Annotated in this window: 61 protein-coding genes (2 of these 61 running past the window's edge); 34 read left to right on the forward strand and 27 right to left on the reverse strand. The window is 59.4% G+C overall.

All coding sequences use genetic code 11. The features are described 5' to 3' along the window. The 7 genes from BMX80_RS13480 to BMX80_RS13510 all read right to left on the reverse strand — a co-directional run. A protein-coding gene (locus BMX80_RS13480) for an FKBP-type peptidyl-prolyl cis-trans isomerase (RefSeq protein ID WP_074869380.1) crosses the window boundary here: on the reverse strand, window positions 1-37 show its 5' portion. Its footprint begins 314 nt before the window's first position; the window shows 37 of its 351 coding nt (coding positions 1-37); it begins with the start codon at window positions 35-37; the stop codon falls past the left edge of the window. Window positions 38-39: 2 nt separating this feature from the next. Continuing rightward, the gene (locus tag BMX80_RS13485; protein WP_074869382.1) at window positions 40-801 is read right to left on the reverse strand and encodes a nitroreductase family protein; all 762 of its coding nucleotides are present in this window, start codon (window positions 799-801) and stop codon (window positions 40-42) included. A gap of 80 nt (window positions 802-881) precedes the next feature. Then, window positions 882-1,805 (reverse strand): 5-oxoprolinase subunit C family protein, encoded by a 924-nt coding sequence (locus tag BMX80_RS13490; protein ID WP_139214132.1) that lies wholly within the window; start codon window positions 1,803-1,805, stop codon window positions 882-884. After that, window positions 1,802-2,494, reverse strand: coding sequence for a 5-oxoprolinase subunit PxpB (pxpB, locus tag BMX80_RS13495; protein ID WP_139214134.1), 693 nt, complete (start codon window positions 2,492-2,494; stop codon window positions 1,802-1,804). Before pxpB ends, BMX80_RS13490 begins: the two co-directional genes overlap by 4 nt. After that, complete coding sequence (locus BMX80_RS13500; RefSeq protein WP_074869386.1) at window positions 2,491-3,225, reverse strand: 5-oxoprolinase subunit PxpA; 735 nt, start codon at window positions 3,223-3,225, stop codon at window positions 2,491-2,493. The genes pxpB and BMX80_RS13500 overlap by 4 nt, the downstream gene beginning before the upstream one ends. Beyond that, window positions 3,225-4,673, reverse strand: coding sequence for a pyruvate kinase (gene pyk, locus BMX80_RS13505; protein ID WP_074869389.1), 1,449 nt, complete (start codon window positions 4,671-4,673; stop codon window positions 3,225-3,227). Before pyk ends, BMX80_RS13500 begins: the two co-directional genes overlap by 1 nt. A gap of 113 nt (window positions 4,674-4,786) precedes the next feature. After that, entirely contained in the window at window positions 4,787-5,959 is a 1,173-nt protein-coding gene (locus BMX80_RS13510) for a type III PLP-dependent enzyme (protein ID WP_074869393.1), read from the reverse strand. Window positions 5,960-6,388: 429 nt separating this feature from the next. Here BMX80_RS13510 and BMX80_RS13515 point away from each other — a divergent pair, with 429 nt between their 5' ends. Both BMX80_RS13515 and BMX80_RS13520 read left to right on the forward strand, forming a co-directional pair. Then, window positions 6,389-7,972, forward strand: a complete 1,584-nt coding sequence (locus tag BMX80_RS13515) for a peptide chain release factor 3 (RefSeq protein ID WP_071872469.1) — start codon at window positions 6,389-6,391, stop codon at window positions 7,970-7,972. A 107-nt stretch (window positions 7,973-8,079) separates the two neighbouring features. Beyond that, the gene (locus tag BMX80_RS13520) at window positions 8,080-8,409 is read left to right on the forward strand and encodes a hypothetical protein (protein WP_074869396.1); all 330 of its coding nucleotides are present in this window, start codon (window positions 8,080-8,082) and stop codon (window positions 8,407-8,409) included. 25 nt (window positions 8,410-8,434) lie between these two features. On the opposite strand, the gene BMX80_RS13525 is transcribed toward BMX80_RS13520, so the two are convergent. Next, entirely contained in the window at window positions 8,435-9,028 is a 594-nt protein-coding gene (locus BMX80_RS13525; protein WP_074869399.1) for a response regulator, read from the reverse strand. 91 nt (window positions 9,029-9,119) lie between these two features. Between BMX80_RS13525 and BMX80_RS13530 the strand changes: the two genes are divergently transcribed. Continuing rightward, complete coding sequence (locus tag BMX80_RS13530; protein ID WP_074869402.1) at window positions 9,120-9,917, forward strand: TatD family hydrolase; 798 nt, start codon at window positions 9,120-9,122, stop codon at window positions 9,915-9,917. 82 nt (window positions 9,918-9,999) lie between these two features. On the opposite strand, the gene BMX80_RS13535 is transcribed toward BMX80_RS13530, so the two are convergent. The 4 genes from BMX80_RS13535 to BMX80_RS13550 form a co-directional block, all read right to left on the reverse strand. After that, on the reverse strand, window positions 10,000-12,030 hold the full coding sequence (locus BMX80_RS13535) for a methyl-accepting chemotaxis protein (protein ID WP_074869405.1): 2,031 nt from the start codon (window positions 12,028-12,030) through the stop codon (window positions 10,000-10,002). Window positions 12,031-12,279: 249 nt separating this feature from the next. After that, window positions 12,280-13,128, reverse strand: a complete 849-nt coding sequence (ampE, locus tag BMX80_RS13540) for a regulatory signaling modulator protein AmpE (protein WP_074869407.1) — start codon at window positions 13,126-13,128, stop codon at window positions 12,280-12,282. Continuing rightward, window positions 13,125-13,700, reverse strand: coding sequence for a 1,6-anhydro-N-acetylmuramyl-L-alanine amidase AmpD (gene ampD / locus BMX80_RS13545; RefSeq protein ID WP_074869410.1), 576 nt, complete (start codon window positions 13,698-13,700; stop codon window positions 13,125-13,127). Before ampD ends, ampE begins: the two co-directional genes overlap by 4 nt. Window positions 13,701-13,756: 56 nt before the next feature. Further along, complete coding sequence (locus BMX80_RS13550) at window positions 13,757-16,108, reverse strand: DUF1631 domain-containing protein (RefSeq protein ID WP_074869413.1); 2,352 nt, start codon at window positions 16,106-16,108, stop codon at window positions 13,757-13,759. A gap of 270 nt (window positions 16,109-16,378) precedes the next feature. Between BMX80_RS13550 and nadC the strand changes: the two genes are divergently transcribed. After that, window positions 16,379-17,227: a carboxylating nicotinate-nucleotide diphosphorylase gene (gene nadC, locus BMX80_RS13555; RefSeq protein WP_074869416.1), complete on the forward strand. Its 849-nt coding sequence runs from the start codon at window positions 16,379-16,381 to the stop codon at window positions 17,225-17,227. A gap of 1 nt (window position 17,228) precedes the next feature. Here nadC and BMX80_RS13560 read toward each other — a convergent pair whose 3' ends face one another. Genes BMX80_RS13560 through BMX80_RS18060 form a run of 5 tightly spaced genes read right to left on the reverse strand, consistent with a single transcriptional unit; the run spans window position 17,229 to window position 20,447 of the window. Beyond that, window positions 17,229-18,119, reverse strand: a complete 891-nt coding sequence (locus tag BMX80_RS13560; protein WP_175474912.1) for an ABC transporter ATP-binding protein — start codon at window positions 18,117-18,119, stop codon at window positions 17,229-17,231. After that, the gene (locus tag BMX80_RS13565; protein WP_074869421.1) at window positions 18,106-18,948 is read right to left on the reverse strand and encodes a hypothetical protein; all 843 of its coding nucleotides are present in this window, start codon (window positions 18,946-18,948) and stop codon (window positions 18,106-18,108) included. Before BMX80_RS13565 ends, BMX80_RS13560 begins: the two co-directional genes overlap by 14 nt. Then, window positions 18,945-19,745, reverse strand: coding sequence for a hypothetical protein (locus BMX80_RS13570; RefSeq protein ID WP_074869424.1), 801 nt, complete (start codon window positions 19,743-19,745; stop codon window positions 18,945-18,947). Before BMX80_RS13570 ends, BMX80_RS13565 begins: the two co-directional genes overlap by 4 nt. A gap of 57 nt (window positions 19,746-19,802) precedes the next feature. After that, window positions 19,803-20,249, reverse strand: coding sequence for a hypothetical protein (locus BMX80_RS17700; RefSeq protein ID WP_139214136.1), 447 nt, complete (start codon window positions 20,247-20,249; stop codon window positions 19,803-19,805). Window positions 20,250-20,264: 15 nt separating this feature from the next. Continuing rightward, the gene (locus BMX80_RS18060; protein WP_074869426.1) at window positions 20,265-20,447 is read right to left on the reverse strand and encodes a type IV pilin protein; all 183 of its coding nucleotides are present in this window, start codon (window positions 20,445-20,447) and stop codon (window positions 20,265-20,267) included. A 242-nt stretch (window positions 20,448-20,689) separates the two neighbouring features. Between BMX80_RS18060 and pilB the strand changes: the two genes are divergently transcribed. From pilB to yacG, 5 genes are read left to right on the forward strand one after another with little or no spacing between them, the layout of a single operon-like run. Next, complete coding sequence (pilB, locus tag BMX80_RS13580; protein WP_074869429.1) at window positions 20,690-22,390, forward strand: type IV-A pilus assembly ATPase PilB; 1,701 nt, start codon at window positions 20,690-20,692, stop codon at window positions 22,388-22,390. 6 nt (window positions 22,391-22,396) lie between these two features. Then, window positions 22,397-23,620, forward strand: a complete 1,224-nt coding sequence (locus BMX80_RS13585; RefSeq protein WP_074869432.1) for a type II secretion system F family protein — start codon at window positions 22,397-22,399, stop codon at window positions 23,618-23,620. A gap of 4 nt (window positions 23,621-23,624) precedes the next feature. Further along, the gene (locus BMX80_RS13590; RefSeq protein ID WP_074869435.1) at window positions 23,625-24,500 is read left to right on the forward strand and encodes a prepilin peptidase; all 876 of its coding nucleotides are present in this window, start codon (window positions 23,625-23,627) and stop codon (window positions 24,498-24,500) included. Then, window positions 24,500-25,114 carry a dephospho-CoA kinase gene (gene coaE / locus BMX80_RS13595; protein ID WP_074869438.1) on the forward strand — a complete coding sequence of 205 codons (615 nt, stop codon included), beginning with the start codon at window positions 24,500-24,502 and terminating at the stop codon, window positions 25,112-25,114. Before BMX80_RS13590 ends, coaE begins: the two co-directional genes overlap by 1 nt. Continuing rightward, on the forward strand, window positions 25,111-25,308 hold the full coding sequence (gene yacG / locus BMX80_RS13600) for a DNA gyrase inhibitor YacG (protein ID WP_071872484.1): 198 nt from the start codon (window positions 25,111-25,113) through the stop codon (window positions 25,306-25,308). The genes coaE and yacG overlap by 4 nt, the downstream gene beginning before the upstream one ends. 17 nt (window positions 25,309-25,325) lie before the next feature. Here the strand turns inward: yacG and BMX80_RS13605 are convergent, their stop codons facing one another. Further along, window positions 25,326-25,994, reverse strand: a complete 669-nt coding sequence (locus tag BMX80_RS13605; RefSeq protein ID WP_074869440.1) for an energy-coupling factor ABC transporter permease — start codon at window positions 25,992-25,994, stop codon at window positions 25,326-25,328. After that, on the reverse strand, window positions 25,991-26,419 hold the full coding sequence (locus BMX80_RS13610) for a GNAT family N-acetyltransferase (RefSeq protein ID WP_074869443.1): 429 nt from the start codon (window positions 26,417-26,419) through the stop codon (window positions 25,991-25,993). The genes BMX80_RS13605 and BMX80_RS13610 overlap by 4 nt, the downstream gene beginning before the upstream one ends. 122 nt (window positions 26,420-26,541) lie before the next feature. Between BMX80_RS13610 and BMX80_RS13615 the strand changes: the two genes are divergently transcribed. The 3 genes from BMX80_RS13615 to BMX80_RS13625 are packed head-to-tail and all read left to right on the forward strand — an operon-like array spanning window position 26,542 to window position 28,883. Next, window positions 26,542-26,715 (forward strand): DUF3094 family protein, encoded by a 174-nt coding sequence (locus tag BMX80_RS13615; protein WP_071872487.1) that lies wholly within the window; start codon window positions 26,542-26,544, stop codon window positions 26,713-26,715. Window positions 26,716-26,748: 33 nt separating this feature from the next. Further along, window positions 26,749-28,047: an NAD(P)/FAD-dependent oxidoreductase gene (locus BMX80_RS13620; RefSeq protein ID WP_074869445.1), complete on the forward strand. Its 1,299-nt coding sequence runs from the start codon at window positions 26,749-26,751 to the stop codon at window positions 28,045-28,047. A 56-nt stretch (window positions 28,048-28,103) separates the two neighbouring features. Beyond that, window positions 28,104-28,883 carry a substrate-binding periplasmic protein gene (locus BMX80_RS13625; protein ID WP_074869448.1) on the forward strand — a complete coding sequence of 260 codons (780 nt, stop codon included), beginning with the start codon at window positions 28,104-28,106 and terminating at the stop codon, window positions 28,881-28,883. 15 nt (window positions 28,884-28,898) lie between these two features. Here the strand turns inward: BMX80_RS13625 and tesB are convergent, their stop codons facing one another. Together tesB and BMX80_RS13635 are read right to left on the reverse strand one after the other, a co-directional pair. Then, the gene (gene tesB, locus BMX80_RS13630; protein ID WP_074869452.1) at window positions 28,899-29,771 is read right to left on the reverse strand and encodes an acyl-CoA thioesterase II; all 873 of its coding nucleotides are present in this window, start codon (window positions 29,769-29,771) and stop codon (window positions 28,899-28,901) included. A gap of 64 nt (window positions 29,772-29,835) precedes the next feature. After that, on the reverse strand, window positions 29,836-30,429 hold the full coding sequence (locus tag BMX80_RS13635) for a GNAT family N-acetyltransferase (RefSeq protein ID WP_074869455.1): 594 nt from the start codon (window positions 30,427-30,429) through the stop codon (window positions 29,836-29,838). Between BMX80_RS13635 and BMX80_RS13640 the strand changes: the two genes are divergently transcribed. Next, window positions 30,428-31,348: a histone deacetylase family protein gene (locus BMX80_RS13640; protein WP_074869458.1), complete on the forward strand. Its 921-nt coding sequence runs from the start codon at window positions 30,428-30,430 to the stop codon at window positions 31,346-31,348. The two genes, BMX80_RS13635 and BMX80_RS13640, sit on opposite strands and share 2 nt — an antisense overlap. A gap of 51 nt (window positions 31,349-31,399) precedes the next feature. Further along, the gene (locus tag BMX80_RS13645) at window positions 31,400-32,377 is read left to right on the forward strand and encodes a threonine dehydratase (protein ID WP_139214138.1); all 978 of its coding nucleotides are present in this window, start codon (window positions 31,400-31,402) and stop codon (window positions 32,375-32,377) included. 22 nt (window positions 32,378-32,399) lie between these two features. On the opposite strand, the gene BMX80_RS13650 is transcribed toward BMX80_RS13645, so the two are convergent. Together BMX80_RS13650 and BMX80_RS13655 are read right to left on the reverse strand one after the other, a co-directional pair. Further along, window positions 32,400-33,233, reverse strand: a complete 834-nt coding sequence (locus BMX80_RS13650; protein ID WP_074869461.1) for an SDR family oxidoreductase — start codon at window positions 33,231-33,233, stop codon at window positions 32,400-32,402. A 25-nt stretch (window positions 33,234-33,258) separates the two neighbouring features. After that, window positions 33,259-33,498, reverse strand: coding sequence for a CDGSH iron-sulfur domain-containing protein (locus tag BMX80_RS13655; protein WP_074869463.1), 240 nt, complete (start codon window positions 33,496-33,498; stop codon window positions 33,259-33,261). A 171-nt stretch (window positions 33,499-33,669) separates the two neighbouring features. Here BMX80_RS13655 and BMX80_RS13660 point away from each other — a divergent pair, with 171 nt between their 5' ends. Both BMX80_RS13660 and BMX80_RS13665 read left to right on the forward strand, forming a co-directional pair. Beyond that, window positions 33,670-34,761 carry an endonuclease/exonuclease/phosphatase family protein gene (locus BMX80_RS13660; protein WP_074869465.1) on the forward strand — a complete coding sequence of 364 codons (1,092 nt, stop codon included), beginning with the start codon at window positions 33,670-33,672 and terminating at the stop codon, window positions 34,759-34,761. 29 nt (window positions 34,762-34,790) lie between these two features. Then, window positions 34,791-35,624 carry a substrate-binding periplasmic protein gene (locus BMX80_RS13665; RefSeq protein WP_235821646.1) on the forward strand — a complete coding sequence of 278 codons (834 nt, stop codon included), beginning with the start codon at window positions 34,791-34,793 and terminating at the stop codon, window positions 35,622-35,624. Here the strand turns inward: BMX80_RS13665 and hrpB are convergent. Next, window positions 35,545-38,067, reverse strand: coding sequence for an ATP-dependent helicase HrpB (hrpB, locus tag BMX80_RS13670; protein WP_074869470.1), 2,523 nt, complete (start codon window positions 38,065-38,067; stop codon window positions 35,545-35,547). The genes BMX80_RS13665 and hrpB overlap by 80 nt on opposite strands. 148 nt (window positions 38,068-38,215) lie before the next feature. Here hrpB and BMX80_RS13675 point away from each other — a divergent pair, with 148 nt between their 5' ends. The 9 genes from BMX80_RS13675 to BMX80_RS13715 all read left to right on the forward strand — a co-directional run bounded on the left by BMX80_RS13675 (window position 38,216) and on the right by BMX80_RS13715 (window position 44,995). After that, the gene (locus BMX80_RS13675; RefSeq protein ID WP_074869473.1) at window positions 38,216-38,632 is read left to right on the forward strand and encodes a polyribonucleotide nucleotidyltransferase; all 417 of its coding nucleotides are present in this window, start codon (window positions 38,216-38,218) and stop codon (window positions 38,630-38,632) included. Continuing rightward, entirely contained in the window at window positions 38,632-39,144 is a 513-nt protein-coding gene (locus BMX80_RS13680; RefSeq protein WP_074869476.1) for a DinB family protein, read from the forward strand. The genes BMX80_RS13675 and BMX80_RS13680 overlap by 1 nt, the downstream gene beginning before the upstream one ends. After that, window positions 39,128-40,012 (forward strand): cation diffusion facilitator family transporter, encoded by an 885-nt coding sequence (locus BMX80_RS13685; protein ID WP_074869479.1) that lies wholly within the window; start codon window positions 39,128-39,130, stop codon window positions 40,010-40,012. Before BMX80_RS13680 ends, BMX80_RS13685 begins: the two co-directional genes overlap by 17 nt. Window positions 40,013-40,082: 70 nt before the next feature. Next, window positions 40,083-40,502, forward strand: a complete 420-nt coding sequence (locus BMX80_RS13690; RefSeq protein WP_074869481.1) for an MAPEG family protein — start codon at window positions 40,083-40,085, stop codon at window positions 40,500-40,502. A gap of 21 nt (window positions 40,503-40,523) precedes the next feature. Beyond that, window positions 40,524-41,258 carry a sulfite exporter TauE/SafE family protein gene (locus tag BMX80_RS13695; RefSeq protein WP_074869567.1) on the forward strand — a complete coding sequence of 245 codons (735 nt, stop codon included), beginning with the start codon at window positions 40,524-40,526 and terminating at the stop codon, window positions 41,256-41,258. A gap of 54 nt (window positions 41,259-41,312) precedes the next feature. Continuing rightward, entirely contained in the window at window positions 41,313-41,768 is a 456-nt protein-coding gene (locus BMX80_RS13700; RefSeq protein ID WP_074869485.1) for a hypothetical protein, read from the forward strand. Further along, a complete protein-coding gene (locus tag BMX80_RS13705) occupies window positions 41,765-42,421 on the forward strand; it encodes a class I SAM-dependent methyltransferase (protein WP_074869488.1) in 657 nt (218 codons plus the stop codon). The genes BMX80_RS13700 and BMX80_RS13705 overlap by 4 nt, the downstream gene beginning before the upstream one ends. Before the next feature lie 187 nt (window positions 42,422-42,608). Further along, entirely contained in the window at window positions 42,609-43,487 is an 879-nt protein-coding gene (trxA, locus tag BMX80_RS13710) for a thioredoxin (protein ID WP_074869490.1), read from the forward strand. 446 nt (window positions 43,488-43,933) lie between these two features. Beyond that, entirely contained in the window at window positions 43,934-44,995 is a 1,062-nt protein-coding gene (locus BMX80_RS13715) for an AraC family transcriptional regulator (RefSeq protein WP_074869492.1), read from the forward strand. A gap of 168 nt (window positions 44,996-45,163) precedes the next feature. Here the strand turns inward: BMX80_RS13715 and BMX80_RS13720 are convergent, their stop codons facing one another. Then, complete coding sequence (locus BMX80_RS13720; protein WP_074869495.1) at window positions 45,164-45,550, reverse strand: hypothetical protein; 387 nt, start codon at window positions 45,548-45,550, stop codon at window positions 45,164-45,166. Window positions 45,551-45,676: 126 nt separating this feature from the next. Here BMX80_RS13720 and BMX80_RS13725 point away from each other — a divergent pair, with 126 nt between their 5' ends. The 7 genes from BMX80_RS13725 to BMX80_RS13755 all read left to right on the forward strand — a co-directional run bounded on the left by BMX80_RS13725 (window position 45,677) and on the right by BMX80_RS13755 (window position 50,540). Beyond that, window positions 45,677-45,997, forward strand: coding sequence for a hypothetical protein (locus BMX80_RS13725; RefSeq protein ID WP_074869498.1), 321 nt, complete (start codon window positions 45,677-45,679; stop codon window positions 45,995-45,997). A 10-nt stretch (window positions 45,998-46,007) separates the two neighbouring features. Continuing rightward, window positions 46,008-46,607: a DUF2796 domain-containing protein gene (locus tag BMX80_RS13730; protein ID WP_074869500.1), complete on the forward strand. Its 600-nt coding sequence runs from the start codon at window positions 46,008-46,010 to the stop codon at window positions 46,605-46,607. Between the two features lie 15 nt (window positions 46,608-46,622). Beyond that, on the forward strand, window positions 46,623-47,327 hold the full coding sequence (locus tag BMX80_RS13735) for an ATP-binding cassette domain-containing protein (RefSeq protein WP_074869502.1): 705 nt from the start codon (window positions 46,623-46,625) through the stop codon (window positions 47,325-47,327). Between the two features lie 2 nt (window positions 47,328-47,329). Continuing rightward, window positions 47,330-48,595, forward strand: a complete 1,266-nt coding sequence (locus BMX80_RS13740) for an ABC transporter permease (RefSeq protein ID WP_074869505.1) — start codon at window positions 47,330-47,332, stop codon at window positions 48,593-48,595. Between the two features lie 57 nt (window positions 48,596-48,652). Beyond that, window positions 48,653-49,153 carry a DUF3299 domain-containing protein gene (locus tag BMX80_RS13745; RefSeq protein WP_071872587.1) on the forward strand — a complete coding sequence of 167 codons (501 nt, stop codon included), beginning with the start codon at window positions 48,653-48,655 and terminating at the stop codon, window positions 49,151-49,153. A gap of 99 nt (window positions 49,154-49,252) precedes the next feature. Beyond that, on the forward strand, window positions 49,253-49,933 hold the full coding sequence (locus tag BMX80_RS13750) for an OmpW/AlkL family protein (protein ID WP_071872513.1): 681 nt from the start codon (window positions 49,253-49,255) through the stop codon (window positions 49,931-49,933). A gap of 247 nt (window positions 49,934-50,180) precedes the next feature. Beyond that, window positions 50,181-50,540, forward strand: coding sequence for a SirB2 family protein (locus BMX80_RS13755; protein ID WP_071872514.1), 360 nt, complete (start codon window positions 50,181-50,183; stop codon window positions 50,538-50,540). 21 nt (window positions 50,541-50,561) lie between these two features. Here the strand turns inward: BMX80_RS13755 and BMX80_RS13760 are convergent, their stop codons facing one another. Together BMX80_RS13760 and BMX80_RS13765 are read right to left on the reverse strand one after the other, a co-directional pair. Beyond that, window positions 50,562-50,966, reverse strand: coding sequence for a ribonucleotide reductase subunit alpha (locus tag BMX80_RS13760; protein WP_074869570.1), 405 nt, complete (start codon window positions 50,964-50,966; stop codon window positions 50,562-50,564). A gap of 66 nt (window positions 50,967-51,032) precedes the next feature. Further along, window positions 51,033-52,046, reverse strand: a complete 1,014-nt coding sequence (locus BMX80_RS13765) for an AraC family transcriptional regulator (RefSeq protein WP_074869507.1) — start codon at window positions 52,044-52,046, stop codon at window positions 51,033-51,035. A 180-nt stretch (window positions 52,047-52,226) separates the two neighbouring features. Between BMX80_RS13765 and BMX80_RS13770 the strand changes: the two genes are divergently transcribed. Both BMX80_RS13770 and BMX80_RS13775 read left to right on the forward strand, forming a co-directional pair. Further along, entirely contained in the window at window positions 52,227-53,834 is a 1,608-nt protein-coding gene (locus BMX80_RS13770; RefSeq protein WP_074869510.1) for an FAD-dependent oxidoreductase, read from the forward strand. A 19-nt stretch (window positions 53,835-53,853) separates the two neighbouring features. Next, window positions 53,854-54,759, forward strand: the 5' portion of a protein-coding gene (locus BMX80_RS13775; RefSeq protein WP_074869513.1) for a thiamine pyrophosphate-binding protein. Its footprint extends 825 nt past the window's final position; the window shows 906 of its 1,731 coding nt (coding positions 1-906); its start codon is at window positions 53,854-53,856; the stop codon falls past the right edge of the window.

The raw sequence follows: 54,759 nt of genomic DNA on the forward strand, positions 1-54,759 counted from the left end.
CTTCGATGCTCAGTTGTGTGTTTGCTTGTTCGCTCATGCTTAATGCCAGCTGACGTGTTGCTCTAAGGGAAACCGCAGGCGCGGATTGTAAACCGCTTTGTCGCCGGGTTTGCCCACTGCCAGCAGCATAATGGGGATGGCTTGTTTGGGGATGTGCAGCACACGACGCAGGCGTACCTCGTCGAAGCCTTCCATCGGGCAGGTGCAGTAGCCGTGGCTTTGCAAGGCGAGCATGAGGTTTTCTGCCGCTAGCGCGGTGGACTTCACCGCCCACACCCGCATATCGGCGTGGCTGTTGGGCGTGCGCATCAGGGCTTTTTTCAGCCCTACGATGCGTAGCAACTGGCGCTTAAAAAAGCCGCGCCAACCGAGTAGCCCTTGGTTGTACTGAAACGGCGCGGTTTTGCGGTAGAAGTGTTCAATCAGCTTAGGCGCCGGGCCTTCGGGCCAGTGTTCGATCACCCCGCTACAGGCCTGCTGCCAAGTGTCCGGGCGCGCCAGCACGGCGATGATCAGCGGCGCTTTGGCGGCATTCTGGCTCATGCATACCGGGTGCAAGGCCGCCAGCAGTGCGGGTTTTTGGATCACCTGAAAACTCCACGGCTGCAAATTGCAGGAGTTCGGCGCCAGCACCGCCAGCTCTAGGCAATCACGAATCACCGCCTCGGGCACCGGTTCGGCGGTAAAGCGGCGCACCGCACGGCGGCTTTCAATCAGCGCGCGCAAAGCCGCAGGCGTGGCGGCATCGGCACGCGTAAGCGCGACCTGCGGCTCGGCAATAGTGGTTGAAGATAAGGACATGGCAGCACTCCATCGGGCAAACCCAGCGTGCCTCAGGCTGGCAGATTGGCGTGGTGCAAGCAAAGGGCATTCACGCCAGATCAGCGCGCAAAAAAGGCCGTGTGGGCGCGGTATTCAGCCTGCATATCATCCAAGCTGATGCTGGTAAAACGAACTTGGCCGCCGGGTGGCAGCTGCGCCAGCAAAGGCAAATCCAGCGGGTGCACCCAGCCGAGCACCGGGTAGCCGCCCATGGTTTGCTGGTCGGCCATCAGCACCACCGGCTGGCCGGAGGGCGGCACTTGCACGGCGCCGAGGCTCATGCCGCGCGAATAACGCAGCACTGGCGGCTCAGCCAGCGCTTCGCCAGTCAAGCGCATGCCCATGCGGTTGCTGTCTGCGCTGAGTGACCACGCCTGATTAAAGAAGGCTTGCTGGGCAGCCTCAGTAAAACGCGACAGATCACCACCGGGCAGCAAGCGCAGGCGGATCTGCCCGGCGCAGCGCGGCTGAAAACGCCACGGCACGCCGACTTGCCGGGTCAGCAGGCGGCTACCGCCATGCAGCGCATCGCCTGCCTGTAGCGCGCGGCCATCGCCATGTAGGCCGCCTAAGCCTTCGCGGGTTTGCGTGGCCACACTGCCGAGCACCGGCTTGGCGCTAAAGCCGTCTGCGACGGCCAAGTAGGCGCGCTGGCCTCGTGCGCCAAACCCCACGCTGAGGGTTTGCCCGGCACGCAGAATAAAACTGCTTTGCGTAGCCAGCGGCTGGCCGTCGATGTGCGCCGGTAGCGGCGCGCCGACCAAGGCTAACTGGCCGTCTTGCCGAGCCTCGGCGCTAAAGCCGCCTAAGGTAATTTCCAGCAAAGGCGCATCCACGGGGTTGCCGAGCAGGCGATTGGCCCACGCGGCGCTTAAACAATCCAGTGGGCCGCTGGCTGACACGCCTAGGTGTTGCCAGGCGGCGCGCCCGCCGTCCATCAACAGGCTTAACGGGCCGGCTTTAAGCACCGTGAGCGCACTCACGGCGCACCGCCTTGGGCGAGGTAGGTGGCGTAGTCGATGGCGACAAAGCGCACCCGGTCGCCCACCTGCCAAGGGCTGGGAGGCTGCGCGGACGGGTCGAACAGTGGCTGAGCGGTGCGGCCAATCAAGTGCCAGCCGCCGGGCGAGGCTTGTGGGTAGATGGCGCACTGTTGCTCGGCCACCGCCACGCTACCGGCCGGCACTTGAGTGCGCGGCGTGGCGCGGCGCGGTTGGGCCAATTGCGGGTCGAGCCCGGCTAAATAGGCAAAACCGGGGGCAAAACCAATGGCGCCCACTCGGTAGCGAGCGCTGTGATGCTTGGCGATTAGCTCGGCCTCGCTGAGCCCGCAGGAGTCAGCTAACCAAGGCAAATCCGGCGCTAAACGGTGGTCGTAACACACGGCAATGCAATGTTCGCGGGCCGTGTCGTGCTCTGCCGCGCCCTGCGGCTCGAGCGCGGCAAGTTGGCTAAGCAGCGGGCACAGGCGCTCCACCAGCTGGTGGTAATCCGCCTGCATTACGTCGTAATGCAGCAACAGGCTATCCCACGCGGGCACCACGGCGACGATACCCGGCCACTGACGCAGCTGCTGCGCCAAGGCCGCGAGGCGCGCGCTGAGCGCTGCACTGGGCGGCTCGTCCAGCAGCACTTGCAGGGCGCAGGCACCGGCTGGCTCGATGTGCATCAGAGCGCGTCCAAGCCCGCCCGCAAGCGGCGCAACACGCTACGCGCGTGGGCGTTGTCGCCATGCACACAAAGGCTATCGGGCGTGAGGCAGAGGCTACCGCCATCGGCGAGCGCCACCGGCGCGCCACGGGCAAACGCTAGCGCTTGGTTGAGAATGCTGTCGTCATCGCCATGCACCGCGCCGGGCGTGCCGCGCGGCAGCAGGCTGCCATCGGCGGCGTAGCCTCGGTCGGCGAAGGCCTCAAACAACAAAGGCACACCAAGCTGCTCAGCCAAACGCTGGCTGCCGCTGTTATCGGCGCGAGCCAGCACCATCAGTGGCAGGCCGTCGCGGTAACGTGCACACGCAGTTAGCGCGGCGCGCAGCAAGCTGGCGTCGGCGGCAATCGCGTTGTACAGCGCGCCGTGCGGTTTGACGTAATCCACTTGGCTACCTTCGGCGCGGCACAGGCCATCCAGCGCGCCGATTTGGTACAGCAACAGGGCTTCGACTTCTTCCGGCGACACCGCCATGGCGCGGCGACCAAAGCCGACCAAGTCCGGGTACGCCGGATGCGCACCAATGCTGACGCTGTTCTCCAACGCCAGCTTGACGGTGTTGCGCATGGTCTGCGGGTCGGAGGCATGAAAGCCGCAGGCGATGTTGGCTTGGTCGACCAGCGGCATGACCAGCTCATCCTCGCCCATGCGCCACGCGCCGAAGCTTTCGCCCATGTCGCAGTTGAGTTTCATCAGAACACCTTGTCGCCGGCGCAGATGATTTTCAGCGTATTGGTGCCGCCTTCGGTGTTGTTGTAGTCACCTTTGGTGAGCACCAGCCAGTCGCCGGGTTGTACTAAGCCGCGCTTGAGCAGCTCGTCCACCGCCGCTTGGTTGGCTTGCTCGCGACCGTGCGCGGCAATATCAAACGGAATCGGGTACACGCCGCGATACAGCGCCACACGGTGCTGGGTGCTGGCGTGCGGCGAGAGGGCAAAGATCGGCACTTGGCTGCGCATGCGCGACATGGTCAGCGGCGTGGCACCGCTTTCGGTGAGGCTAACAATCGCCTTCACGCCGGGAAAGTGGTTGGCCGCGTACATGGCCGTGAGGGCGATGGTTTGATCGCAGCGGGCGAAGGTTTCGACCTGCGCCTCAGCGGTGGGGATCTGCTCGGCGTGCTTTTCGGCGCCGATACAAATACGCGCCATGGCGGCCACGGCCTCGACCGGGTAATCGCCAGCGGCGGTTTCGCCGGAGAGCATCACCGCGTCGGTATGGTCGATCACCGCGTTGGCCACGTCGGAGACTTCCGCGCGCGTCGGCATCGGGCTCTTGGTCATCGACTCCATCATTTGCGTGGCGGTGATCACGCCTTTATTCAGCGCGCGGGCCCGGCTGATGATGAGTTTTTGAATGCCGATCAGCTCGGCGTCGCCGATCTCCACGCCCAAGTCGCCGCGCGCGACCATCACCGCATCACTGGCGCGGATCAGGTCTTCCAGCACGCGCAGTTCAGCCACCGCTTCGGCGCGTTCGATTTTCGCTACTAACCCGGCGTGGCCGCCCGCGGCTTCTAGCAAGCTACGCGCTTGCTGCATGTCCGCCGCTTCACGCGGGAAGGACACGGCCAAATAATCCACCGCTAGCTCGGCAGCAAGCTGGATATCGGCGCGGTCTTTAGCGGTCAGCGCTTCGGCCGAGATACCGCCGCCGCGCTTGTTGATGCCCTTGTTGTTGGACAGCGGCCCGGCCACTTCGACGCGGGTGTCCACGCCGTCGGCATCCACCGCCAGCACGCGCAGCACTATGCGCCCATCGTCGAGCAGCAGCTCGTCGCCGGGGGCGCAGTCTTTGACTAAATCGGGGTAATCCAGCCCGACCACCTGCGCGTTGCCCGCAGCGCGGTCGTGGCTCATCGACAGGCGAAACGCCACGCCATGGGCCAGCTCAATCTTGTTCTCGGCAAAGCGCGCGATACGAATCTTCGGCCCTTGCAGGTCGCCCAACAGGGCCACGAAACGGCCTTGCTTGGCGGCTTCTTCGCGCACCACTCGGGCACGTTCGCGGTGATCGTCGGCGCTACCGTGAGAGAAGTTCAACCGCGCCACATCCATACCGGCGGCAATCAGCGCGGCGATTTGCTCACGCGAGCTGGATGACGGGCCTAAGGTGGCGACAATTTTGCTGCGACGAAACATGCATACTCCAACACTGTTCAGGTCTGTGCACAGTATGACAGCCCCATGACCGTTTGAAGGCACGAATAAAAAAGCCCGCTCTACAGAGCGGGCTTTTTAACAACGCGAAACGCTTACAGGTAGTAAGACTTCAGCGGCGGGAAACCGTTGAACTCTACCGCGCTGTAGCTGGTGGTGTACGCGCCGGTGGACAGCCAGTACATGCGGTCGCCGCTCGACAGGTTCAGCGGCAGGCCGTACTTGTAGTGCTCGTACATGATGTCGGCGCTGTCGCAGGTCGGGCCAGCGATAACCACTTCTTCCATCTCACCTTGCTTGTCGGTGTGGATGGGGAACTTGATGGACTCGTCCATGGTTTCGATCAGGCCGGAGAACTTGCCCACATCGGTGAACACCCAGCGCTCGACGGCGGTGCGCGATTTGCGCGACACCAGCACCACTTCGCTGACCAAGATACCGGCGTTGGCGATCAGCGAACGACCGGGCTCGAGGATGATTTCCGGCAGCTCGTCACCGAAGTCTTCCTTCAAGAAGCGGGTGATCTCGCGCGAATAGGTTTCCAAGTCATTGGTCTTGGCGATGTAGTTGGCCGGGAAGCCGCCACCCATGTTGATCATCTTCAGGGTGATGCCGTCTTCTTCTTTCAGACGCTCGAAGATCACCTTGACCTTGGCAATCGCCGCATCCCACGCGCCGATATCGCGCTGCTGGCTGCCGACGTGGAAGGAAATGCCGTACGGCACCAAACCCAAATCACGGGCCAGAATCAACAGATCCATGGCCATGTCGGTTTGGCAGCCGAACTTGCGTGACAGCGGCCAATCGGCAGTGGTGGCGCCTTCAGTGAGGATGCGCACATAAATACGCGAGCCCGGCGCGGCCTTGGCGATGTTGCGCAGGTCGGACTCCGAGTCGGTGGCAAACAGGCGCACGCCTTTGTCGTAGAAGTAGCGGATGTCCTTGGACTTCTTGATGGTGTTGCCGTAGCTGATGCGCTCCGGGCCCACGCCACGGCTCATCACCTTGTCCAGCTCATAGATGGAGGCGATGTCGAAGTTCGAGCCTTTGTCGCGCAGCAGGTCGATCAGCTCGACCGCTGGGTTGGCCTTCACCGCGTAAAACACGTTGGCGAACGGGAAGCCAGCGATCAAGTCATCGTAGGCGCGGGAAATGGTGTTCAGATCAATCATCACGAAGGGCGTTTCTTGCTGATCAGCAAACGCCTTCATGCGCTGAAAAGTTTCGGGAGTGAAGTAATCTTCGACCTTAATAGGCTGCAACGACATGCCAGAGTCCTCGCTTGCGTGAATGTCAGGGGGCTTGAACGCCGCTCAGTATCCCCACTTTGGTTCGCCTACTTCCCAAGGCTTGTCGCCGAGGATTAGCCAAGGGCATAACCTCTCGTCGTCAGTACTTGAGCCGGATGGATCGTTCCAGCATGGACGTTCTTGGGGGCGCACTTTAGGCCGCAAAGCCCCACGATTCAACCGTCAAACCCGCGAAAAGCCTAGCTCGGCGCGGTTTTTTTAGCCGCGTGCAAAATAGCCGACAGGCATAGGCGAAAATGTCAAAAAAGCTGCACAGGTTAGGCACCGCTCAGCGGCTTTGTCCTACACAACGCCGGCAATAACCCTAACACACCACAGCCGAGTGACCGCTTGGGCTATAATCGCGCGCTTTTATGACGCCACGATTTAGCACCTGAGGTTTCGCGCATGTCCCGCCAGGCTGCCGAGGTCGGCAAACGCCGCACCTTTGCCATTATTTCTCACCCCGACGCCGGTAAGACCACCATCACCGAGAAGCTGCTGCTGATGGGTAAGGCCATTGAAGTGGCGGGCACGGTAAAGTCGCGTAAGTCCGACCGCCATGCCACCTCCGACTGGATGGAGATGGAAAAACAGCGCGGCATCTCGATCACCACCTCGGTCATGCAGTTCCCCTACCGCGAATGCATGATCAACCTGCTCGACACCCCCGGCCACGAAGACTTCTCTGAAGACACCTACCGCACCCTCACCGCAGTGGACAGCGCACTGATGGTGCTCGACGGCGGTAAGGGCGTTGAGCCACGCACCATCGCGCTGATGGAAGTGTGCCGCCTGCGCGACACGCCCATCGTCAGCTTTGTGAACAAGCTCGACCGCGATATTCGCGACCCCATCGAGCTGCTGGATGAAATCGAGGCGGTACTGAAGATCAAAGCCGCACCGATCACTTGGCCGATTGGCTGCTACCGCGACTTCAAGGGCGTGTACCACTTAGCCGGTGACTACATCATCGTCTACACCCCCGGCCACGGCCACGAGCGCACCGAACAAAAGCGCATCGACCGTTTGGATTCCGACGAAGCCCGCGCGCTGCTCGGCGACTACTACGACAACTTCCTCGAAGAACTCGAGCTGGTGCAAGGCGCCTGCCATGCCTTCGAGCAACAAGCCTTCTTGGACGGCGAGATGACCCCGGTGTTCTTCGGCACCGCGCTGGGTAACTTCGGCGTTGATCAGGTGCTGGACTGCATCGTCGAATCGGCCCCAGCACCGCTGCCGCGCGCCGCGCACGAACGCACCATTGTGCCGACCGAAGAAAAATTCACCGGCTTCGTGTTTAAGATCCAAGCCAACATGGACCCCAAACACCGCGACCGCATCGCCTTTATGCGCATTTGCTCGGGCAAATACGAAAAAGGCATGAAGATGCGCCACGTGCGGTTGGGCAAAGACATCAAGATCGCCGACGCGCTGACGTTTTTTTCCAGCGAGCGCGAGCAGCTGGAAGAAGCCTACGCCGGCGACATCATCGGCTTGCACAACCACGGCACGATTCAGATTGGCGACACCTTCAGCGAAGGCGAAGCGCTGGGCTTTACCGGTATTCCGCATTTCGCACCGGAGCTGTTCCGCCGCGTGCGCTTAAAAGACCCGTTGAAGTCCAAGCAATTGCGCCAAGGCCTACAAGAGCTGGCCGAAGAAGGCGCCACGCAGGTGTTCTTCCCCGAACGCAGCAACGACATCATCTTGGGCGCCGTGGGTGTGCTGCAGTTCGATGTGGTCGCCAGTCGCTTGAAAGAGGAATACAAGGTCGAGTGCGCCTACGAGGCGGTCAACGTGTGGAGCGCGCGCTGGATCGAATCCACCGACGAGAAGAAGTTCAAAGAGTTCTCCACCAAGGCCTTCGAGAACCTCGCCATCGACGGCGGCGGCCATCTCACCTACTTGGCGCCAACGCGCGTCAACCTGAGCCTGATGGAAGAGCGCTGGCCGGAAATTAAATTCCGCGCCACCCGCGAGCACCACTAAGCACTGAGACCTCGGCTGAGCCCATGACTGAGCCACTGTCGCGCCACCCTTGCGCGCGGCAATGGCTCAGCTACAGTGGCGGCGTAATCCCATGGAAGGAGCGCCTCATGCGCCGTCACACCCTCGCTACACTGCTGTTATCCGCCTCCCTCGTCATACCGTTTAGCGCCCCCAGCGTTGCTGGCGTGCTGGTGCAACAGCCGGTTTGGTATGTCGAATTAACCTGTAAGGGCTACAAGCAATGCTACGCCGCCGGCAACAGTAGCTACACCGGCAGCTTTAGCGGCGCGCGTAAATTTACTGACCAAGCGCAAGCCGATCGCTTCTTCAACAGCCTAACCAGCAGCGTGCAGAAGAAATCGCCGCGCCTGCGCCAAGGCATGGCGCCGCTGTGCATTAAAGGCGAAAGCAACGACCCCAACGCTAAGCCCTGTTAACGCTCGCCAATACAGGCTGCTGGCATTAGCTTTTGCCGGCAGCTTGCTCCTCCGCCACGGCATCGGCGGAAATATCCAAATCCTCTTCTTCAGCAGCCGCTGGCTGAGCTGCTTGGCCTGATTGCTCAGCGCTTGCCGCTGTGGCGGGTTGTTCTTCTGTCGGCTCAGCAGCCTCTTCAGGCTCGTCAGCGGCAGCCTCCATACGCGCAGCCGACTGATGCTGCGAGCCGGTTAATGCCCGTGCCACTTTGAAGCCCAACTGGCTGGGTTTAAAAGGCTTCAAAATGTAATCCGACACGCCGGCGGCAATCGCTTGCTTAACCCGCTCGACATCCGAGGTGCCGGTAATCATCAGAAACGGCATGTCATGGATATTGGGGTCTTGGCGCACCGCTTCGAGCAGCTCGAAGCCATTCATGTGCGGCATGTTCCAATCGCAAATCACTAAGTCCACGGCGTGGTGACGCAAGTACTGCACCGCCGCTTTGCCATCCACGGCTTCTTCGATGCGTTCAAAGCCCAGCTCGCGCAAGAAGCCCTTGCACAGGCTGCGTACTGAGCCCACGTCATCCACCAGCAAAATGGACTTACGCTGCATTTCGTCTGTTAATTCGCTCACCGCATGTCATCCTTAAAAGGTCTTTCAAACAGGCCATCACTGACTTCCTGCGCCTTATTAAGTAATAGCAAGCCACGAGAAAACGACCACCGTGCAGCTCATCGACACCCACAATCATTTGGACTTCCCCGAGTTCGACCACGACCGCGATCAGCTTCTGAGCCAGGCGCAAGCCCTCGGCGTAGCGCGGCAGATTGTGCTTGGCGTGTGTGCGCCGCAGTGGCCACGGCTGTGGCAGTTAGTCACCAGCACGCAGGGTGAGCAGGCCGGGCTGTTTGCCGCCTTTGGCCTGCACCCGGTGTACTTAGCTGACCACCCTAGCGACGCCGTGCAGCGCTTAGAGCAGCAGCTCAGCGCCTGCCGCCAGCATCCGCGCTTGTGCGCCGTCGGCGAGATTGGTTTGGATTACTTTGTGCCGACGCTCGACCGTCAGCAGCAGGCCAACCTATTTATCCAGCAACTGGAGCTGGCCAAGCAATTCGAGCTGCCTGCCTTGCTGCATGTGCGCCGCGCGCATGCCGACACCATTGCCGCCCTTAAGCAGGTCAAACTGCCACGCGGCGGCATTGTGCATGCCTTTGCCGGTAGCCTTGAGGAAGCCCGCGAATACCGCAAGCTGGGTTTCTTACTCGGCTTCGGCGGCGCCGCCACTTGGCCACAAGCCCAGCGCTTGCGCCGCGTACTGGCCGCACTGCCGGCCGAACAACTGGTGCTGGAAACCGACGCCCCCGACATGGCCCCGGTGTTCTTGGCTGGCCAACGCAACAGCCCCACAGCACTGGCCGAGATCAGCCACTGCTTGGCCGAAGTTCGCGGCGTTTCTGCCGCCACGTTGGCGCAGCAATGCACTGCCAACACCTGTGCGCTGTTTGGCTGGCCGGCGCTGTAACGCGGCCTTAGCCTGCCGCACTTTTTTGCGCAAAAAAAACGCCCCAACCCGACAAGGCTGAGGCGTTTTTTATTTGCCTGCGTTAAACGCGGAAGGCGCTGGTCAGCGACTTAAGCTTGTGGACTAACTCATTAAGCTGACCACTGGCCTGCTCGGCACGCGTGGCACCGTGGGCGGTACGCTCGCCGGCTTCACTGATCTGCACGATATTGCGGTCAATGTCTTGCGCCACGGCGGTTTGTTCTTCCGCAGCGGCGGCAATCTGCTGACTCTGATCGACGATATAACCCGCCGCATTCAAGATGTTATCCAGCGCCTTCTGCACCTTGTCAGACTCGCCCACGGTGTCGCTGGCCATCTTGTGACTGACACCCATGGCCTTCACCGCCGCGCCAACGCCGGACTGCAAGCGCGCAATCATTTCTTCAATTTCTTCGGTGGATTGCTGCGTGCGCTTCGCCAAGTTGCGCACCTCATCGGCCACCACCGCAAAGCCACGCCCTTGCTCGCCGGCACGGGCCGCCTCGATAGCCGCGTTCAAGGCCAGCAAGTTGGTCTGCTCGGCAATGCCCTTGATCACATCCAACACTTGGCTGATCGCCTGACTGTCGCCAGCCAGTTTATTGATCACCTGCACCGAGTTATCGATCTCGCTGGCGAGGCGCTCAATATTGCTGATCTGCGCGGTCACTTGGGTGCGGCCGTTGCTGGTTTCCTGATTCACTTTATGTGCGCTGTCCACCGCCACCGAGGCACTGCGCGCTACTTCTTGAGCGGTCGCGGCCATTTGGTTCATCGCCGTGGCCACCAGTTCAATCTGGCTGCGTTGTTCATTCACCGCTTGCGAGCTTTCGCCAGAAATACTCCGCACTTGGCTGGCCTGACCTTCCACTTGGCCGACGGTTTCGCCCACCTTCTGGATCAGGTCGTGCATTTTTTCCACGGCGTTGTTCACCGCGCCGCCAAGCTCGCCTAGCTCGTCATGGCTGACCACTTTAAATTTCACCGTCATGTCGCCACCAGCCATGCGCGACATCACACCGCCCAAGGCATGCAGCGAGCCACGGGTCGACACATAGAAGGCGGCATACAGATACACGATCGAGGCAAAAATCCCCATCAGCGCCAGCACCATCAGCACCATCTGCTGCTGTTTGGCCTCCAGACGCTCGCTGAGCGAGGCCTGTAAAACCTCAACAATGGCGTCATTCAGCTCGGTGGTTTTCGCCATTTCAGCGCTCACCGCGCGGAAATATTCATCCCATGGTGTGTCCAGCGCATCGGCCATGATTATTTTGTCTTCAAACAACACGCCGGCACTTTTTAGGCTGTCCAAGCTGGCGGTAGCCGTCGCAGACAGCTCGTTCTGCACACGGGCATCGCCGTCCAAGGCTTCGTTGATTTTCAGCTCGTATTCTTGGCGACGCTTTTCCAGCTCGAGGAACAGGTTGTCCATGTCGGTGCTGGTTGCCGAGTTCAAGAAACCTTGCTCCAGCGCATAGCTACCGATGGCGCGGCCACGGCCAATCGCCTCGACAATAATCGGCGTGGTGTTCACCAGCAGATCAGTCAGCTGACGCACCGAACGCTCGGAGTCTTGCGCCAAACCGGCACTCACCGCGGTGAATTTGAAAAACAGTTGGTAGTTGTTGAGCAGCTTCTGCGCCAGCTCTGCGGCACTGCCCAAGCTGGTTTCGCTGCGCACGGCATCCAGCGCTTGCAGCAGCTCGCCGCGCTTCTTAACGAATTCTTCAGACAGCGCTGCGTCTTCGGTTTCTAGCTCAAGAACCTTGATGTCTTTTTCCAGCTTAGTCATCAGCTCTTGCATGCGCGCTTCGATCTTCTCGCCGCTGCCCGATTGCCCGGTGAACGAGTTGATGACCTTCAAATCGCGCAGTTCCAGCACGCCCACCCCAGCCTTTAACGCACCGCCTAATACATCAAGGCTGCGCAGCTCGGTACGGGTGACCTGAAACTCGTTGTACGAATCGTTCACCAGAAAGTAGTTGGTGATGATCATCGGCAAAAAGATGATCACGCTGGTTAAGGTGAACTTCATGCCGAAGTTCAGACGATTCATTAACGCGATAGCCGGATAGAGTAAGGCTTTCACTGGACATCTCCCCGTTGCCACACGGTTTTATTCTTTTGCGGTAGGACCAAGCCCTGAAGCGCCACAAGATCGGCGCCATATAAATGACAAGGCCGTGAACTATGTCACAACGCCATTAGTCATCCAAGCATCCCTGAGCAGACTTATCGGCGGTTATCACGCCAACTTAAGTGCCCTGCACGCACCGCAGCGTAACCTGCTGCACCCTTAGCCTGCTTCTCAAGCATAGGCAGAGTTCGCGCACGGCGCTCACCAAACCAGCGTTAACACCGCAATCACGGCAAACCACAAGGTGGCGCAACGCACCAGCAACTGCCACAGCCCATCTAGCTGAGCCAGCCCGGCCTCGCCAGCGGCCTCTTGCTCTTGCTCATCGGCGGCGCGCCCGCACTTGGCCAGCAGCACCTGCACAGGCGTATCCCACGCCAACAGCTCATGCAGCAGCTCGCTCATCACGGCGGTGAAATGCCCGACCAAGGCAAAGCTGATGGCCAGCAAGCGCCCCGGCAGCCAGTCAAAAGCATGGCGTAGCGCAGCGGCACGCTCGGCCATGCTGGCGTACTGACTCTGCGCCGCCATCAAGGCCAAAAGCCGATAGGCCAACGCGGCCAATGGGCCAAGCACCACATACCAAAAGACAATCACGAAAAAACCCTGAAAGGCCTGCCAGAGCAGATAGCTCTGCACGCTGGCAAACAAGGCGCTGGCGCTTTCCTGCGGGGCGATCTGCAAGTCACGCTCGGCGACATGCTCGGCGCCTTGTAAATCGCCACGCCGCCAAGCATCACGAAAGCCACCTAAGTCTGCGGGCACATCACCACGCCCCAAGCAATACAGCACCACCAGCAGCTCTAAGGGCAGCAGCAATACCCCGTAAAACCATTGCCCCAGCCAGACACACAGCCCCGCCAACAGCAACAGCGGCACCAGCAAGGCAGCCAGCAACACCAACCAGGGCATGCGCGTGGCACGGCTTGCGTCACCCTGCCCGGCCACCCAGCCCAGCCAAGTCAGCCAAACGCCATCGCGCTGCAAGGCTTTTCGCCAGACGGAAAACTTTTCCAGCACTACGACCAAAACCAGAACAACGAAACTCACGGGGCTTCTCCTTGACTCAATGCGCTGCGATAGCCTTGCCAGTCAAACGCCGCGCCGGGATCGGTTTTGCGTCCGGGGGCAATATGTTCATGCCCGGTGATGCGCGCGTTACTAATCGCCGGGTAGGCCTGCTGAATCGCCGCGGTTAACGCCACCAAGGCAGCATATTGCGCGGGCGCATAGGGCACGTCATCGCAACCTTCCAGCTCGATACCAATACTGTAGTCATTGCACGCCTCACGGCCAGCAAAGCACGACTGCCCGGCGTGCCAAGCACGCTCGTTACAACTGACAAACTGCGTCAGCTGGCCATTTCGCTCGATAAAAAAGTGCGCCGACACCCGTAGCGCGGCGATCTCCGCAAAGTACGGATGGCGTTCCGCCTCAAGCTTGCCGGCGAAAAATTGCTGCACGCAGCCGGTGGCAAACTGCCGGGGCGGCAGGCTGATGTTATGAATCACTAAGAGAGAAATATCGTCGGCCGCAGGGCGAGCATTGCAATGCGGTGAGGGGCACCACTGCGCCTCGCGGCACACGCCGCTGGCAGGGTCGATGGAAAACGTAGCAGGCATGAGCACTCCCGATTGAGCGCTCATGCTAGGCCGGGGTGGCCAGCAGGGGCAAGCGCTTAGGCTTGATCCTTGAGACGGCGCAGGTTGCCGATCACCGACTCCAGCGCGCGGTCAAACAGCAAGTTATCGTTGAGCACACGAATACTGGCGCGACGGAACTCGATGGCCAGCCCCATGCGAGTTTTCTCCAGCACTTTCATGCCGGTGCGATTAACGAACACATACTTGCCGGTGGGCTTGATGACCGCCGCCAATTTGCAACGCAGACGATGCTCTTCGTCCTCTTGCAGCTCAACCCAAGCCCCCACATGCAAGGCGTCGACTTGTGCCAGCGACTCGTCATCGGCGTCGAGAATCTCTTCGGCCTCCTTCGGCGCCGTCTCTTGCGGCGAGGCGAGAACGATTTCTTCAACCACCTCGACCATCACAGGGGCGTCAACGTCTTCTTCAGGCGCAGGCGCCTCGACCAGTGCTTCCACCGCCGGCGTCGAGAGGAACTCGCTGGACAGATCAGCCTGCAGCACAGGCACGTCCAGCAGCTGCTCGTCCGCGGCTAACGGCTCAGGCTGCGGCTCTGCCTTACGCTCTAAGGCTTTCTTATGCTGAGTGAACAGCTGCATGTGCAGCACTTCCAGCTTGGTAAAGAATTCACTGGTCGCGAACGGATCGTAAGCGGCTTCTTCAAGCCCCTCACGCAGCGCTTTCAGCAGCCCCGGCACCACACTTACCAAACGGCGGCGCTCATCGGCGGACAGGTCTGGCTGCACACTCCAGATCAGCTGTTCCATGGTATCCAGCGACTGCTTGAGCGGCTCGGACTCCATGCCGTGCTTGAGATAGGCCAAGAGCAACACTTTGCTCCACGCGTCTTTCAAGAACTCCAGCACCAGCTCCGGCATGCTGCGGCCGACCAAGCGCATATTGAGCAGCTCTTCGACCTTTTCGCGAGCAATCTGCGAACGCGCACGACCTTCTTCGGCATCGCGCGTGCGCTGCTCAAGCAGTTCGCTGCGACGCTTTTCGTCACCGACAAAATTGAGGAAGTCAGCCAGCAGCTCGTTGAAGATCTGCGGGTCGTCATCGAAGTCTTTCAGCAAGCGCTGCACGATGGTTTCGATTTTTTGATACAGCGCATCGCGCTCGGAGTCTTCTTTACCGCTCCAACCCAAGGCCGCAGAGGCAATCTCGTTGAGCAGACGGCGCGCCGGATGGCCGCCACGGTTAAAGAAGCTCTTGTCGATCACCGCGACTTTGATCATCGGAATCTGCAAGCGGCCAATCAGCGCCTTGAGGCCGTCGCTCAGGTTGCGGTCATCCAAAATAAAGTCGAACAGCATCGACACCAAGTTGATGGCATCGTCATCCACTTGGCCGACCGCGCGATTCTTACCGCTTTTGGCGCTGGCCTTGGCGATTAAACCTTCCAGCTGATCGCGCAGCTCGCCGCTATCGCCAGTAAATTGCTGGTGGCGCTGCTGCATAAACGACAGCAAACGGGTCAGGTCACGACTGGACACCGGCACCGCATCCGCCTGCTGCGGCGCACGCTGTGGAAACGCCAAACCGCGCACTTGCGCCATCAGGTTTTGCAGCGCCATAAAGGCGTGCCCCTGATCGGCCGCTACCGCGCCGTTATCATCCCAATCAGGCTCATCGCTCAGCTCATCCGCCGCCAAAGCCGGGCGCTGCGGCGCAGCAGCCGGACGCTTGGGCTTAGGCAGCTGCGACTTAAGCTCTGGCAGCACGCCCGCCTTGATCAGCAACTGATTCGCTTCGGCGTACAGCTCGCTGATATCGCCCAGCACGTGCTTTTCAAACAGCTTGAGGATGATCAGCTTGACCTTGATCTCCACACCCAAGCTCTGACAGCCGGCCAAAAACGCCTCGCACAAAGCTTGCGGGCCGAGCGGATTGGTTTTGTCGTCGAGTTTTTTGCTGATCAGGGTATTTAAACGCGTGGTCAGGTGGGTGACGCCAGCGGCATCACGTCCCATCACCTTAGACACCATAGTATCGACCGCTACCGACTCTTCCAGCGCATCGTTCTGCACTAGGGTCAGGCTATCCATCGACACAGCTTCAACCTTGGCCGGGCGGCCAATTTCCACCTTATTCAGGCGCGCGAAGCCATCGAAAATTGTCTGCAAAAAGCTGCGTTCAATACCTTTGCGCTTTAAGCGCAAATCGCGCATGGCTTCGAAATAGGCGTTCTGCTCGGCGTTACTGCCGGCCTTATCGGCCATCTCAAACAGAGAGTCGTCGGCCTTGTCGAACAGCGCGGCAATGCGGCTGCGCAAATTTTGCGCAGCATAGTCACGCAGCTGAATCAGCGGCAACGGTAAGCGGCCAACGGCAGTGCCATCCGCTGCGGGCTTACCCAGCGGAACTACTTTGGCATCTGTGTGCATGGCGTCATCTCCCACAACGAAACTCCGAGCCTTTCGGCGATGACTAACGCTTAAATCGTCAAATAAAAAGCGTCAAGGGTTTGGTGCGACTTTGATTATAGAGAGGGCGGCAAAGCTACCAAGCCTGTGACCCACCAAGATTTGACCGGGTTCACATTTATGCGCCGAGCGCCGACCAAAGGCCAGCCAATCGAATGAACGGTAGCGCACTGGCATCCCTCCGCCCTCCTTATATAATGCCGCCACACTTTTACCCGCGCGAGACCAATCATGGCCAACCTGACCCTAGCCGACCTGCACGAGCACATCCGCGACAGCGTTCGCCTAGCCTTGGCCGAAGACATTGGCAGCGGCGACATCACTGCCCAGCTGATTCCTGCCGAGGTGATCAGCCACGCGCGCATCATCACCCGCGAAGACGCCGTGCTCTGCGGTCAAGCCTGGGTTGAAGAAGTATTCCGCCAGCTCGACCCACAGGTGAAAGTCACCTGGCACGCCCAAGAAGGCCAGCGCGTAACGCCCAATCAACTGCTGTGCGAGCTGCACGGCCCTGCGCGCAGCCTGCTGTCTGGCGAACGCTGCGCGCTGAACTTTTTGCAAACCCTATCCGGCACCGCCCGCCGTGCACGGCAGCTGGCCGACTTGGTCAGTGATTTACCGGTGAAACTACTCGACACCCGCAAAACCCTACCGGGCCTACGCTTAGCACAGAAATACGCCGTGACCATCGGCGGCTGCCACAACCACCGCATTGGCCTGTACGACGCCTTCTTGATCAAAGAAAACCACATCGCCAGCTGCGGCGGCATCGCCCAAGCGGTGCAAACCGCTAGACAGATCGCCCCCGGCAAACCGGTCGAAGTGGAAGTAGAAAGCTTAGAAGAACTGGCTCAAGCCCTAGAGGCCGGCGCAGATATCATCATGCTTGATGAACTTTCGCACGACGACATGCGCACCGCCGTTAAACAAACCGCCGGCCGCGCCAAACTCGAAGCCTCCGGCGGCGTCAGCGAAGACACCTTGCGCACCATCGCTGAAACTGGGGTGGATTTTATTTCGATTGGCAGTTTGACCAAGGATATGAAGGCGGTGGATTTGTCGATGCGGCTAGCCAGCTAATTTAGCTGGCTTTGACCTTTACCACGCTCTCGAACAGCCCCTCAAGCGACGCTTGTGGCAGTACATCAAGCGTAACGCCCTGCACGCGCTGAATATCGGCGAGCGCTTTGGGCAAGTCTTCGCGCGCAACAGCGGCGCGCCATAACGAACCACCATCATTTTCAAACCCCGGCAGCGCCTGCTCACCCAAGTAGCGCACCACCATTAACTCTTGCGCCGCTAGCAGCTCCGCAACACTCTGCTGAGCCTCCAGCTTGCCGCGGTCAATCATGATAAAGCGATCAGCCAACCGCTCGACGTCATGCAGAATGTGTGTACAAAAAAACAATGTACCGCCCTGCTGGCGGTATTCCTGCATCAGGTCTGCCACCTCTTTACGCCCCACTGGGTCCAGACCAGACATCGGCTCGTCTAGCACCAGCAGTTTAGGTCGCAGCGCAAAAGCATGCGCCAGAGCGGTCCGCTGCGTCATCCCTTTGGAGAGGTTACGAATCCGCTTGTCGGCAGCATAGGCAATACCCAAGCGCTCCAACCATTCAGCCGAACGCTTAATGACTTCTTCACCGCGAAAACCATGCAGGCGCAAACCACTCTGCACCACCTCGCGCGGCGTTAGCTGGTCGTACAAATAAGGATTCTCTGGCACATAGCCAACCCCTTTACGCGCTCGCGCTTGATCAGACGGCAACCCCATCAAGCGCGCCTCACCAGCGTCGGCCGTTAAAGCGCCAAATAAAATCTTGATAGTGGTGCTTTTACCGGCGCCGTTCTGACCGATAAAGCCCACCGAATCACCAAATTCAACCGAAAAACTCACGCCATTTAATGCCTTCACATCACCGGCGCGCGCGCGAAAAACCTTGGTTAAACCTTCAACGTCAATTGCTTTCACTATTGGTCACCGCCTGAGCGTGATCTGCCAACTGCGGCACGCCGCGAGCATCAACACGATATCCAACCTGTAATGGGTCTACTGGCAACGCCTGTAAACCTGCATAGCCAATCAGCTGCGTTAAGTTATTAGCAGCCTGCCCCGTAGCCTCTTGATAGGCCGCAGCCGCACCGCGCAAGGCCTTTAAGCCTTCAAGGCGTTGCACACGAGCCTCGAGCAACAATTTAAAATTGGCGTCACGCGCCTCCGCATGCATCGCCTGCAAAATACGGATGGCAATATCTGGATCATCGCCGCGCTCATACCAAGCCGCCGCCATGGACCGCAGTGCGGGCGCATTGCGCGCATTGCGCAATGCGGCGCGCTCTGCCCACTCGGCGGCACGGTTCATATCGTGCTCGAAATACATGGCGTTAAAAGCATAAAAAAATGCAGGCCACATGTCCCAACTACGAGCCCTTGCAGCATGGTGAAGCACGTACTGCCCTGCTGCCACTTGGCCATTCCAAGGCAAAATAGCCGCCCCGACATAATAATTATCTTCATGCCACGGGTTTAACCAAGCTGCATCACGTTGAAGCTGGCCCTGCACGCGATAGGTTTCTGCCTCGGTGACGGCCGCCGTCACCATCAAACCGCGAAAAACATTAGCATTGGCCGCCGAATAATTATCGCCCGCCGAATACAACAACTGCACAGGCACGGGCAATCGCACACGCAGGTGCTCGGTTTCGCGCTCTAAACGGGGCTGCTCCTGCAAATACTCACTGCTATGGTAAAACCCCAACCACAGCAGCGCCGCTAACGGAAAGCCAATCAGCAGCCTCATACAAAATTACGCCGCTTAAAAATAAACCCAGCCAAAAACAGCGTCAGCAGCATATAAAGCACGCCATTGAGCAAAGCCAAACCTACCGGCAACCAAGGCACTGACAGGTCATACAAGGCCAACGGGCGAAAATCCAAACGCGACAAGTCAGGCAACCAAGCATAGGAATACTCCAGCACCGGGGCAAAAATAGAGGCCTGCAAGGGGTCAGAGCGCTCACTGTTCAGCAGGTAATTGAGCGTCGGCCCTAAGCCTCGCGCAGCCAAACCAAAAGCCAACCCCATAAGCAGCGGCAAAAACGGCGTGGTTGAGAAACTAGCCGCCAGCATGGCAAAGCTGGCCACTACCAACACATCAAGCCATAGCCCTGCCATGACCAAAAAATACTTTCCGGCTAAATCAACCGACTGCACTTGCTGAAAACCACTACTGAGCACTAGCGACAACCACAGGCCCGAGCCGACCATAAACAACGCAAAAAGACTCAGGATAGCCACGGCAGCAAAACGAGCGAACAGATAACCCTCTCGCGACACTGGATAAGCCAACACAAAATAAACGGTCTTGCGCTCGATATCTTTAGCGAATAACTCTTGCACCCAAAGCAACGCCAAAATAAGCAGCGCCACCCGTAAAGCGCTTAAGCCGACATCCAATGCCACCGTCGTCGGCTGCCGGCCAGAAAAACCGCTGGCCAATAAGCTAATAACAACTACCAAAGCAGCTAGCGGCAATAGCACACGCCAACCCAGCCCGCGCCAACCTGCCTTCAACCCTAAACGCAATATTTCCAGCATGTATTCACCATAAAAAACAGGCCCTTTATAGGGCCTGCTTCGACACGAAACGAGCAATCATGGAGTGGCGGCAGCAGAAGAGCGTCCACAACCATTAGCATTAGCTAGGTTGAGGGAAGCAGTAACAACAAAGGAAGATGCTAGGTTTGTTGTTGTTTTAGGCACGATATCACCGCACTGCGCGATGCTACCACCCACAGACGAACCTGTGAAAACGGTGTAACCTTTGTTAGACGCCGCCACCACTCCAAATCGGCTATTTGCCGCATCATCATTAACACCGGCAATAACGTTGGCAGACAAAGTTGCATCAAAGTTATTTTTTACAAAACCAGCACGATTAGCAAGAGCAGTGAAGGCAACCGAACGAGCATTGTTAATTCCAGTGGTAGTGCCCACTGCAGCATAGCCATTCGCGATAGTCACATTAACATCAGCAGCCATAACACTAGAGGCCGCAAAAAGAGCGGAGAACGCCACTACAGAAGTTAGCTTATTCATCATCAATCCCTCCAGGGCTTAGTTTGAGTTAGCAATAGCTGCGGTCATAATATTACGCGCATCAGACTGAGCTGACTTGTCGTAACCCTTGGCCTGATAGTCTTGGAACTGAGGGATAGCCACGGCAGCCAGAATACCGATAATGGCAACCACGATCATCAATTCAATCAGGGTAAAACCCTTTTGCTTTTTAGCTTGCATCGCTGTGATCCTCTAAGAATGAGTCAAGGTCTGCTTTGTTCGACCTAGCCTTGACAAAGCAAGTGCAATGCCAACTCCAGAACTGCGCGATTTAGCGACCACAAGCTACCAAGTAAACCCCACCAGCTCCGAAAGCACGTCGCAGTGTGACGCTTTTTGTCACCCGAGCAGCTGCTACTTGGGGCAAACACAAAAATTGCGCTATAAGAAATGCAGCTAACCCTTTCTATATAAGAAGCCCTATGTCTGACGCCGCCGCCCTCTCGGGCCTTGCCAAGCACCTTGTACTGTCTGGCGTGCTTGAAGAGCAAAAAGCCACGCAAGCTATGCAGCAAGCTTTGCGCGAACGCATCCCGCTGATCACCTACCTTGTGCAGCACAAACTGGCCAATGCGCGCAAGATTACCGAAGTTGCTGCTGAGCAATTTGGCACGCCTTACTTTGACCTGAGCACTATCGACAAAGACAGCCAGCCCAAAGACCTAGTCGCCGAAAAGCTGTGCCGTCAACACCGCGCACTGCCACTGCAAAAACGCGGCAACAAGCTGTATATCGCCATCTCCGACCCCACTAACCATCAAGCCATCACCGATATTCAATTCAGCGCCGGCCTGAGTGTCGATGCCGTTTTAGTGGATGACGACAAGCTTGGCGAAGCTATCGAAAAGTTTTTTGACTCGGCAGGCGCTGGGTTAGATGACCTTGGCGATGCCGAGCTTGATTCACTCGACGTGGAAGCCGTCAGTGACGACAAGCCTGAGGAAGGCGGCAACGAGGCTGATGACGCGCCAGTGGTGCGCTTTGTGAATAAGATGCTACTGGACGCTATCAAAGGCGGCTCTTCTGACTTGCACTTTGAGCCCTACGAAAAAACCTACCGTGTGCGCTTTCGTACCGACGGCGTACTGCATGAGGTCGCCAAGCCGCCCATTCAGCTATCTAGCCGAATTTCCGCGCGCTTAAAAGTCATGGCCGCGTTGGATATTTCTGAGCGCCGCAAACCGCAAGACGGGCGGATCAAGATGAAAATCTCCGCCAACAAGGCAATCGACTTCCGCGTGAACTCGATGCCCACACTGTGGGGCGAAAAGATTGTATTGCGGATTCTCGACCCCTCTAGCGCCAAAATGGGCATCGACGCACTGGGCTATGAGGACGCGCAGAAGCAACTCTACATGGAGGCGCTTGGCCAGCCCCAAGGCATGATTTTGGTAACCGGCCCAACAGGCTCAGGTAAAACCGTTTCGCTATACACCGGACTAAACATTCTCAACACCCCTGAGGTAAACATTTCTACCGCCGAAGACCCGGTAGAAATCAACCTTGAGGGCATTAACCAAGTTAACGTCAACCCCAAGCAAGGCATGGATTTCTCACAGGCCCTGCGCGCCTTCTTGCGCCAAGACCCTGACGTGATCATGGTGGGCGAGATTCGCGACCTTGAAACCGCCGAAATCGCCATTAAAGCCGCGCAGACTGGCCACATGGTGATGTCTACGCTGCACACCAACAGCGCCGCAGAAACCTTAACGCGACTGCGCAACATGGGCGTACCGCCGTTTAACTTAGCCACCTCGGTGAACCTGATTATTGCCCAGCGCCTAGCACGCAAGCTCTGCTCAAGCTGTAAGAAGCCCGTGGACGTACCCAGCGAGACCCTGCTACAGGAGGGTTTCACAGAAGCCGACATCGGCACCTTTAAGGTGTACGCACCGGTTGGCTGCGAAAACTGCAACGGCGGCTACAAAGGCCGAGTGGGTATTTATGAAGTGGTTAAAATCACGCAACCCTTGCAACGCATTATCATGGAGGAAGGCAACTCCATCGAAATCAGCGACAAAGCACGCGCCGAGGGGTTTAATGACTTGCGCCGTTCAGGGCTTGTTAAGGTGATGCAGGGCGTCACCAGCCTTGAAGAGGTCAACCGGGTAACCAAGGACTAACAAGCAATGGCCGACAAAGCACTCAAAACCAGCATTTTTAGCTATGAGGGCACAGATAAAAAAGGCGCCAAAGTCAAAGGCGAAATGGGCGGGCAGAATATTGCCTTAGTCAAAGCCCAACTGCGCAAACAAGGCATCAACCCGGGCAAAGTGCGCAAAAAAGCCCAGCCTCTACTTGGCGGCAAAGGCAAAAAGATCAAGCCGCTCGACATCGCTTTTTTTACTCGCCAGATGTCCACCATGATGGCTTCCGGCGTGCCTTTGCTACAGTCGTTTGACATCATTGCCGAAGGGGTCGAGAACCCCAATATGCGCAATCTAGTCAACAACATTAAGCACGATGTCGCAGCAGGTAATAGCTTGGCCGTTTCACTACGCAAGCACCCCCAATACTTTGACGACCTGTACTGCAACCTTGTTGACTCGGGCGAGCAATCCGGTGCGCTTGAAGCCTTGCTCGATCGCATCGCCACCTACAAGGAAAAAACGGAAGCACTGCGGGCCAAGATCAAAAAAGCCATGACCTACCCAATTGCGGTCATTGTGGTTGCCGTCATCGTAACGGCCATTCTGTTAATCAAGGTGGTGCCCACCTTCCAAGGCGTTTTTGCCGGCTTTGGCGCTGAGCTGCCCGCCTTCACGCTGTTTGTTATTGGCATATCAGATTGGCTGCAACAATGGTGGTTTGCCGTGCTAGCCGGCTTTTTTGCTGTTGGCTATGGCTACAACCAAGCACACCAACGCTCTGAAGCCGTACGCGATGCAGTGGATAAAACAGCCCTAAAACTGCCCATTATGGGCGGTATTCTTTACAACTCCGTTGTAGCCCGCTACGCCAGAACCCTAGCTACCACGTTCGCTGCAGGCGTACCCCTTGTCGATGCGCTGGACTCAGTGGCCGGCGCGACAGGCAACGTGGTTTTCCGCACCGCCGTGCACAAAATCAAAGCCGACGTCTCTAGCGGTATGCAATTGAACTTTTCCATGCGAACCGTAGGCATCTTCCCCGCCATGGCTATTCAAATGACCGCCATTGGTGAAGAGGCAGGCTCGCTGGACTATATGCTGGACAAGGTAGCCAACTACTACGAGGCCGAAGTCGACAATGCCGTCGACAATCTAACCGCCCTAATGGAGCCTATGATTATGGCTGTGCTGGGCATTCTGGTGGGCGGTCTTATTGTTGCCATGTACCTTCCTATCTTCTCGCTGGGCGGCGTTATTGGATAACTCCATGCAACCTTTCGACATCTTGGCCAGCTCCCCGCTGGCCTTTGTTTTTTGTGTTTTTATTCTCAGCCTACTGATTGGCAGCTTTTTAAATGTGGTAATCCATCGCCTGCCGATGATGCTGCAACGCGATTGGCAGGCGCAGGCGCGGGAGATTCTTGAGCTGCCGGAGCAAGGCCCTCAAGAAACCTTTAATTTGGTGCTGCCTAATTCGCACTGCCCGCATTGCGACCATGAAATTAAGCCGTGGGAGAACATCCCGCTGCTGAGCTTTGCGTTTTTAGGCGGCAAGTGCTCCAGCTGCAAAGCGCCGATCAGTTGGCGTTATCCGCTGGTCGAGCTGCTCACTGCGCTGTTATCCGCCGTGGTGGCTTGGCAATTTGGCTTTACTTGGGCTTGCGCCGGTATGTTGCTGCTGACCTGGGGCTTGGTGGCGATGAGCCTGATTGATGTCGACCACCAACTGCTGCCCGACGTATTGGTGCTGCCGCTATTGTGGCTCGGCCTGTTAATCAATACCCAAGGCGTGCTGGCGACCTTGCCGGATGCCGTGATCGGCGCCGCAGCAGGCTACTTAAGCCTGTGGAGTGTGTTCTGGCTGTTCAAGCTGGTCACCGGCAAAGAAGGCATGGGCTATGGCGACTTCAAGCTGCTGGCTATGCTCGGCGCGTGGGGTGGCTGGCAAGTGCTGCCGCTAACCATTTTGCTCTCGTCGTTAGTCGGCGCCATTTTGGGCATCATCATTCTTAAAGCGCGTGGTGCGGATAACAGCACGCCGCTGCCGTTTGGCCCTTATCTGGCGATTGCTGGCTGGATTGCGCTGATCTGGGGTGAGCAAATCACTCAGTCCTATTTGCAGATCGCCGGTTTCGCTAACTGATGTCGCATAAACCTTGGATTCTCGGCCTCACCGGCGGTATCGGCAGCGGCAAAAGCGCCGCGGCTGAGGCCTTTGCCGCGCGCGGCATTCACACTGTGGATGCCGATCACGCGGCGCGCTGGGTGGTCGAGCCCGGTCGCCCCGCGCTAAGCCAGATTGCCGAGCGCTTTGGCGCCGAAATTCTGCAAGACAGCGGCGAATTAGACCGTGCCGCGCTGCGGCACATTGTCTTTGCCAAGCCCGAAGAGCGTCAGTGGCTGGAAGGCTTACTGCATCCGCTGATTCGTGATGAGATCGTTACACACTTAAGCCGCGCGCAATCGCCCTACGCTATCTTGGTATCGCCGCTACTGTTGGAAACCAGCCAGCATCAGATGACTCAGCGCGTACTGGTGGTGGATGTACCCGAAGCCATGCAAATTACCCGCACCAGCCGTCGCGACGGCGTGGATGAAACGCAAGTCCGTGCCATTATGCAGGCGCAAGCCAGTCGCGAAACGCGCTTAGCGCAAGCCCACGACGTGCTCAGCAATGACCGCGACCTGCACTGGCTGGAACAAGAAGTTGAACGCCTGCACCAGTTTTATCTCACTCTAACGCATAACCCCGCATGACCAAGCCAACCACCGTACCCTGCCCCACCTGCCAAAAACCCGTTGTTTGGAGTGACGCCAGCCCGCATCGGCCGTTTTGCAGCAAGCGCTGCCAGCTGATTGATTTAGGCGCTTGGGCGGCCGAAGAGCACAGCATCGCCGGGCCCAGCGCGGCCGAGACGATGTTCAGTGAAGACTGGGACAAGCTGCACTAAGCGCTGCTAGAGGGCGTTTATTTCCACGGCGCTTGCAGGTAGCGCGTGCGATTAAAGGTCTCCAGCCACTCTGGCTTAAAGATCACCAAGGCCGACACCACAGTGCCGTTGATAAACGCCTCTGGGAACATGATCAGCCACAGATAGCCCGCGTAGTCTTGCAGCCAAAATGGCAGCTCGAAGCCATCGGCCTGCAAAATCCACAACCCCAGCAGCGCCACAAGCATGGCCGTGAGCGCGGCGGGAAAGAAGCCGCACAAAAAGATATACACAAACAAATTGCGCGGCTGCTGACGCTCCACCCACAAGGCGCAGCCTTCGGCGATGGCCACCGGCAAGGCCACCCAGAGCAAAAAATTAAAGCCCCACGCATCGACGTCCAGTTGGCCGAGCAGAATCAGCCCCGCTTGCGCCACCGCGCCGGCGAGCACCGCCAAGGGCCAGTCGAGCAGCAACACCGCCGCGGTTAAGCCTAAGAAGTGAAAGCTCACCCCACCGTCGAAGTCGCGCTGCACTAACCATAAGAGCAACAAGGCGAAGGTGCTGCCGAACAGCAAGTGCTGGCGGCGTGCATCGCTGAAAAGCTCTATCCAGGGCGCCCGCGCGATGGCTAACAGCAGCAATGGCGCGCTCATCCACAATGCCTGTTCGGCCAGCGTTGGCGAGAGCAATTCGCTGCTGATCATGTGCTCGCTCCATGGCTGATCGAGCACAGCTGCACATCGTCACGCAGCTGCCAGCCGGCTTGCGCCTGCCAAAACGAGCGCGCACTGGCTGAATCGGCCAGCACCAACACATGGCTTTTCTGAATGCCCGCCGCGGCTAAGCGCTTAAGCGCCTCGGCTAATAACTGGCGCGCCAGCCCCTGGAGCTGCCACGCCGGCATTACAAACAAGTGCTGCAAGTAGCCACGCCGACCATCGTGCCCCGCCATCACGCCGGCAATCACGCTGCCTGCATGCTCGATCAGCAGCGAAAAACCGGGGTTGCGCGCCAAGTAGGCGCAAAACGGTGCATAGGCATCGTCTTCACGCACGCACAGGCCCGGCGTTTGCTGCCAAATCGCTAACAGCGCCGCGTGATCGGCTTCGGTAACTGCCCGTAATTGCATGCCTACGCCCTCGCTAGGATGAGGTGTGAGCTTAACGACAAGCCTAAACTCCTGCCAACAAGCGTCACCCCCAGCAGCCTGCGCTGCTAGAATAAGCGCATTTCACGCCAAAGGCAGACCACATGGCCAGTAAGCTCTCCCCGGAAGATCAAGCACGGGTCGACGACTACTTAAGCGCCCCGCAACACCAAGTCGAACGCGCGCCGTTTAAGCCGCTGCGTTTGTTATTCATGGTGATTGCCACGGTCATTGTGCTTGGCCTGTTCAGCCGCCTGCTCACCTACTGGCTGCTGTAATGCAACGATTTCTTACTGCTATGAGAGTGTTCCATGACCCATCGCATCGTGATTGTCGGCGGCGGCGCCGGCGGCCTCGAGCTCGCCACCCGGCTGGGTAACAGCCTAGGCAAGCGCGGCAAAGCACAGATCACCCTGATCGACGCCAACCTCACGCATATCTGGAAGCCCCTGCTGCACGAAGTGGCCGCCGGCTCGCTGAATACCTCGGATGACGAGCTGAACTACTTAGCGCAAGCCAAGTGGAATCACTTCGAGTTCCAACTGGGGCGCATGTGCGGCTTAGATCGCGAGGCAAAAAGCGTACAGCTCGAAGCCTTGCAGGATGAGAACGGCAACGAGCTGGTGGCATCACGCAGCATCAGCTACGACAGCTTAGTGATCGCCGTGGGCAGCACCACCAACGATTTCGGCACGCCCGGCGCGAAAGATAACTGCATCTTTCTCGATACCCGCGCGCAAGCCGAGCGCTTCCACCGCAAGCTGCTGCGCCACTACATGCGCAGCCACGCCCAGCAAGACACCCAGCAAAGCATCAAGGTCGCCATCATCGGCGCCGGTGCGACGGGCGTTGAACTGTCGGCCGAGCTGCACCACGCCGCGCGAGAGCTTAAAGCCTACGGCTTTAAAGGCATCGAGCCGGAAGACCTGCGCATCACCTTGGTGGAAGCCAGCCCGCGCGTGTTGCCCGCCCTGCCCGACCGCATTGCTGGCCCGGTGACTGCCACCTTGCGCCGCTTGGGCGTCACAGTGCTAACGGGCTCGGCCGTGAGTGAGGTCACCCCAGAAGGCTTAAAGCTGCAAAACGGCCAAGAAATTCCCGCCACCATCAAGGTGTGGGCCGCCGGTATTCGCGCCCCGCGCTTTTTGGCTGGTATTGGCGGCCTAGAGAGCAACCGCCTCAATCAGTTGATGGTCAAACCCACTCTGCAAACCACGCTGGATGAGCATATCTACGCGCTGGGCGATTGCGCCGCCTGCGCCCTGCACGACAACCCCGAGCGCTTCGTGCCGCCACGCGCGCAAGCCGCGCACCAGATGGCTTCGCTGTTGGCTAAGTCGTTCAAGGCCAAGCTGGCCGGCAAAGCGCTGCCTGAGTTTCGTTACCGCGATTATGGTTCGCTGATTTCGCTATCCAGCTTTAGCGCGGTCGGTAACCTGATGGGCAACCTGACCGGCGATGTGATGCTCGAAGGGCGCATGGCGCGTTGGTTCTATGTGTCGCTGTATCGCCTGCACCAAGCTGCGCTGTTTGGCTGGTTCCGCACCTTGCTGTTAATGGCCAGCGATCGACTCGGACGCAGCACAGAGCCGCGACTCAAGCTACATTAACGGGGAACGTTTATGTTTTGGAGCGGGTGCGCCCGCTCCAGCTGCGAGAGAAGCCCATGCCCTGGCGTTACCTACTGCTGATATTTTGCTGGCTTTGGCTGCCCACCTCGCAGGCTCAGGAGCCCGCGCTGCCGCTGTATTACATCGATAAGGCGCCGTACTACTTCACTCATGCCCAGCAGCCCAGCGGCTTCTTGCTCGCTCGGGCCATGCTAATTCTGCAAACCGCCGGCATTAGCAGCCAACCGCGTGAGCGCCCAGCGCCGCGCATCCTGCATGAACTCAACCGCGACGGTGCGCCGTTTTGCAGTGTTGGCTGGTTTAAGACCGCCGAGCGCGAGGCTATTGCCTGGTTTTCTTCACCTATCCACCAAGACGTGCCCATGTGGCTCTTAGTGCGGCAAGAAGATGCTGGCGAGATGGTCAATTTCAAAAGCCTGCACAGCCTGCTGCAAGCGCCCTATCGCGTGGGTGTGGTAAGCGGTTTTTCCTATGGTGCGGAACTCGACCGGCAACTTGAGCAGGCTCGTCTTGAGGTAGACCGGCAAGCGAAAAGCGTTGAAATCGCCATTGAGCGGCTGCTCGCTCGGCGCGTTGATGCCGTGCTCGCCGACCGGGTGGAAACCACCTACCTGCTCAACAAGCAAGGCTTGCCCAGTGACCAGCTGTTGGCCGTGCGCTTTGCGGACATTCCACCGGGCAGCCTCCGTTACCTGATGTGCTCGGCGAATTTACCGGTGAGCACGCAACGGGCAATCGACGCGGCCATTGCCCAGCTCACCGCACAGCACTTGTTTAGCGTGAGCGCTCCACCCGACGCAGCGCCGATCCCCTAGCCTATCAGCGCACGGTTAGCGCCAATCCTCACGCACCCGCGTTAGCCCTTCTTGCGCCACGCTAGCCACCAGCTGGCCTTGGCGATTGAAGATCGACGCGCGCGAGAAGCCGCGAGCATTCCCCGCCCACGGGCTATCCATGGCGTAGAGCAGCCAGTCGTCCATGCGCAGGTCATCGCGGTGGAACCAAATCGCGTGGTCGAGGCTCGCCACCTGCATAAACTTCTGGAACACGCTCACCCCGTGCGGCTGCATGGAAGTAGTGAGCAGGTTGAAGTCCGAGGCATAAGCCAGCAGGTATTTGTGCAGGTGCGGGTCATCGGGCAGCACGCCATCAGCCTTAAACCACACGTACTTCACCGGCTCGCAGGGCTTAGGGGCAAACGGGTTAATTAAGGTTACCGGGCGAATTTCGATGGGTTTGTCGCTGATCGCCCGCTCGCGCATACGCTCAGGAATCATCGGCGCCACCATGCGCGCCAGCTCGACTTCGGATTTGTAGTTTTCTGGGCCATCCACCTCGGGCATCGGCAGCTGGTGATGAAAGCCGTCTTCAATGGTCTGGAACGACGCCATACAGGTAAAAATCGGCTTACCTTTCTGGATGCCGGTTACCCGACGGGTGCAAAAGCTGCCGCCATCGCGCACCGGATCGACCATATACACCACCGGCACGCTGGCATCGCCGGGGCGCAGAAAGTAGCCGTGCAACGAGTGCACATGGCGCGCCTCATCTACGGTTTGACTGGCCGCCGAGAGCGATTGGCCGAGCACTTGCCCGCCGAACAGCTGACGAAAGCCTAAATCTTGGCTGGCACCACGAAACAGGTTTTCTTCAATCGGCTCGAGGGCGAGCAAACTGACCAGATCCGACAACACTTGGCTCATGGCAACTCCGGCAAACATTAAATCGTTGAATAAAAAAATACGCGGTGTATCAGCTACAGCAATGTTAGCCCGAAGTACCGCCGCACGATAACCACTGCGCGCGCGACAAGCGATACAGCACATGCGGCGCTAGGGCATGCTCGGCGGGCAACGCTGGGTGGAGAAAATCGCCGCCGCTATCGCGCTGCATGCCTAAGCGCTGCATCAAACGCTGCGAACGCTGATTGCTCACGGAGGTAAACGACACCAGCTCTGTCAGCGCCAGCTCAGTGAAGGCCCAGCTGAGCACAGCGTGCGCCGCCTCATACGCTAAGCCTTGGCCCCACGCGCTGCGCACTAAGCGCCAGCCAATTTCCACCGCCGGCGCGCAAGGCAACGCCTGCGCCACCTTAAGCAAACCGCAAAAGCCCAGTAAAGCGCCGCTGTGCCGGCACTCGAGGGCGCATAAGCCAAAACCTTCGCGCTGCCAGTGCGCGTCGATGCGTGCCAGCAGCGCATCGCTTTGCTCGCGATTGAGCACGGCGGGGAAATGCGCCATCACCTCGGCATCGGCATTCATTGCCGCAAACGCGGCGCTATCGGCCGCGCTAAAGCGGCGCAGCCATAGCCTTGGGGTTTGCAGTACAGTGGTGGCCTGTTGTTCTGAGCTTGCGCGCATGCCGTTACCTTTGGTGTATCACAGCGATTACAGCCCGCCGTTTCCGGTGGAGCATCGCTTCCCAATGGAAAAGTTTCGTCTACTGCACGCGCATTTGCACGACAGCGGCTTACTGGCCGAGTGCCAACTGCACAGCCCCGAGCTGCCCAGCGTGGATGTCTTAGCCCGCGCCCATTGCCGCGCCTACATAGAGCGCTACCAAAGCGGCCAACTGGGCAAAGACGAACAGCGCCGCCTTGGCCTACCGTGGAGCGAAGCACTCGCGCAACGCACCATTCGCGCCGTGGGCGGCTCGCTGCTCACCGCTGACCTAGCCCTGCAGCACGGTATGGCCTGCCACTTAGCCGGCGGCACTCACCATGCGCACTACGATCACCCGGCAGGGTTTTGCATCTACAACGACTTGGCGATTGTCGCGCTGGAGCTTCTGCACAGCGGGCGCGCCGAGCGCGTATTGATCGTCGATTGCGATGTGCACCAAGGCGACGGCACCGCGCGTATTCTGGCCGACGTGCCGGAGGCCGTGACCCTAAGCCTGCACTGCGAGAAGAACTACCCCGCACGCAAAGCCCTGTCGGACTGGGATATTGGCCTGCCCATCGGCATGGGCGATGCCGACTACCTGACCACCCTTGAGCAAGCGCTGGATTACTTGCTACCGCTCACCCAGCCAGATTTCATCATTTATGACGCCGGTGCCGATGTGCATGCCGACGACGCCTTGGGCTACCTCAAGCTCAGCGATGCCGGCATGGCCGCGCGCGACACCTTAGTGCTGCGCCGTGCGGTGCACGCGGGCATCCCGGTGATGGCGGTGATCGGCGGCGGCTATGACCGCGACCGCGTGGCGCTGGCCAAGCGCCACGGCATCGTGCATCACTGTGCCGCCAAGGTTTGGCCCGACTGTATGGGCCGCTAGCCGCTTAACCCTCGTAAGGTAAACCCTCTAACCCTCCCGCAAGGAAGCCTCATGCAACTGCCCAACGCCGAGCAACTGCGAGCCGCGCAAGCGGTGGTCTATCAGCGCCTGCAACCGACCGCGCAATACCGCTGGCCGCTGTTGGCCGAGGCGTTAGGCACCCCCGTGTGGGTTAAACATGAAAACCACGGCGCGCTGGGGGCGTTTAAGCAGCGCGGCGGGCTTAACTACTTGCAGCAGCTGCTACAGCGCGAGCCCCACGTAGCTGGTTTGGTCAGCGCCACGCGCGGCAATCACGGCCAGTCGTTGGCTGCAGCCGCCGCGCTATATAACCTGCCGCTGCAGATTGTGGTGCCGCACGGCAACAGCCAAGAGAAAAACGCCGCGATGCGCGCCTTAGGCGCCGAGTTGATCGAGCACGGCGACGACTTTCAAGCCGCCTGCGAACACGCCGCACAGCTAGCCGAAACCAGCGGTTGGCACCGCGTGCCGGCGTTTCACCCCGACTTAATCGCTGGCGTCGCCAGCTACTGCTTAGAGCTGCTGAGCGCCGCGCCACAGCTCGCCCGCGTGTATGTGCCGATCGGCATGGGCTCAGGCATCTGCGCCATGCTCGCGGCCCGCGCCGCGCTGCAGCACTCGGTGGAGGTAATCGGTGTGGTCAGCAAACATGCACCAGCGTATGCACGCGCGTTCACCAGCGGAGAGCGCCAATGCATTGCCAGTCAAACCCTGCTGGCCGACGGCATGGCCTGCAGCACGCCAGACCCACAAGCCCTGCGCTGGATTCGCGAAGGCGTCAGCCGCATTGTGGAGGTCAGTGATCGCGAAGTGGCCGCCGCCATGCGCTTGTTATTCAGCGCCACCCACAATGTGGCCGAAGGCGCGGGCGCCGCGAGCCTTGCCGCCGCCCTGCAAGAGCGCGAGCAGCACCACGGCGCCGAAATCGGCGTGATTATCAGCGGTGGCAATGTCGACAGCCGCTTGTATGCGCAAGTGCTGGCCGAGCAGCTCGATCTGCTCGGCTAATTCTTCAGCCCAAGTGCGGCGACTAACCGCGCGGCTTCAAGCCCGACAGGCGCGGCAGCAGTAAGCGCTCGAAAATGCGCGGGAAGAAGCGCGCCAAAATGCGTGCCCGCCAATCGACATTCGACAGCACCAGCAAGCGTTTGCGCTTGATCGCGCCGTTGTAGATGGCTTCGGCCACATCTTGCGCCGAGAGTACTTTGCCCATCGCCAGTGGCGGTTGGTTGGTGACTGAGCCATCGCCGACCAGCGCGTTTTTGCGGATATCGGTGGCGGTAAAGCCCGGGCACACCAGCATCACGTTAACGCCGGAGTCTTTCAGCTCTACCCGCAGGGTATCGAACAAGCCGTGCAAGGCGTGCTTACTGGCGTTGTAGGCGCTGCGGTACAGCAGCGGCGCAAAGCCGGAGAGCGAACTTAAAACAATCACTTGGCCCTGACGGGTGATCAGGCTCGGCAATGCCGCTTGGGTGCAATGCACCGCGCCAAAGTAGTTCACGTGCATGATGCGCTTAAGCACCGACAGCGAAGTCTGCGCGAAGGTCGAGCGATGGGTAATGCCGGCGTTATTCACCAGCAAGTCGATGCCGCCGTGCTGCTGAATGATCTGCCCAAACACCTCGGCCACGCGCTCGGCATCGGCCACATCACAGACATAGGTGCTGGCTTCCACGTTTAAATGGTCACGCAAGTGCTGAGCAAGGCTGGCCAGCGCTTCTTGGTTTAAATCGAGAATCACCAGCTTGGCGCCCGCTTGGGCGAAGCGCTTGACTAAGGCGCGGCCGATACCGGCGCAGCCGCCGGTGATGACCACCACTTTGCGGTCGAACACATGACTGGCAAACACCTTGCGCGGCATGACGATTCCTTATTCTTAGGCGTGATTACAGGCGCGAATGGCTACCGTCACACAGTGGCGCTTTCGCACTGTGCTTGCAACCGCAGAAGTACAGGGTTTGGTTTTGTTCGGCGTGAAACTTGAGCGGCGTCATGCCGCTGCCTTGGTGCGAGCCATCACACAGCGGCTGCTTGGCACTTCGGCCACAAGCGCACCAGAAGTAATCCTTACCGGCTTCTACCTCGACGGGGTACGGCGCTTTTTGCGCGATCACAGGCGTATTCATCTGACTAATCCTTGCCCAGCACGCTTTGGCTAGGCGCTGGTTTCCGTTAAGCTCGGCCCTCACCTTGCGCAACAAGCCCGTGCTAAGGCCTTGCGCCGCGAAGGACTGCCCATACCAATAAGAGTCTAGCTGTTATTGCTCTGCCTCAAGGCAGGCCTTGTGAGGTCGTTCATGCGCGCATTGCGCTTTCTCAGCGTTACCCTAGTCAGCATCGCCGCCATTCTGGCCGCCTTGGTGTATGCCCTGACGTGGCACCCCAAGCCGCGCGAAGCTGCCGCCGTTAGCTGCCCCGCCGACACCCCGCGCTTACAAGCCGGGCAAACCCTTAAGGTGATGAGCTGGAATATCCAGTATCTGGCCGGCAAAGAGTATGTGTTCTGGTACGACCTGCTGGATGAAAGTGGCCCCGACGAACGGCCCTCCAGCGCCGCCATTGCCCGCACCTTAGAAGACGTCGTCGCCATTATTCGCGACGAACAGCCCGACATCGTGCTGCTGCAAGAGCTGCACGACGGCGCTAAAGCCACCGACTATCAAGATCAACTAGCGCTGCTGCAAACCCAGCTAGGCAATCTATACCCATGCAGCAGCCAAGCGTTTTATTGGAAGGCCGCGTGGGTGCCGCATCCGCGTATTTTCGGTAGCGTCGGCATGAAGTTAGCCACGTTGAGTCGCTACGAAATCAGCAGTGCCGAGCGTCGCCAGCTGCCGTTGATACCTGCCGACCCAGTCACCCAGCAGTTCAACTTAAAGCGCGCGCTGCTGCTCAGCGAAATGCCAGTTAAGGGCGATAAACCGCTAATCGCCATCAACACCCATCTGGATGCCTTCGCCCAAGGCTACGACACCATGCAAAAGCAGGTAGCGATGACCCGCAGCCTGCTCGACAGCCTCACGCAAAACGGCCAAAGCTGGGTGATCGGTGGCGACTTCAACCTATTGCCGCCGGGCCAATATGACGATTTGCCAGAAGCGCAACGCGCCTACTTCCAGCCACACAGCGAACTGGCTTCGCTGTGGAATCGCTACCCGATGATCCCCAGCATTCGTGATGGCCGTGGCGAGCATCGCCAGCAGTGGTACACCCACTACCCTAACGACCCTGCCGTGCAAGGCCCCGACCGCACGCTGGATTACCTGTTCTACAGCCCGCGCCTGTATTTACAGGGTGCCTATGTGCGCCAGCACGACACTTTAAGCGTCAGCGACCATTTGCCGGTTTTAGCCCTGTTTGCCTTGCCGCCGGCGCTGCCGCAGCCATAATCAGTTAAACGTCGTCATCGAGTCGTTGGATGCGTATGTTGCGTTTGTTTTTATTACTGCTCTGCACCTTACTGAGCAACGCCGCTATGGCCAGCCCCGAGGCGGCCAAGCGCACCTTGGTGGTGGCTTACTATGACTTTCCACCTCTGAGCTATACCGACACACAAGGCCAAGCCACCGGTGCTGCCATTGAAATGGTGCGCCGCCTCGGCAAACATGCTGGCTATCCACTGCACTTTCGCCAGTTGCCCAGCGCACGGGTGTACCAAGGCTTACTGGATGGCAGCATCGACATTTGGCCCGGCGCGCTAGGCAAACCTGAATTGGCTGGGCACGTGCTCCCCAGCCAAGCGGTTGTAGGCCACACCGAGCTCAATCTGTATCGCCGCCCCGACACCCTACCGCCGCGCCTGCCAGACGACCTGCGCGAGCGCGAGCTAATTCTGATTCAGGGCTACACCTACTGGCAGACCGCCACGGCGATTTTGGGCGACCCCAACCTCAAGGTGCAGATGCACACCACCAGCAATCACGAATCGGCGCTGCAAATGCTGTTTAAGCAACGTGGCGACTACCTGCTGGACTACAGCGCGCCGGTGAATGCCGCGCGCAAAGCGCTACAACTGCCCGAGCTGCCCTACACCACCTTGTACCGGCTAGATTTGTCGATCATTTTCTCGCGCTTAGCGCCGGACGCCGAACAGGTGCGTGCCGAGTTCGATCAGGCCTTCTTAGAGCTGCGCGCCGCCGGCGAGCTGCAAGAAGAGCTTGAAGCACTGGGCGTCAGCGCGGACGCACCCGCGCCGTTGCCTGTGCCTGTAACGGGTCATCCGGCCAGTAGTGCTTCGGGTAACGGCCCTTAAGGTCTTTCTTCACCTCGGGGTAGCCGTTGGCCCAGAAGCTGGCTAAGTCTTGCGTCACCTGCACGGGCCGCCGTGCTGGCGAGAGCAAATGCAACTTAAGCGGCAAGCGCCCACCGGCAATAGATGGCGTTGCAGTTAAGCCAAACACTTCTTGCAAGCGCACCGCCAGCACCGGCGGCGACTCGTGGTAATCCAAACGCACACTAGAACCCGAGGGCACGCTGATGCTCACCGGCGCCAACTCATCGAGCTGCTTGGGCAACGGCCACGGCAGCAAGGCTTGCAGCATGGCGGCGGTGTCTAACTGAGCAAAATGCGCCAGCCGTTTAACGGGGCCTAAATACGGCAGCAGCCAGTCTTCAAGGCTGGCCAGCAAGGCGCTGTCGCTCACATCCGGCCACTGCGATTGGTCTTGCTCGGCCAGTTCCAGCTCGCGCAGCAAATTCACCCGTGCGCGCCACTGCTGCACGGCCTCGGGCCAATTCAGCAAAGCCAAGCCACGCTTACGCACTAAGCCGAGCAGCGCTTGCCCACGGGCGGCGTCATCCAGTTGCGGCAAAGGGCTGGTTTCCAGCACTAAGCTACCGATGCAGCGCTGCCGCTCGGCGCGCAGCTCGCCGGCGCGCTCGTCCCACTCCAACACATCACGCTGGCTGACCAGTTCTGCCAAGGGGCCGGCCAACAGGCTGACGTCGAGTTCCGCAGCGAGGTAAATCCGTTCCTCACGCTGGCCTTGCCGACTGCCAAGGCTAGCCACCACCAAATACGTGCACTTAGCTAAGTTATCGGCCTCGGCAAACACCGCCGCGCGGCCATTGCTTAAGCGGTAGCTGCTGCCTTCGCCACGGCGCTGAGCCACCCGATCCGGGTAGGCCAGCGCCAGCAATGCGCCCAGCCAGCGCTCGTGCTCTGGCTCAGGCACTGCCTCAGTCACAGGCATGGATTTGAGCACGGCCTGATACTGGCGTTGCAGTTGTTTCACCCGTTGCAGGGTGCCGCGTTCGGCGCCGCTCACCCCACGTTCGCCGCGCAGCGCTTGTACGCGCAAATGCAGGTCTGCCTCTCGACTGCGCAGCACATCGCGCTCGGCCAGCAAGGCCGCCAAGGCACAGCCCAATTCGCCCAGCCCTAAGGCTTGCGCGCGCAGCAGCATATGCGCCAAACGCGGGTGCAGCGGTAATTCGGCCATGCGCTGGCCGTGTTCGGTGAGGGTAAAGCCCGCGCCTTTCACCGTTAGCGCGCCGAGGGCGACAAGCAAGTCACACGCTTGCGCCAGGGCTGCGGCGGGCGGCACATCGAGCCAGATCAGCTCGCGCGGGTCATCTACCCCCCAGCGGGCTAAATGCAGCGCCAGCGGAGCGAGATCGGCCTGGAGAATTTCTGCCGAGGCATAGGCCTCCAGCTGCTCTTGCTGGCTGGCCGACCACAGCCGATAACACACACCTGGCTCTAATCGCCCGGCACGCCCGGCGCGCTGGGTGCTGGAGGCCCGCGAAATACGCTGGGTGGCCAAGCGGCTCATGCCGCTGGCCGGGTCGAAGCGCGGCACGCGCTCTAAACCGCTGTCGATCACCACGCGCACCCCGTCGATGGTCAAACTGGTTTCGGCAATATTGGTCGCCAGCACCACTTTGCGCTGGCCCTCTGGCGCGGGGGCAATGGCTTGGCGCTGCTGGGCTAAATCCAGCTCGCCAAACAGTGGGCACAGCAGCACTTCGCTGCGCCCTGCCAGCGCTTGGTTTAGCTCATCATGCACGCGGCGGATTTCCGCCTGCCCGGGCAAGAACACCAGCACGCTACCGCTTTGCTCGGCCAGTGCTTGCAGCACGGCAGCGGTGACTTTCGGCTCGATAAACTCCCCCGCCTGCGCCGCACTGCCGTGCACGATATCCACCGGATAAGCGCGGCCCTCGCTGCTAACCACCGGCGCGTTATTAAGCAGCACGGCTAAACGCTGGCCGTCTAAGGTGGCCGACATCAAGAGGATTTTCAGCGGCTCATCACGCAACAAGGTGCGCCCGCTGTGGGCCAAGGCTAAGCCTAAATCGGCATCTAAGCTGCGCTCGTGAAACTCGTCGAAAATCAGCAGGCCGACGCCATCCAGCGCCGGGTCTTCCTGCAGTTGGCGCAGCAGGATGCCTTCGGTGACCACTTCGATACGGGTTTGCGCGCTGACCTTGCTGTCGAGCCGCATGCGATAACCGACGGTTTGCCCGCAGCGCTCGCCGAGCTGCTCGGCCAAGCGTTCGGCAGCGGCGCGTGCGGCCAAGCGGCGCGGCTCCAAGAGAATGATCTTTTGCCCCGCCAGCCACGGCTCGTCTAATAAGGCCAGCGGCACGCGAGTGGTCTTACCGGCACCGGGCGGCGCTTCCAACACCGCTTCATCGCGCGCGGCCAAGGCTTGGCGCAAGGCAGGGATCACACTTTCAATCGGCAGCGTCATGGCACACTCAAAATCGCACGCACAGGGCAAGTAAAATCACTGCCCCGTTCAGCAAGGGTTCAAACAAGGCGCGGCATTATACCCAGCCGCTTGTTTTGCCATGTTCGCTCGGTATAGTCGCCGCACCATTTCTTGAGGAGTTTGCCGTATGCCGTCTCTGAAAAAACTCACCGCTGCCATGCTGTCTGCCGCACTGGTAACCCAGCTCAGCGCCTGCGGCACCCTGCTATACCCAGAGCGTCGCGGGCAGATTGATGGCCAAATTGACCCCGCTATCGCGGTACTCAATGGCATTGGCATTCTGTTTTATGTCATCCCCGGCTTGATCGCCTTTGCCATCGACTTTTCCACCGGCGCCATCTACCTGCCTGACGGCAAATACAGCGTGGCCCCGGAAACCTTAGCCCCCGCGCTAAATGCCGACGGCACGGTTAACCAAGCCAAGCTGCAGGCGATTCTAGAGCAGCAACTGGATATCAACCTGCCGCTCAACCACCCCAACTTGCAACAGCGCAGCGGCAGTGCCGAACAGCTGGCAGCACTGGGCTTAGCCCCGGCGGCTTGATGCTCAAAGAGCACCTCGGCCGCATGCTGGCCTACCACAGCTGGGCGCAAGCCCAGCTGATTCACACCCTGACTGACTTGCCCGACGACGATTACTTCGCCGATCAAGGTCTGTTCTTCGCCAGTATCCACGGCACCCTCAACCATATCGCCTTGGGCGATGCGCTGTGGCTAGGCCGTTTAAGCGCCGAGCCATACCCCGTAACGCGCCTTGACCAGCCCTTAGCCGATGACCTAGCTGGCTTGACCAGCATCATCGCCAGCACCCTAGAGCAGTGGCAGACTTGGTTTAGCGCACAGGAGGAGTTCCACCTGTTCGAGCTCGTCAGCTACCGCAGCATGGCGGGCGCGCCGGGGCAACGGCGCAGGGCCGACCTGATCAGCCATGCGCTGAACCACGCCACCCACCATCGCGGACAAATCAGCGCCGCGCTGACCGCTATGGGCTACCCTGCGCCCGAGCTAGACTTGCTCTACGCCCCGCAGGAGTTGCTGGATGAGTACCCACGCTAATTACCGCTTCTGGTTAAAACTCGCCAGCCGTGCGGCGGTGGTCACGGCGCTGCTACTGATTACGCTCAAGACTTGGGCGTGGCTGGCCTCGGGCTCGGTGAGTTTGCTCGCCGGCCTGACCGACTCATTAATGGACGGCCTCGCCTCGCTGCTTAACTTGCTGGCCGTGCAAATTGCCCTCAAACCCGCCGACCGCGAACACCGCTTTGGCCACGGCAAAGCCGAGGCGCTGGCTGGCCTTGCGCAAGCCGCGTTTATTACCGGCAGCTCAGTGTTGGTGGCGCTGCAAGCCGCCGACCGCCTACTGCACCCCAAGCCACTGGCGGCTACCGACTTGGCCATCGGCGTTATCGTCGTCAGCCTAGTGATGACGCTGGCACTGGTCACCCTGCAAAGGGTCGCCTATGCGCGCACCCAGTCCACGGCGATTGCCGCCGATGCGCTGCACTACCGCTCGGATATCCTGCTCAATGCCGGCATCTTGTTCGCCCTGTGGGCCAGCAGCTTTGGCTGGCGCTTACTCGACCCTATCGCCGGCTTGCTGATTGCCGCGTACATCCTGTTTAGCGCGTGGGGCATCGTACGCCACGCCCTGCGCGTGCTGATGGATGAAGAGCTGGCCGACGAAATTCGCCAGCACATCTTAAGCCTCGCGCGCAGCACCCCCGGCGTGCACGGCGCCCACGACCTGCGCACCCGTAGCGCCGGCGCCGATTGGTTTATTCAGCTGCATTTAGAACTGGACGGGCAAATCAGCCTAGAACAAGCGCACCGCCACTGCGACGCCGTGGAGCAGGCGATTAAGGCCGCCTACCCGCAAGCGCAAGTGCTGCTGCATGCCGACCCGCCCAGCGCACTACGGCGTTGAGCGCGGCGCTTGCCGAGCTAGAGTAATTACTCTACAAAGGCACTTCCTATAACAACAAAGAGCCTCTGCTATGACCCTTACCCCCTCCGCCCTTGCCTTGCTCGGGCTATGTGCTTGGCCCTTGTTATTGGCGCTGCTGATGGAAAGCTACCGTGCCTTTTATGTGTTTACCGGCAAGATTGCCATCAATGGCTTTGCTGCCGATGGCAGCAACTCGCCGGACGCCTTCGGCAAGCGTTTAGTCCGCGCGCACGCCAACTGCTATGAAAACCTGCCGATGCTCGGCGGCGTACTGCTGTACGCCATCGTCGCTGAGCAAACCGCCATGACAGACCCGTTGGCCTATGCCTTACTGGCTGCGCGCGTGGTGCAAAGCGTGATTCACTTGCTCAGCACCAGCCCGCTGGCCGTGTGGGTACGCTTTCTGGCTTATAGCGCGCAGGTTGGCATCACCTTGTATTGGATTGGCCTGCTCAGCGGCCTGCTGTAAGCCCGCTTGATTGTGAGCAGCATGCCCCTCGCCGATCTCACCCTACTGCTATTAGCCGGCCTCGGTGCCGGGGCGATGAATGCCTTGGCCGGCGGCGGGACGTTTTTGGCCTTTCCCGCGCTGCTGGCCGTGGGCCTACCCGCGGTAAGCGCCAACGCCACCAATGCGGTGGCGCTGTGGCCGGCCAGTTTGGCCAGCACCTGGGTCGGACGCAGCCATTGGCGCCAGCAGTTACCGACACTTAAACCGCTGCTACTGGCGGCCTTAATCGGCGGTGCATTAGGCAGCGGCTTATTGCTGATCAGTGGCGAGGCGCTGTTCCGCCAGCTCATCCCTTGGCTGCTATTGCTCGCCACGCTGCTGTTTGCCGCCGCGCCGTGGCTAGTACGCAAGCGCAGCACAAACGACGCTAAGCTCTGGCCGCTGATTCACGGTAGCGGCGCTGTGTATGGCGGCTTTTTTGGCGCCGGCATGGGCATTGTGCAGCTGGCTTTGTTTACGCTGGAAGGCCATAGCCCGCAACGCGCCGCCGCGCTAAAAAACCTGTTTTCGGCAGTGATTTACAGCGTGTCCAGCCTAGTGTTTATCGCCGCCGGCGCGATCAGTTACTACCACCTGCTGTTGCTGCTCGGCGCCACCACGCTGGGCGGCTATCTGGGCGGCAAGTTGGCGGATTGGCTACCGGCCTTCTGGCTGCGCCTGTGGGTGATTGCTGTGGGCAGCGGCATGACGCTGTATTACTTCTGGCAAGGCTGACAGCTGGGCGCGAATCCGCTATACAAGCGCCCTCTGTTTTGTGATGAAGTCGCCATGCGCCGTTTAGCCCCCGCCCTGTTATTGATCTGTGCAGCCGTGCTGACCTTGCTGCAAGGTTGCGCCAACGAGCCCGCCACGGCGCCGCTGCCCAAGGTTGCCCCCGCCAAACTGAGCACGCCAGCACCGCGCGGCAACACGCAGCTGCACACCCTGCATGGCCAGCTACACGGCGCGGTAGCAGGCAGCACGCCGGTGGATGTGGAGCTAGCGATCTTGATGCTCGATACGCGCGGCAAGCCGGTAGCGCTGCTCGATAGCGAAGCGTGGTTTGGCAATGTCGCCAGCCCATTCCAACTGGCCCTCGACCCGCAGCGCTTACCACCCAGCGCACGCCTGCAACTGCGCGTGCGGGTGACCCGCGACAGTCGTCTGCTGGCTTACGTGCACCACGAACTCAGCCAGCCGCTGCCCCGCCAGTTACCGCCGCTGCGCTTGCAGGTGCTGCCATGAACGCCCCGGCCAGCCTGCAAAATGCGCTGAATGAGCTACTCGGCGACGCCCAACTGATCGCCGAGCCGCTGCCGGGTCGCGAAGACTTACGCCTATGGCTGATCGACCCGGCCAATATGCAGCGCGCCTTCAGCCCGGAAGAAACCGAACGCATCTTAGGTGAACCGCCGTATTGGTGTTTTTGCTGGGCCAGCGGTTTAGTGATGGCGCGCTACTTGGCGGATAACCCCGCCTTAGTCGCCGGCAAAAAGGTGCTGGATTTCGGCGCCGGCTCCGCCGTGGCGGGGATTGCCGCCAAATTAGCCGGTGCACGCGAAGTGGTCGCCTGCGACCTCGCCCCACTGGCACTGGTCGCCAGCCGCGCCAATGCCGAGCTGAACGGCGTCGAACTGCGCTACAGCGCTGATTTTTTTAACGAGCCCAACGATTACGACCTGATCTTGGTTGCCGATGTGCTCTACGACCGGGAAAACCTGCCGCTGCTGGATGCCTTCTTAGAACGTGGCCGCGAGGTATTGCTGGCCGACTCGCGCATCCGCAATTTTCAACACCCGCGCTACCAACACCTGCACGTGGCCGAAGCCAGCACTTGGCCAGATTTGGCCGAGCCGAAAGAGTTTCGCCGCGTCACCCTGTATCGCAGCCTGGCGTAACCACGCGCAGGCTTTGCTCTAAAAGCCGCCTACGCTCGGTCATGCGGTGTTGTCATCGGCCTCAGCATGCTCATTTACAGCACGTAAACTGCGCTGCTTCGGCCCATGACGCCTTGCCTGCCCCGCGCTCGACGGCTTTTCGAACAAAGCCTAAGATGCGCACCTGCTTGTTTTGCCGGATAGCTCCATGAACGCCAACACGCCGTATATCTTTGATGTCAGCACTGCCGAGTTCGATCAGCTGGTGCTGGAGAACTCCTTCCACAAGCCCGTGCTGGTGGATTTTTGGGCCGAGTGGTGTGCGCCCTGCAAAGCGCTGATGCCCATGCTGGCGCAAATCGCCGAGTCATATCAGGGCGAGCTGCTGCTGGCCAAGGTCGATTGCGACGCCGAGCAAGACCTGACCATGCGCTTTGGCATCCGCAGCCTGCCTACTGTAGTGCTGTTTAAAGACGGTAAGCCGGTGGATGGCTTTGCCGGTGCGCAGCCCGAATCGGCGATTCGCGAAATGCTCAGCGCCCACGTGGCCGAACCGGCACCGCTGGCACCGGGCGGCGATTTGCTAGAAATCGCCGCCGCGCTGCACAGCGAAGGCCAGCTGGAACAAGCCGAGGCAGCGCTTAAGCAGCTGCTCGCCGAAGACAACCAAAACGGCGCGGCGCTGATTCTGTTTGCCCGTTGCTTAGCCGAGCGTGGCGAACTGGGCGAGGCCGAGCTGGTTCTCGGCAGCGTGAAGGGCGACGAGCACAAGCAAGCGCTGGCCGCCGCGCGCGCGCAAATCACTTTCCTACGGCAAAGCAGCGACCTGCCCAGCGCCGCCGAGCTGCAAGCGCGCCTTGCCAGCGATGCCGCCGATCACACCGCGCGCTACCAGCTAGCTATTGTGCAACTGGCTGCGCAACAACACAGCGAGGCGCTGGCTAACCTACTGCAACTGTTTACTCACGCACGGGATTACGAGGGCGGCCTGCCGCACAAAACCTTGCTGCAAGTGTTCGAACTGCTCGGCAACAGCCACCCGCTGGTCAGCGAGTATCGTCGCAAGCTGTATCAGGCACTTTACTGACGCCAGAAAAACCTTAACTATCCAACTCCTGCGCTGTAGTGGTGCAGGAGTTTTTTTATGCGTGTTTGTTTTGAAAGCACCATTGACTTAAATCGGCGAACGGCTCAAGCACAAGGCGCCCGGAGCGCAGCCATCGAGGCATACCGTCTGGTAGACGAGATGGCGAGCACCGCGCAACGCTGTGATTGAGTCGTGCAGACATTTAAGCGGCGCTTTCTCGCTAGGCAAAAAAAAGGCGACCCAAAGAGTCGCCCAACAACAGAAGTAGGAGTAGCTGTCGCAAAGTGCCGTGCGCCAGCTTCCGGAACCGTTAAGTTCAAGCAGCAAAGAGGCATCCAAACTCTTGCTCAGGCTAGACAACCGACTTAGCCCAAGGCCGCTCCCAAGCGCTCCAGAGGTCGCTCGGCTTAACAATAATGATAAAAGTGCACTGCGGGGAACACCTCATGGAAAGCGGCCATCCGCTTGTCATCACAGGCCACGGGCAAGATGCCAACGAGCATTTGTCGGTCGCTTGGATCAACAATCTGTTAAGCGTGGCCCAGCAGTTTGGCGCCAGCAGTAAAACCCTACTTAGCGAAGCAGGGCTGGATGCGCAGATTTTGCGCAACCCCGTCGACCGCGTGAGCAAAGCGCAAACCCTCACCTTGCTAAACGCCGCCTGCCGCGAGCTGAACGACCCTTTTTTTGGCCTGCATTTAGGCGAACAAATTCGCCCAGCGGCGTTTAACGCCTTGGGCTACGCCGCGATGAGCTGCGCCACGCTGGAAGACGCCGTGCAGCTGATCCCCCGTTATGACGACGTGATGGAAAACTTTGGCCGCACCCTGTTTAGCAGCGACGGCCAATTTGCCACCTTAAGCTGGCGCTCTAACTGCGCCATGGGCGAGCCCCTGCGCCCGCTGCAAGAGGCGATTGTCTCGGCATGGGTGAGTTTTGGCCGTTGGATTACCGGCCAACGCGGCATGATTACTCAGCTGCAATTTGCCCACCCCAAGCCCGCCGACCTGCGTGAATACCAGCGTTTATTTGATAACGCGCCGATGCAGTTTGATGCGCCACAAAACGCGCTGATCTTTCCGCATTTTCAGCTGGCCATGCCGCTGAATCAGCACGACCCCGAGCTCAACCGGCTGATGCGCAGCAAGGCCGAGGCCATCGTAAATAGCCTCAATCAGCCGGGCGTCACCACCCGGCAAGTCGCACGCCTGCTACAAGCCTCGCTGCCACGTGAAGCGCCGAATATTCAAAAAGTCGCCCGCGAAATGGCCATGAGCGAGCGCACCTTACGCCGCCGTTTAAGCGCCGAGAACACCAGCTACCAAACCGTGCTCGACCAAGTGCGCCACGAGCTAGCGCTGTTTTATCTGCGCGAAACCACCATGAGTATTTTCGAGATCGCCCAGCTGCTGGGCTACGCCGAGCACAGCAGTTTTTCCCACGCGTTTCGTCAGTGGACCGGCTGCTCGGCGCAGGAATACCGCCAGCAGCAGGGTTGGAAGAAATAGCAACAGAACGAAAAGCACAGCCATTTCAGGCTGTGTAAAAACGTCACGAGCGCAGGCTAGGCAAGGCAAAAACAGGCGAAAAAGCGCAGTTTACGTGTGGTAAATGAGCATTTTGAGCCTGCTTTTAACGCCGCATAGCCAAGTGCAGTAGTTTTCACACAGCCTGATTTAGCAGGGCTTTTCCTGCCAGCGATAGATCGGCGCACTACCCTCCTCGCGCAGCACCACTTGCGGATGATGGCGCAGGCGTACTAACAAGCGCTTGGCCTCCACATCGCTGCCGGCCAACGCGAGCAGTTCGCTGCGCAGCGTTGGCCCATCGCACTCGCCATGCGCGGCCAGCACTTGCAGCGCGAGGGTTAGCAACTTATCGCCATTGGCCACCGCCTGCTGCGCTTGCTCGGCCATGCTAAGGGGGGCGCTAAGCGGCGCGTTGCCGGCTGCTGGTGCAGCTCCTTGCCCCGCTAAACAGGCGGCTAATTGCGCCCACTCGTGCGGCTCGAAGGTAACCTCTAGCTCAACCGGCGTGTCGCCAATGCGGCCCTGAATTTTCATCGACTAAAAAGCCCCCTAACGAAGGAATGTTTCGCAACACTTAAACCCGTGTTAAGCCCTGCTTGTGGTTTAATCCGCTGCCTAAGTGTTACAACATAACCTGTTTAATCCGCACGGAATTTTGCCATGCTTCAGCGTCTGCCCACTTTGCGCCGCACCGCCTTTTTGGCGGCGTTGCTGCTGGGCGTGATGCTGAGTGTACAAGCCGTTGAGCGCCTAGAGCACGACCACCCTGAAGGCGTGCATGCTGCCGACTGCGCGCTGTGCTGCCTGCCCGGCCTGCACAATGCCCTGCCGGCGAACTTGGCGCTGGCCTTGCCACCACAACAAGGCGCTGCCCCCGCCGATCAGCCTTGCCGCCATGCGCTAACACTGCCCAACGTGCAAGCCCAAGCCCGCGCACCGCCAGCGGCATCTCAAACCCGTCACTACCTATTTATTGTTTGAGGATTACCTAATGCGTCACCTGAAAACCACCCTGCTGGCTGCCTGCCTTCTGCCCCTGTCTGCTTTGGCTGGCGACCACGCTCATGACGAGCATAAACATGAGCACAAGCAAGAGACCAAGCACGAGCAGCACGAGCACGACAGCCACGATCACAGCAGCCTCGACGCGCACGAACACGGCCACGCGCGGTTAAACCTAGCGCTGGAAGGGCAAACCCTAGAGCTTGAGCTAGAAAGCCCCGCGTTTAACTTGATCGGTTTTGAGCACGCGCCCAGTACCGACGCGCAAAAGGCCAGCGTTGAAAAAGCCCGCCAAGCGCTCAGCGCACCGGCCAGCTTGTTTGGCATTCCAGAGGCCGCGCAGTGCACGCTGGATAAGCAAGAACTAGAAAGCCCGCTGTTTGCCGCCGAGCAACATCAAGGCGAGCACAGCGAAATCCACGCGCATTACCACTTCACCTGCGCTAATCCCAAAGCACTGGATGAGCTAGAGCTGAACCTGTTTAGCCAGTTCCCGCAGCTGGAAAAGCTCGACGTGCAAGCCATCAGCGAACACGGCCAACACGGCGCCACGCTGAGCGCGAAGAAACCTCACCTGCACTTGCACTAAGCGCGGAGCCCACCGATGTCTGCAGTTCTCAGCCTGACCGACTTACAGTTTGCCTGGCCGCAGCAGCCGCTGTTGCTGGATATTCCCCAGTTTGAACTGCAGCGCGGCGAGCGCTTGTTTTTAAAAGGCCCCTCCGGCAGTGGCAAAACCACGTTGCTCGGTTTGCTTGGCGGTATTCAGCTGCCGCAGCAGGGCCAACTGACCTTACACGGCACGGCCTTGAGCCAGCTCAAGCCGGCCGCGCGCGATCATTTTCGCGCCGACCATATCGGCTACATCTTCCAGCAATTCAACCTACTGCCGTTTTTAGATGTGCTTGGCAATGTGCTGCTGCCCTGTCGTTTCTCGCAGCGTCGCGCCGCCCGCGCCGTTGAGCGCCACGGCAGCCTGGAAAACGCCGCCGCACATTTGCTCAATCACTTAGGCCTGCCCAGCGAGTTGCACGCCCGCCGCGCCGATGCCTTGTCGATTGGCCAGCAGCAACGTGTCGCCGCCGCACGCGCGCTGATTGGCAGCCCCGAGTTAATCATTGCCGACGAGCCCACTTCGGCACTGGATTACGACAGCCGCGAGGGGTTTATCCGCCTGCTGTTTAACGAATGCGAAGAAGCCGGCGCCAGCCTGATGTTTGTCAGCCACGACCAAAGCTTGGCGCCGCTGTTCGACCGCGTGGTCGATTTACAGCAGCTCAACCGCGTTAGCCGGCCACAGGAGGTTTAAGCATGTACTTACTGCGCCTAGCGTTTGCCAGCCTGGCTAACCGCCGCTTTACCGCCCAGCTCACCGTCTTCGCCATTGCCCTGTCAGCCACCTTGTTGCTGGCCGTGGAGCGTGTGCGGGTGGAAGCGCGGATGAGCTTTGCCAACACCATCTCTGGCACCGACTTAATCGTCGGCGCGCGCTCGGGCAGCGTGAACTTGCTGCTGTATTCGGTGTTCCGCATCGGCAACGCGACCAACAATATTCGCTGGTCGAGCTACGAGCACTTTGCCAACCACCCACAGGTGAAGTGGGCCATCCCGCTGTCGCTGGGCGATTCGCACCGTGGCTATCGCGTGTTGGGCACCAGCGCCGCATATTTCGAGCATTACCAATACGGCCGCAAACAACCGCTGGAGCTAGCCACTGGCCGTGCCTTTGGTGAGGACTTGTTTGAGGTAGTGTTAGGCGCCGAGGTAGCCAGCAAGCTCGGCTATACGCTGGGCGATGAGATCACCTTGGCCCATGGTGTGGCCACCGTCAGCCTGCAAAAACACGACGACAAGCCCTTTACCGTGGTCGGTGTGCTTAAGCCCACCGCCACACCGGTGGATCGCACTGTGCACATCTCGCTAGCCGGCATGGAAGCGCTGCACATCGACTGGCAAAACGGCATGCCCGCTTACGGCAACGCCAAGATCAGCGCCGAACAAGCCCGGCAGATGGATCTGCAACCCAAAGCCATCACCGCCATGCTGCTGGGCTTAAACAGCCGCATCGCCAGCTTCCGCGTGCAGCGTGAAGTGAACGACTACAGCGGCGAGCCACTGCTGGCGATTCTGCCCGGCGTGGCCCTGCAAGAGCTGTGGAGCCTGATGGGCACGGCCGAGAAAGCCCTGTTTGTGGTCTCGCTGTTTGTGGTGCTCACTGGCCTGATCGGCATGCTCACCGCGATTCTCACCAGCCTTAACGAACGCCGCCGCGAGATGGCCATTTTGCGTTCGGTGGGCGCGCGGCCTTGGCATGTGGGCGTGTTGCTGGTGCTTGAGTCGCTGCTGCTCACCGTGCTGGGCTTAGTACTGGGCTTGGCGCTGCTGTACCTCGGCCTGCTGATCGCCCGCGAGCCGCTGCTAAGCCTCTACGGTATTTACCTGCCGCTGAATGCGCCGACGCCCTACGAGCTAAGCCTGCTAGGCGGCATCTTGCTGGCGGCGTTGGTGATTAGCGTGGTGCCGGCATGGCGTGCCTATCGTCAGTCGCTGAGCGATGGATTGTCGATTCGTGTGTAAAGCACTGGCACACTGTCGGCCTTTAGATTGAGTAACGAGTTAACCGTCATGCGTGTGATGTCTGTGCTGCTCGCAGCGCTGTTAAGCCTACCCCTGTTAGCGGCAGAAGTTCGTGAACTGACTTGGTCGGAGCTGATTCCCGAAGGCGCGCTGCCGGCGCCCTCGCCGATGCCCATGCATGACCTCAGCCAACTGGCCGATCAGCTCGCTGCCGAACAAGCACCACCTGCGGCGCAGCAAATGCCCGCCGCGCCGGTGAACAAAGCGCTGGATGGCCAGACTGTTAAGCTGCCGGGCTACTTAGTGCCGCTGAATTACGACGAAGACGGCCAAGCCAACGAGTTCTTACTGGTGCCGTATTTCGGCGCCTGCATCCACGTGCCGCCGCCACCGTCGAACCAGATTGTCTACATCACCGCCGGCAACGCGGTGGAGATGGAAGCCCTCTACCAGCCCTTCTGGATTGAGGGCACCCTGCGCGCGGAAAACGCCAGCAGCGAATTGGCCGAAGCCGGCTACCAAGTGCTCAAGGCCAAAATTTACCCTTACGAGATGTAAGTGTTACCACCTGTAACCTTGAGCTAGGTCAATATCCGCCTTGGCCAGCTGCCTAAGATGGCCTCCAAACACTGACACACACGTTTGGAGTTCATCATCATGCGCAAGACCCTGCTCGCCGCATCTGCCTTGGCCCTCGCCGTTGCCGCCCCGTTTGCCTCTGCCTATCAGGCTGGCGACATCATCGTTCGCGCCGGTGCGATCACCGTTGATCCGAACGAAAGCAGCAGCGATATCCACGTTGGCGCCGCCGCTTTAGCCGGCGAGAAAGCGAATCTGGACAGCGATACTCAGCTGGGCCTGAACTTCGCCTACATGGTGACCGACAAGGTAGGTATCGAGCTGCTCGCCGCCACCCCGTTTAAGCACAACGTAGGCATGCAAGGCGCCACGGTTAATTCGCTGGTACCGAGTGGCAAGCTGGGCACGCTGAAGCACCTGCCGCCGACCTTGAGCGCCGTGTACTACCCCATGGATAGCAACAGCGCCTTCCAGCCCTATGTTGGTCTGGGCATCAACTACACTTGGTTCTTTGATGACGAGCTGAGCAGCGATGCCGAAGCAGCTGGTTTCCGTGGCCTGGACATGAAGGACTCGTGGGGCTTAGCTGGCCAAGTGGGCATGGACTACATGCTGACCGACAACATCATGGTTAACGCTCAGGTGCGTTACATCGATATCGAAACCACTGGCACCACCTACCTCGGCACCAGCAAAGTGACTGTCGACGTGGACGTTGATCCGTGGGTTTACATGGTGGGCCTGGGCTACAAGTTCTAAGCTTTAGCCATTCTGGTTACACTCCCTGCTGGGGTCACCCTCCAGCACTTGGGCGCAAACTCCGTGTTGCGCCCTTTTTGCTTTTCAGCCGCATCAAGGAAGCGCTGATTTAATCGCCGAACGGTTCATACGCAGCGCAGCAACCGAGGCATACCGTCTGGTAGGCGAGGTTGCGAGCACCGCACAACGCAGTGATTGGGTCGTGCAGCCATTAAATCAGCGTTTCCCTAACACCACAGGACTTGCCATGTACCTCGCGTTGAAACACCTGCACATGACCTTGGCGCTACTGAGCATTGTGTTGCTGCTCTGGCGGTTAGGCGTGCAGTTTGCTCGGCCGTATCAGCCACTGGGCAAGGTGTGGAAGGTCGTGCCGCACATTAACGACACCCTGTTGCTGCTGGCCGGTTTAGTGCTGCTGGGGCATGTGTGGCAGTGGCAAGCGCCAAACTGGCTGTGGGCCAAACTCGCGCTGTTGCCGGTGTATATCGTGTTGGGCGCTTTGGCACTGCGCCAGCGCCGTGGCTTGTGCAAAGTGGCGGTGAGCGGCTTGGCCATCGCCTGCTTTGCCGGCATGTTCGCCTTGGCGCGATTAAAGCCGTTTTAACCCTACGCACGAGGCTGCCGCTCAGTAAAAACTCACCACTTGGCCTTGGCGGTCGAAGGCTAAAAAATTGCTAAGACTGCCGCTTTGGATGGCGCCGACCATCATTTTCAGCGGCTGCTCGGCCTCGTCGCTACTCGGTGCAATGCCGGCGCGGCCGGATAAACCCGCGGCAAATACTAAGTCCCACGTTGGGCCTGCCGCTTCGGCCTCGGCCAGCAGCGCGGCAAAGTCGCTCAGCTCATCCGCTAATTTATCCACACACAGCACAGGATTGAGCGCCCCGCCTTGCCCTTGGGCAAAACGCTCCTGCTCGTGTTGATTGGCATCCGACGGCAACTCTGCCGCGGCAAACACCAGCAGCAGGCGCTGCGGCTCGCGCTGGCCGCGCGCGGCCTCTAGCAAGGTGGCAAAGTCGGTGATATTCAGGCTCATGGTCAGTCCTCCGCCAAGTGTTAGCACTGTGCGCGCCACACCGGCGGCTGACCATATCTCTCAAGCGGTACTCCCTTGATCGCCAGCCGCGCGCCATAGTTGCGGCGCCATACCGCTCCAACGCTTAAATGCTCGCGAGAATGCTGTTTCATCGGCATAACCAAGGTTTAACGCCAGCTCGGTCAATGACTGAGTGGAGAGCTGTAATTGTTGTTGCGCTTCGCGAAAGCGCACCTGCGCCAGTAATTGGCGAAAGCTAACGCCTTCACGCTGCAGCGCCTGCTGCAAGCTACGCGGGTGACAGGCCAGCAAACGCGCCACGACAGGTAAGGTCACTTCACCCGTGGATAAAATTGACTGCAACACCACCGTGACTTGCTGCGCAGCCGACGACGCCACCTGTGCCGTTTGCTGGCTGATACGCCGCAACAGAAAATCGGTCAGTTCGCGGCGCTGCTCAACCGGCTTAAGGGTTAAGGCATCACGACTGACATAAAATCCACTGCGCCCCTGAGCAAACATCACAGGGCAGGCAAACGCCGCGCGATATTCCTCCTCATCCCCCATGCAGGCATGCGCAAAACACACCTGCTGCGGTTGCCACTGCGCCTGAAAAAGGCTTTGCATAGTTTGCTGCACAACCCCCATGCCAAGCTCAAGCAGTTGGCGTAAATCAACTAGGCTATCCAGCTGTAATTGGTACTCAACAAAGAGCTGCTCGCCCTGTTCATGGGCCTCCAAGCGAATACCCTGAGCATGCAAATGCACAAACTGCTGCGCCAACTGCAGCACCACAGCCAAGCTCTCCGCCTGCGATAACAACAAGCCAAACGGGCCAAAAATGAAGTAATCGTGATGATGACTTAAGCGCAAACCAACACTGCCGCAGCCACTGCGATACGCCAGCCGATTCAGCAGCTCGGCAAAACGCGCATAAGGCAGATACAGGTCTTCTCGGCGCAGCAATAGCGGATCAAGGCCACTGTCACACAGCAACTCATGGGGGTTCAGCGCCCATTGCCGACACAAACTGGTAAAACCAATCAGCACAGCGCTACGAGCGATTTGGCTCATAAGCAAACTCCGATGCGTATCTTGCCTTGATACGGCATCAAGCCCCTGCAACGACTGACATTGATCAAGATTCACCGCCACCGCACTCAGAAAATGTCAGCTCGGCATTCGCAAACGGTCAGGCCAGCGCCTTGCTCCCAGTCCTAGAGTAAAAAAACTCGAAACCACTGAGATCGGCACATGACCGTACTGCACAGTGAGCACTTAGTGATTGGCGCCGGACTCGCTGGGCTTTGCGCAGCGTTAGAGCTGCTAGAGCACGACAAGCCGGTGTTGTTACTGGACTGTGCTGCGCAATCTGACTGGGGCGGACAAGCCAATGATGCCTTTGGCGGCATGCTGCTCAGTGAAACCCCCGAACAAAAGCGCATGGGCATTAGTGACAACCCCGAATTGTTTTACCGCGACTGGCTGAGTGCCGCGCAATTTCCTCAGAGTGAATCTTGGGGGCCACGCTGGGCCAAGGCCTATGTCGAACACAATCGTCGCGATATTTACGACTGGCTAAAGCAACAAGGCATCCGTTTTGTGCCAGCCGTGCAGTGGGTCGAGCGCGGCAACTATGGCGACGGCAACTCCCTACCGCGTTACCACATTGCTTGGGGCTGTGGCCGCGGCATTGCGCAGCGCCTACTGGCAGCACTGCGAACGCACCGCAATGCCAACCGCCTAACCTGTTTACCCGAACATGCGGTAGAGCATCTAGACAGCAGCGCAGGGCGTATTACGGGTTGCCGAGGCAAAGGCCCTAACGGCGCTTTTGCGGCACACGCCGAGCACACCCTAGTGTGCACTGGCGGCATTAATGGCAGCTTCAGTGAAGTTGCCAAACATTGGGACACCGACACCTACGGCCAATACCCAAGCAACCTGTTAGCCGGCACTTACCCCCGCGCCGATGGCGCACTTCATAACGCCGCACAAGCGGTTGGGGCGCAGGTGACGAACTTAGGCTGGATGTGGAACTACGCAGCGGGCATCGCTCATCCACAACCAGCATACCCCGCACAAGGGCTCAGCCTTATTCCACCACGCTCAGCACTCTGGCTAGCCCCCGACGGCTCGCGCATAGGCCCTATGCCGCTGGTCAGTGGCTTTGACACCCACGATCTGTGCAAACGTATTGGCCACTTACCCGGTCAATATGGCTGGCTACTGCTTAATGCGCGCATTGCCAATCGAGAATTAGCCATCAGTGGCACAGATAGCAATCCAGCCTTTCGTGATCGCAATATTCCCGCCTTGCTCTGGCAGTTACTGCGCGGCAATCGCCAACAAACCCACTGGTTACTGCGGCACTGTGACGATGTACTGCAGCACCACGATCTCGCTGGCTTATGCGCGCAAATGCGTGCGCTAGCGGCAGATCAACGCCTAAACCCCGAATATGTAAAGCGCGCGGTTAGCAGCTACGACCAACAAATCGCTCGCGGCCCTGCCCAGCATAACGACGACCAACTGCGGCGCATTGCCCAACTTCGACAGTGGCGCAGTGAGCGCTTACGCACCTGCCGTTTTCAGGCCATCAACGACGCCAAAGCCGGCCCATTGATCGCTATCCGCACCCGCTTAATCAGTCGCAAGAGCATGGGCGGCATACGCACCGACTTGCATTCTCGGGTGCTTGATCAGCACGACCAACCCCTAACAGGCCTCTACGCCTGCGGTGAAGCTGCCGGCTTTGGCGGTGGCGGCATCAGCGGCATTCGCTCGCTGGAAGGCACCTTTTTATCTAACTGCATTTTTACTGCGCGGCGCGCTGTACAAGGCATCGTGAGCGGCGCTTAGCCCACCAAGGAGAATGACCATGCAAAAATCTGGCGCGGCGCTCGCTCGTTTTGCTCTCGAGCAACTGGGTATTAGCCATACCTTTGGTATTCCCGGCGTACACAACACCGAACTGTATGACGAGCTCAACGCCTCGCCATCGATTACCCCTGTGCTGGTTGGTCACGAATGCGGTGCGGCCTTTATGGCTGATGCTATCAGTCGCACAAGCCAACAGGTCGGCACCTTAGTCATCGTTCCCGCTGCGGGGGTAACGCATGCCGCCAGCGGTATTGGCGAAGCCGGCCTAGATGGCATTCCCATGCTGATCATTTCCGGCGGCATTCACAGCGCCAGCGGCCGCCACTATCAACTCCACGATATGGATCAGCACAGCCTGCTTAAACCGATGACCAAGGCGCAGTTCAAAATCACCCAACACAAAGATGTCATCCCCACCCTTTATGAGGCCTACCGAATAGCTACGGGCGATGAACCCGGGCCGGTGTTTGTAGAGCTACCTTACAACATCGGCAATTTTCTCGGCGAAGTGGATGAACTACCGCTTTTCCAAGCCAAGAGCTGCGCCGCTGTACTGCCCCATGCAGCACTTGCCGAGGCGGCCAAACGGCTACTGGCAGCCCGCCGCCCCGGCCTATTTGTTGGCTGGGGCGCACTGGGTGCCAGCGCAGCCTTAGAGCAACTGGCGGACACGCTAGAAGCCCCTGTATGCACCACGCTACAAGGGTTAAGCAGCTTCCCCGCCAGTCACCCACTGCACACAGGCATGGGGTTTGGCGCCTACGCCGTGCCCGCTGCCGAAAACGCCTTTGCCGACTGTGACTGCCTACTCGCCATCGGCACCCGCTTTGCGGAAATTCCCACCGGCAGCTACAGCATGCCTGTGCCTGCCGAGCTTATTCATTTGGACATAAACCCTCAGGTC

Origin of the sequence: Atopomonas hussainii, assembly GCF_900109735.1 — a bacterium.
GTDB lineage: Bacteria > Pseudomonadota > Gammaproteobacteria > Pseudomonadales > Pseudomonadaceae > Atopomonas > Atopomonas hussainii.

Excerpts from the sequence above, each read along its gene's own strand:
- BMX80_RS13485 (WP_074869382.1), bottom strand. The coding sequence starts at position 801 with ATGTCCTTATCTTCAACCACTATTGCCGAGCCGCAGGTCGCGCTTACG.
- BMX80_RS13500 (WP_074869386.1), bottom strand. The coding sequence starts at position 3,225 with ATGAAACTCAACTGCGACATGGGCGAAAGCTTCGGCGCGTGGCGCATG.
- pyk (WP_074869389.1), bottom strand. The coding sequence starts at position 4,673 with ATGTTTCGTCGCAGCAAAATTGTCGCCACCTTAGGCCCGTCATCCAGC.
- BMX80_RS13510 (WP_074869393.1), bottom strand. The coding sequence starts at position 5,959 with ATGTCGTTGCAGCCTATTAAGGTCGAAGATTACTTCACTCCCGAAACT.
- BMX80_RS13515 (WP_071872469.1), top strand. The coding sequence starts at position 6,389 with ATGTCCCGCCAGGCTGCCGAGGTCGGCAAACGCCGCACCTTTGCCATT.
- BMX80_RS13520 (WP_074869396.1), top strand. The coding sequence starts at position 8,080 with ATGCGCCGTCACACCCTCGCTACACTGCTGTTATCCGCCTCCCTCGTC.
- ampD (WP_074869410.1), bottom strand. The coding sequence starts at position 13,700 with ATGCCTGCTACGTTTTCCATCGACCCTGCCAGCGGCGTGTGCCGCGAG.
- BMX80_RS13550 (WP_074869413.1), bottom strand. The coding sequence starts at position 16,108 with ATGCACACAGATGCCAAAGTAGTTCCGCTGGGTAAGCCCGCAGCGGAT.
- nadC (WP_074869416.1), top strand. The coding sequence starts at position 16,379 with ATGGCCAACCTGACCCTAGCCGACCTGCACGAGCACATCCGCGACAGC.
- BMX80_RS13565 (WP_074869421.1), bottom strand. The coding sequence starts at position 18,948 with ATGAGGCTGCTGATTGGCTTTCCGTTAGCGGCGCTGCTGTGGTTGGGG.
- BMX80_RS13570 (WP_074869424.1), bottom strand. The coding sequence starts at position 19,745 with ATGCTGGAAATATTGCGTTTAGGGTTGAAGGCAGGTTGGCGCGGGCTG.
- BMX80_RS17700 (WP_139214136.1), bottom strand. The coding sequence starts at position 20,249 with ATGATGAATAAGCTAACTTCTGTAGTGGCGTTCTCCGCTCTTTTTGCG.
- BMX80_RS18060 (WP_074869426.1), bottom strand. The coding sequence starts at position 20,447 with ATGCAAGCTAAAAAGCAAAAGGGTTTTACCCTGATTGAATTGATGATC.
- pilB (WP_074869429.1), top strand. The coding sequence starts at position 20,690 with ATGTCTGACGCCGCCGCCCTCTCGGGCCTTGCCAAGCACCTTGTACTG.
- BMX80_RS13585 (WP_074869432.1), top strand. The coding sequence starts at position 22,397 with ATGGCCGACAAAGCACTCAAAACCAGCATTTTTAGCTATGAGGGCACA.
- BMX80_RS13590 (WP_074869435.1), top strand. The coding sequence starts at position 23,625 with ATGCAACCTTTCGACATCTTGGCCAGCTCCCCGCTGGCCTTTGTTTTT.
- coaE (WP_074869438.1), top strand. The coding sequence starts at position 24,500 with ATGTCGCATAAACCTTGGATTCTCGGCCTCACCGGCGGTATCGGCAGC.
- yacG (WP_071872484.1), top strand. The coding sequence starts at position 25,111 with ATGACCAAGCCAACCACCGTACCCTGCCCCACCTGCCAAAAACCCGTT.
- BMX80_RS13605 (WP_074869440.1), bottom strand. The coding sequence starts at position 25,994 with ATGATCAGCAGCGAATTGCTCTCGCCAACGCTGGCCGAACAGGCATTG.
- BMX80_RS13610 (WP_074869443.1), bottom strand. The coding sequence starts at position 26,419 with ATGCAATTACGGGCAGTTACCGAAGCCGATCACGCGGCGCTGTTAGCG.
- BMX80_RS13615 (WP_071872487.1), top strand. The coding sequence starts at position 26,542 with ATGGCCAGTAAGCTCTCCCCGGAAGATCAAGCACGGGTCGACGACTAC.
- BMX80_RS13620 (WP_074869445.1), top strand. The coding sequence starts at position 26,749 with ATGACCCATCGCATCGTGATTGTCGGCGGCGGCGCCGGCGGCCTCGAG.
- BMX80_RS13625 (WP_074869448.1), top strand. The coding sequence starts at position 28,104 with ATGCCCTGGCGTTACCTACTGCTGATATTTTGCTGGCTTTGGCTGCCC.
- tesB (WP_074869452.1), bottom strand. The coding sequence starts at position 29,771 with ATGAGCCAAGTGTTGTCGGATCTGGTCAGTTTGCTCGCCCTCGAGCCG.
- BMX80_RS13640 (WP_074869458.1), top strand. The coding sequence starts at position 30,428 with ATGCCGTTACCTTTGGTGTATCACAGCGATTACAGCCCGCCGTTTCCG.
- BMX80_RS13635 (WP_074869455.1), bottom strand. The coding sequence starts at position 30,429 with ATGCGCGCAAGCTCAGAACAACAGGCCACCACTGTACTGCAAACCCCA.
- BMX80_RS13645 (WP_139214138.1), top strand. The coding sequence starts at position 31,400 with ATGCAACTGCCCAACGCCGAGCAACTGCGAGCCGCGCAAGCGGTGGTC.
- BMX80_RS13650 (WP_074869461.1), bottom strand. The coding sequence starts at position 33,233 with ATGCCGCGCAAGGTGTTTGCCAGTCATGTGTTCGACCGCAAAGTGGTG.
- BMX80_RS13655 (WP_074869463.1), bottom strand. The coding sequence starts at position 33,498 with ATGAATACGCCTGTGATCGCGCAAAAAGCGCCGTACCCCGTCGAGGTA.
- BMX80_RS13660 (WP_074869465.1), top strand. The coding sequence starts at position 33,670 with ATGCGCGCATTGCGCTTTCTCAGCGTTACCCTAGTCAGCATCGCCGCC.
- BMX80_RS13665 (WP_235821646.1), top strand. The coding sequence starts at position 34,791 with ATGCGTATGTTGCGTTTGTTTTTATTACTGCTCTGCACCTTACTGAGC.
- hrpB (WP_074869470.1), bottom strand. The coding sequence starts at position 38,067 with ATGACGCTGCCGATTGAAAGTGTGATCCCTGCCTTGCGCCAAGCCTTG.
- BMX80_RS13675 (WP_074869473.1), top strand. The coding sequence starts at position 38,216 with ATGCCGTCTCTGAAAAAACTCACCGCTGCCATGCTGTCTGCCGCACTG.
- BMX80_RS13680 (WP_074869476.1), top strand. The coding sequence starts at position 38,632 with ATGCTCAAAGAGCACCTCGGCCGCATGCTGGCCTACCACAGCTGGGCG.
- BMX80_RS13685 (WP_074869479.1), top strand. The coding sequence starts at position 39,128 with ATGAGTACCCACGCTAATTACCGCTTCTGGTTAAAACTCGCCAGCCGT.
- BMX80_RS13690 (WP_074869481.1), top strand. The coding sequence starts at position 40,083 with ATGACCCTTACCCCCTCCGCCCTTGCCTTGCTCGGGCTATGTGCTTGG.
- BMX80_RS13695 (WP_074869567.1), top strand. The coding sequence starts at position 40,524 with ATGCCCCTCGCCGATCTCACCCTACTGCTATTAGCCGGCCTCGGTGCC.
- BMX80_RS13700 (WP_074869485.1), top strand. The coding sequence starts at position 41,313 with ATGCGCCGTTTAGCCCCCGCCCTGTTATTGATCTGTGCAGCCGTGCTG.
- BMX80_RS13705 (WP_074869488.1), top strand. The coding sequence starts at position 41,765 with ATGAACGCCCCGGCCAGCCTGCAAAATGCGCTGAATGAGCTACTCGGC.
- trxA (WP_074869490.1), top strand. The coding sequence starts at position 42,609 with ATGAACGCCAACACGCCGTATATCTTTGATGTCAGCACTGCCGAGTTC.
- BMX80_RS13715 (WP_074869492.1), top strand. The coding sequence starts at position 43,934 with ATGGAAAGCGGCCATCCGCTTGTCATCACAGGCCACGGGCAAGATGCC.
- BMX80_RS13720 (WP_074869495.1), bottom strand. The coding sequence starts at position 45,550 with ATGAAAATTCAGGGCCGCATTGGCGACACGCCGGTTGAGCTAGAGGTT.
- BMX80_RS13725 (WP_074869498.1), top strand. The coding sequence starts at position 45,677 with ATGCTTCAGCGTCTGCCCACTTTGCGCCGCACCGCCTTTTTGGCGGCG.
- BMX80_RS13730 (WP_074869500.1), top strand. The coding sequence starts at position 46,008 with ATGCGTCACCTGAAAACCACCCTGCTGGCTGCCTGCCTTCTGCCCCTG.
- BMX80_RS13735 (WP_074869502.1), top strand. The coding sequence starts at position 46,623 with ATGTCTGCAGTTCTCAGCCTGACCGACTTACAGTTTGCCTGGCCGCAG.
- BMX80_RS13740 (WP_074869505.1), top strand. The coding sequence starts at position 47,330 with ATGTACTTACTGCGCCTAGCGTTTGCCAGCCTGGCTAACCGCCGCTTT.
- BMX80_RS13745 (WP_071872587.1), top strand. The coding sequence starts at position 48,653 with ATGTCTGTGCTGCTCGCAGCGCTGTTAAGCCTACCCCTGTTAGCGGCA.
- BMX80_RS13750 (WP_071872513.1), top strand. The coding sequence starts at position 49,253 with ATGCGCAAGACCCTGCTCGCCGCATCTGCCTTGGCCCTCGCCGTTGCC.
- BMX80_RS13755 (WP_071872514.1), top strand. The coding sequence starts at position 50,181 with ATGTACCTCGCGTTGAAACACCTGCACATGACCTTGGCGCTACTGAGC.
- BMX80_RS13765 (WP_074869507.1), bottom strand. The coding sequence starts at position 52,046 with ATGAGCCAAATCGCTCGTAGCGCTGTGCTGATTGGTTTTACCAGTTTG.
- BMX80_RS13770 (WP_074869510.1), top strand. The coding sequence starts at position 52,227 with ATGACCGTACTGCACAGTGAGCACTTAGTGATTGGCGCCGGACTCGCT.